Below are 57,671 nucleotides of genomic sequence, written 5' to 3' on the forward strand. Positions count from 1 at the left end.
TAGCTCCGTATACGGCATACCAACTCCCCAGTGTCTTGATGCTGATCTACTCCCTTATTGTGCAATCTCGATTATGAACTGGCACACTACTTGACCATTCATGCAGGAGGTCTACTTATCCCAAGAAATGTTTTCGAGGTTTGCGCGGCTGAGGTTTGTGCGGCTGAGGTTTGCGTCGCTGAGGTTTGCGTCGCTGAGGTTTGCGTCGCACAGGTCTGCGCGGCTGAGGTCTGCGCCGCTGAGGATTACGTCGCTGAGGATTACGTCGCTGAGGTTTGCGTCGCACAGGTCTGCGCCGCACAGGTCTGCGCCCCTAAGGTCTGCGCCGTTGAGGTCTGCGCCGTTGAGGTCTGCGTCGCTGAGATTTGCGTCGCACAGGTAGGCACCGCTGAGGTCTGCGCCGCACAGGTCTGCGCCCCTGAGATTTGCTTCGCATACCTCTGCGTTACAGAGGTATGCGCCCCTAAGGTCTGCGCCGCACAGGTCTGCGCCGCTGAGACTTGCGTCCCAAAGGTCTGCGCCGCACAGGTCTGCGCCGCACAGGTCTGCGCCCCTAAGGTCTGCGCCGCTGAGATTTGCGCCGCTGAGGTTTGCGCTGCTGAGGAATCGCCAAACTGTTTCTATAAAGCCCCTAATACCGATACATTCGCTGTAACCGATGCTGCGACGCAATCGATATTTATCAAAACTATCAGTATCTTTTTCACCGCAGGGAAAGAAAGCAATTTTGTCTTTTAAGTCATCGTTTAACTGGGCATAGCGGTGTAACTCTAAGAGCAAGATAGTGACATTCAGCCCTGTATAAACATCTACCTGTCGCTGCCCGATCAACTTGGAATCTTGCGTTTGCCCCTTTATTTGCCGCATCTTTTTCTGAGGCAGATTCTCTGGCGGTGCATCGATAAACTCACCATCGCACCAACGCAGATAAAAATCCTCTAATCGGTTGAATAATTCTACTGGCTGAAACTCCTTACTGGCAGCTAATAAAGCCATTAAATATTCCACAATTTCTAGTGTCAGCCCACCATAGCCAAACAAATCGTAGATTTCCCAGTCCATTTTGTCGATAGATATCTTAAACTCCTGCGGTTTTTTTCCCGGTTGCGTCCAGTCTTCTATACTTTTTTTGAGTCGTTCCGCACACAAAAATTCCCCAAAACTCTTGTGGGTAAACTCCACCGAACTGCCTTTGTCAGCTGCCGCAGGCTGGAGATAAAAAGCCGCCAAAGCATTTTTCAGCGCATCCTCTCCGTGTCGTTCTCTAGCTTGGCGAATCAACTTCATTGCACTGTCATCGCCAATTAAACACGACTCGATTGTTTTCATCGCGGCATATTCACCGCCGGACTGCACGACGCATAATCCCGCCTCTGCCAAAATGCGTCGCAGTCCTGCGGTTTCCTGTCCGGTTAGCTTTCGATTCAGCCATTTTTTACGTTGTTCGGTCAGTACCCACTCTAAAGATTGCTCGTAAATCAGAATTTTTGCCCCGACACCGCTAGCACCCTCAAACATTTCCACCGTCAATTTGCCATCTCGGTGCATCGCCGCCAATAGATATAGCAATAGCGGTTCTTCCGCTAATTCCCGCACTCTATCTGGACAGCGTTTATCTTGCAAAAACTGCTGAAATGCCGAAGTTTTATCCCCTCCAACTTGAGTTTCCCATTTGGTAAACCACTGCTGCTGGAGTTCGTCATCCATCGGCAGTAGTTCCACTCGTTCCATGTTGGGAGGTATTCTTCCTTCAATACCTTGTAGTGCCAAGAGTCTGCCTGTAATAATAACCCGATGCCCTTTTTCAGAATTTTGCTTGCAGCTACCTTGAAAAGCCTCTACTTGAAATAGAAAATCCCTTAATTCCTGGGTGGTTCCTCTCTCCATAACTAATTCGTCAAATCCATCCAGCAAAAACAAAAATCGGGTATCTCTATCGGTTAACCAGCCATCATTGTTTTTGGAAAAATTACAATCTACTGCTGCTTGCAAAGTTTTTTCAAAACTATTTTCAAATGTCCTGATATCCCGCAGCCGAATCAAGATTGGTGTCCAAACTGGATGCAAATGCTGCCGCGCCCAGTCGGCAAACATCCGACAAAAAACACTTTTTCCTCTTCCCGGCCCTCCTTGGATAAACATCACCTTGTCTTGTTTTCGGGCATCCGCTAGCATCCCTTTTGCCCAGCTTTCGATCTCAAATGGTCCCGCATCCTCATCAAGTTCACCATTCGCATTTACTGGCTGTGCCTTCAACGGCACATAAATATCTTTGAAGGTGAAGCTTTCAGTAAATACTGTTTCTAACGGCTTAGCAGCAATCTGCTCATCTAAATAAGTATTGAGACTGTAGTATTTATCCGATTCTTGTCGCCTGCTAGCTAAATATAATTCAGCCCGTTGTCTGACAGAATCCTCAGCATCTTCTAAAGATTTTTTCAGATGTTGATGAGTCTTCCAAGCTACCCAAGCTGTTAAAATATCAGCGTCGTATTTATTTATTCCTGCTTGTTGCAGTTGGTTCGACAATACTTGATTTAAAACTTGGGCTAATCCCGATTCGTGAAAGCAGGTAAGAACATTTCTAGCAAGATGCTCATCTAGAAAAAATTCTCCCAGTCTTACGCTTTGCTGTTGGGCGATATTTGCGGGAGGCGTTGCGCTTGCTGGCTCTAGATTGGCTGGCTGTAAATTGACTCGCTGTAATAAGTCATTACTTTGCACCAATTCATTAAAGCTTTCTAGATAAGCCAGGGGAGATGCGATCGCTACCCATTCCTCTAGGGATGGCTCTTGATTCGTCTTTTTGCGGTACAGCCTCACGCCTTGGATCGCTAGTTTCGTCCCTGATAGCCCTGCTATAGCAATAGGAATTCCCGCAGAACCAGCAATTGCAGAGAACAAACCTAAAGCCAGTCCGAATTCCAGCGCGAATTTAGTAATCTCTGTCCCCGTCTCAGCGACATTTCCGGGTTGCCCTAGTTCCCGGATATCAGTGTTCAAAAACTGCCAAACCTGCTTGAGCTTTTTCATGCGATCGCTATTCTCCGTGCTGATGAGTCGAAGATAACTTAACGATTAAGCATCTGCCCTCAGTTGGGTATTTCTCATATTTTCTGAAGAAAGCGCGATCGCTCACTTGACACAGTTCCAGGTAATCATAGATGATGAAAGATTGTCTGTCTATTCCTGCTCGGATCAGGTTGAGACATTCCAAAAGCTGATTGGTCATTGGTTAAGAGGTCATTAGTCATAGGGTCAATAGCAGCGAATCTAAAGACTAAAGACAACTGACAATCACCTAATTCAGCTACCTGTACGGCAACCCTTAGGACTATCCCATGAGTTACGCAATTATTGAAACTGGCGGCAAACAGCTGAGAGTCGAACCAGGTCGCTTTTACGACATCGAACTGCTTCCCTCGGAACCCGACACCCAAGTTACCATTGATAAGGTTTTGTTCGTTCAGAACGACGGCGATGTAACCATCGGTCAACCTTTCATCGAAGGTGCAACGGTAGAATGCACGGTGATGAGACACCGGCGCGGTAAGAAGGTCATCGTCTACAAGATGAAGCCCAAAAAGAAAACCCGCCGCAAGAAAGGGCATCGCCAGGAAATCACCCAGCTGATGATTAACTCCATCAGCATCAATGGCTCAGTGGTGGCTTCCGAACAACAGGCTTCCCAAACCGCCGCCGCTGACGAATCAGAAGAAGCTCAAGAAGCTGTGGCAACGGTGGTTGTTGATGAGACAGATACCGAGACGGCTGCGACCGAGTAAATCGCTGAGACTACAGCAGAATAGTAAGTAGTAAGGACAAGTGAGGAAATTATGGCTCATAAGAAAGGTACAGGTAGTACTCGCAACGGTCGTGATTCTAATGCTCAACGCTTAGGCGTCAAGCGTTTCGGCGGTCAGACCGTGAGTGCTGGTAGTATTTTGGTGCGTCAGCGCGGAACTTCGTTTCACGCTGGCAATAATGTCGGTGTCGGCAGAGACTATACCTTGTTTGCCCTCATTGATGGCATCGTCACCTTTGAACGGAAAGACAGAACCCGCAAGAAGGTAAGCGTTTACGCTGTGCCAGCGGCGGCAGAAGCATCCCCTGAGAATGCACCCGTAGCGGCTCAGGTATAAGTATCCAGACTTAGTAGTTGGATAGATTAAGAAAGGAGGGGCAATTTATAAATTGCCCCTCCTTTTATTCGGCATTTTTTTATAAGCGATCGCGCTGGTTGGTCAAAATAAACGTAATATGTGATTCTGAGTGCCAGCGAAAAATTTCATCTCAATATTTTGCTCGGCTCAATGTGACAAATTGTTACTTTTTTAGACCGCTTTAGTTACTAACAACTATTCACTACACTAACGCCATGTTTCCCATTCATCGCCCTCGCCGCCTTCGTACCTCAACCCAGCTGCGCCGGATGGTGCGTGAAACGGTTCTTGCCACGAGTGACTTAATCTACCCTCTGTTTGCTGTACCGGGAGAGGGCATTGCTAAGGAAGTGAAATCGATGCCAGGAGTCTACCAGTTGTCGGTAGACAAAATTGTGGAAGAGGCAAAAGAAGTCTATGACCTCGGCATTCCCGCGATCATTCTTTTTGGCATTCCCGCAGATAAGGATGTAGATGCTACAGGTGCGTGGCACGATTGCGGGATTGTCCAAAAAGCTTCCACCGCAGTGAAAGAAGCGGTGCCGGATTTAGTGGTCATTGCCGATACTTGCTTGTGCGAATATACCAGTCACGGTCACTGTGGTTATTTGGAATTGGGCGACTTGACGGGACGGGTATTGAATGACCCAACGCTGGAATTGCTCAAGAAAACAGCAGTCTCTCAAGCTAAGGCTGGCGCTGATATTATCGCTCCATCTGGGATGATGGACGGTTTTGTGCAGGCGATTCGGGAAGGATTGGATGCAGCGGGATTCCACGATACACCGATTCTTTCTTACGCTGCCAAATATGCTTCGGCTTATTATGGCCCTTTCCGCGATGCGGCTGATTCAACACCGCAGTTTGGCGATCGCAGAACTTACCAGATGGACCCCGGTAATGCCCGCGAAGCCCTCAAAGAAATCGAACTCGATATTGCAGAAGGGGCGGATATGTTGATGGTGAAACCGGCACTTGCCTATATGGACATCATTTGGCGGGTGAAAGAAGCTAGCAACTTGCCGGTAGCCGCTTACAATGTCTCCGGCGAATACGCGATGGTGAAAGCGGCTGCCCTCAATGGCTGGATTGACGAACAGCGAGTCGTAATGGAAACTTTAACCAGCTTCAAGCGAGCTGGAGCCGATTTGATTCTTACCTACCACGCCAAAGATGCCGCCCGTTGGTTGTAGGAAGTCAGGGTGAAGGATGAAAAAAACAACAGATTCGCCTAGAACTAGGCATTTTCATCCTTCGCATTTCATCCAGCATTCTTAGTTAGCTACTTATGTTCAAAAGGAATCCATCTGGCGGTACAGATTTAGGGTTGGATATGAGTAAGCTAAACGGTAGATTTCGCTAAAAAAGCGGCAAATTACAGAAATTCGGTGCAATTGAACACCAATCCCCGGCGTGTTGATGAGTAGAATGAGCCAGTACGAGACTCTAAATTATTGATGACGATGGATTGCAGTCATATTCAATTTTGTGACCGTAAATCACAAATCGACTTTCAACAACTGCAAGAGCTGTTTCACTTAGCTGCCTTCTGGGCACAGAACCGGCAAATTGAAGATTTAAAAGTTGCGATCGCCAATAGCGATCCAGTGATTAGCGTCTGGGATGAAAACAAGCTGATTGGATTTGCCAGAGCGACTTCCGATGGTATCTATCGTGCCACTATCTGGGATGTGGTCATACATCCGGCATACCAAGGCGCAGGACTCGGACGCAAGTTGGTGGAAACAGTCTTGAGCCATCCTCGTGTCTGTCGGGTAGAGCGCGTCTACCTGATGACTACTTATCAACAGGGCTTTTACACGCGCATCGGTTTTGAATGTAGCAACCCCAGTACGACGATGGTGCTGTATAACAACCAGCCCCTAACCGAGCCTCTGCCTGCCCAGGTTATGTCGTCTCAATAGGTACTAGGGGAAGAGAAAACTGAAGCCGGGTGAGATTCTGGGCGGCTGAAGTATTAGAGGCATCTGCTGGTTGCGCTGCCACTACTTCCAGGCGTCCCTGCATCACTTCGATGAGGGTTTGAGCAATCAGTAAGTTCATCCCCTCGGATAGCTGTGGCATTTGTCGGGGCACTCCTTTGCTGGGTTCCCCTACCAGCTCCTGTGTCTTTTGCTCTTTGAGCAAATCAACTGGCTCGCTCCAGACGCTGACGGGGCACTCAGCATCAATCCAGATGTGGATGTACCCAGATGCTGGTGAGGAGGGAACCCAAACCCGAATGTTGCCTTCATTCATGCGAGCGATCGCGGTATCGACCAGATTTAGCAGCACCTGCTGCAATCGTCGCGGATCTGCCAGAACGTAAATCTCTCGATCGGGTGGCGATACCTCAAGGCGGATACTCCGATTCGCTGCTTGCAGGTGAGTCAAGTTGTAGACTTCCTCTAAAACCTTGGCAAGCTCGACGGGTTGAATCTCTATCCGACTGGTGCCGTGTTGAGTTTTGGCAACAGCGATAATTTCGTCTATCAGTTGCATCAGCTTCAGCGCAGAGGCGTGAGCCTGAGCAATAAATTCTCGTTCTTCTTCTGGGTTGTCACACAAATCGGACAAAATCAACTGATGCAAGCCAATCAAACTGTTGAGGGGCGATCGCAATTCATGAGAAGTCCGCGCCAAAAATCCAGCTTTAAACTGGCTCATTTCTGTTGCCATGTGGTACGCCATCTGGGTTTGCTTAAGTTCCTCCAGGATGGTTGTCACGTCCGGATTCGCGTCTTGGGGCATAAATATAATTACCAGTTTTGCTGATTAGCTAAGTCGATTAAACTACCAATTTAACCGCTCCTTGCCGCAAGATTTCCCAGCCGCTGCCCGTCCATTTGGCGACGGTGGAAGGAACACCAGCCGTCAGCGTTGTTTCTGATTCCGAAGGGAATAGCGTCAGGACATCGGGAAACTGCGCTGCGATTTCTGCCATCGTTTCCAAAGGTGGCTCCCCCGAACGGTTAGCGCTGGTGGTTGCTAAAGGGCCAGTTTGCGACAAAATTGAGAGCGCGACGCCAGAATTCGGCACTCGCAACCCAATCGTGGTCGGGTCAGATGGATTCATCGCTTTAGGAACGCACGCTGAGGCTGGCAACACTAAAGTCAAAGCACCAGGCCAATATCGGTCAGCAACTTGTTGCCAAATCTGCCATTCAGATGGACTTCCCTTGACAAAATCCCACAAATCTAAAGCGTTTGCGCCCATTAAAATCAGCGGTTTATCTTGCCGCCGCTGCTTTGCTGCAAAAATTAACTCTGACCGATCCGGCTGCACTGCCAGTGCTGGTACAGTATCGGTGGGAAAGCTAACCAAACTTCCAGAACGAGCGCCTTCTATCAAGGCTGCCATTGAAACTTGTGTCATTTTTTTAGAGTTTTGAGTTTTGAATAAATCCCCTCAAATTCATCACTCATCGGGTTTCCGATAGGCTAAGGCAAAGCGTTCAATCCCAGCTAAATCGGCGTGAATTTGAATTTTGCAGTAACTGCCTCGATCTTGCAACAGTTGAACAACTGTATCGGCTTGTCCCGCCATCATCTCAATCAACCAAATACCCCCCGGTCGCAGATAGTCCGGCGCTATTTCTACCAAATGGCGGATGCAATCTAAGCCATCTGTACCACCGTCGAGGGCGAGGTGTGGTTCGTGTTTCGCTACTTCCGGTTGCAGGGAAGGCAGCAAATGACTGGGAATATAAGGTGGGTTTGATACCATGCCGCTGAGCTGACCTTTTAGGGCGGACAATGGCTGCCACCAAGAACCTTGGTAAAACTGAATGCGAGCCGCTAAACCCAGTCGCTGGGCATTCTGTTGGGCGATCGCTAGAGCAGCCGGACTATAATCAACCGCGTGGAGAGTGGCAGATGGAAAGGCATCTGCGAGTCCGAGAGCGATCGCGCCACTGCCAGTTCCTAAATCTGCCCAATGTCCTTGCTGTAAAGGCGGCGAGGCTCCGCCCGGAGCCGCAGCGGCAACCGCCAAATCAATCAAATATTCTGTTTCCGGTCGCGGAATCAATACTGCTGGTGAAACAAACAGAGAAAAATGACGCCAGGGAGCAATACCAGCCAGGTACTGAACTGGCAACCGCTCATCCAGACGCCGTTGCCACATCTGGGTTAACTCCGGCAACGGCATCGGTAATTTTATCTGGGTTTTGTCTTTGAAAGACTCCAACCGCAGCGCCAACCGATCTAGAGCGGCGACTTCTCGCAGCAACCAGTCTACTTCTGTTGGGTCAACGTCCGCGGATTTGGCAGCATCCCGCGCCCAGTTGCGCCACTTCCAAAGTTCTATACCTGAAACCATACCCAAGGAAAACGCCAGAATCAAGGAAAAAAGATAAAAGATAAAGTATGAAGTTTATCCTTCATACTTTATCTTTTATCTTTGATTCTTTTGTCTATTTACTGCTTTAGCGACGTTGTTGCTGAGAATTCGCGGGGGCAGGACCACGCGATCGCACAAAGTCTACTGACGCTTTGGGTGGAACCAGTACAATGTTGTTCAGCTGCTGATTATTGCTGGTGCGTAAAGTTTCAATTACACCCTCCAGATTCACCACCTGAATTTCCACTGTAGATGCCAGAGCTGGCTGTTGCTGTTTGAATCGATCCAGCATACTCTGTAATTCTTCTTTGCTAAAGAAGAAAGGAATGATGGGTTTATTGTCTCGTTGTAAGGTCAAATACCCCTTATCCTTTCCGCCTCTTGCCACAAACAAAGGAACCCCATCAAAATTTTGCACGGGTTTGCCGCTTTGACTCAGGATGGCTTTTGCTGAATCTACCTGCTGCTGGGTGGGTACGAAAGCAAAATCCAGACCATCTGGCTTGGCTGCATTCGCTTGATCCAGTTTGTAAACGTCTCCCAGCGATACGGGTACCACCTTCACCGTACTTGCTAGTTGAGCATTTTGTTTCTTCAACCGTTCGATAAATGTTTGGGCATCTTGCTGGCTGATAAAAACACCTGCCACTGCGGTCTTCTTTTGCCCCTCATTCACTGAAGCAACTAATGGAGAACCTTGAGGATCGGTGATCGTAAACACGGGCACAGCTTGCAACTTTTCTAGAACCTGTTGTTCTGGCAATGCCAGTGCCCGCAGCGTTTCCAAACCGGGCAGCGCTCCCAGTACAACACTTCCCACTAAACCCAGTGTTGCGCTCAATCGAACTAATGATCTCATTACAATTCCCTCAAAATTTTTCGTTGAATACCCCGCCTTACCAATAATAGAGTCGAGACAAGGCGATAATGTTTCTTCGCTCTAGCAGTACCCGAATGAATGGGTCTAAGTTTATTTCCAACTAAACTTTATCGATTCTACTGTTTTGTTGCGACTGTCATTTTTGAACTGTTTAACTCCCCATGTCCTAATTCCTGGCACCAAAGGTCAATTTGATGCCTGAACTCGCTATTTATTCATTCTCAATGCTGCATACTCGGAAATGGAATTCCCAAATTACTGAGGGAATGAATCGCGAATTGTAACCCTCTATGACTATGTAAGATTAGGATGAGTTCCAGGCAATCGTCAGCCAACTTATCTCCCAATTTACTAGGGAAAAATCTGTATGAATCACCTCCCGAAGTCCCCAAGGGAATTTCAGCAGGGTGTCAGACATCACACCCGAAAATTATTGAGATTCCCTCTAACCTTGGCAGGTTTGGGGCTAACTCTTTTTACTACTAAAAATCGGGATGACAGGATTTGAACCTGCGGCATCCTGCTCCCAAAGCAGGCGCGCTACCAAGCTGCGCTACATCCCGGTGAAATTCAGCGATTGGCTATCAGCCGATCGGGTCTTGGGTGTTTAATTCCCCTGACACGCCTGCCAGTGACCTCTGGTTATTGTAGCTTATTTAGCCGATATTTGGAGTAAAGAATTTACAAACTAATCTGGATACCAAAACATCCCTTTAATTCCTTCCGGGTCGGCAATAAAATTCAGTCCCCGGTAAAAATCCACCACCTGGGGGTCAGCGAACAGAGTAATGTTGCTAATGTCTTCACTGCGTAGCTTCTTGATCGCGTACTTCATCAACGCCTTCCCCAGTCCTTTGCCTTGGAAATCCGGGTGAACTACCACATCCCAAATGGTGGCATTGAAGGCATGATCGGAAGTTGCGCGGGAAAAGCCTACCAGCCGTCGCTGGGTTCCTCGCACTTCCCACATCGAAACTACCAAAAAACTATGTTCGATTGCTTTCTTGACCTTGCGTAGCGGACGCCGGGACCACCCGACCGCATCGCAGAGTTCTTCGAGTTCATAAAGGTCAATGTCGCGTTCGGTGCTGAAAAATATCCGAGAGCCGCTGCCCGTGCGATCGCCTGTACCTTCTACAACATCCCCCTCCCCCAGCGTCGGCTTCGACGCAGTGCTACCATCAGAACCGCTAAACAAGCTTTTCCAAAAACCCATGCAGGTGTGGTTAAGGTATTTACATTCTCCAGTTCCCAGCAGTCTGGGGAATTCCCAACCGTGCTTCGCACCGCGTGCTAACACGCGATCTGAGACTTCCTGATCGAAGAGACCAATTCCAACACTTTCAGGTTTCCCTGCAAGTACCAAATATCTAATCTCTACAGGATTTACTTCCGGTGTTCGGTTGCGAGAAACGAAGCAATCTGAGGAACGAATCAATCTCGTGCAATCAATTGACGCGGGGGAGTCACGTACACTCTTGGAGAGTGGTACAGTCTCAGTATCTCCATCCCTCTTATTTCAACGAATCTAGCCCAAACATCACGAAAAAAATGATAACACAATTGCGCTACCTTTTAAACCATTACACGCACTCCCCGATCTGGAGCGGGTGCGGCATTGTGTGGTTTAGGGCGCATTCGGCAATACTGGCAATACATTAGTTAGACTGAATTCTACGGGTTAATACTCCGCAGCTCCACAGCAATCCCGATTTCCTTGAATTGTCGGTCGGGAGAAGCTACCGTCTCACCAAGCCATCGTGCAGCTAGGCACAAGTTTTTGGCTGATGACTGGAGACAAGAGCAACAGAAGAACTGAGAAACAGAGGCAGCTTTTGACTGGTTACTTCCTGGATGCCACATCGCGTTGGCACAGGTGAGCAAAAACAAAGAAAATCATGTACGGGCAGCTAGTCATGATACGACGAATGTTGAGTTATTTCACTAAGGGGCAAGGGAGAACTTGCACCGGTTATCTTTATTTGCACCAATCTACTCAACTCCACCGGGAGTTGGTATCGAGTGGATAATTTTTTTAGGAAAATTTGTGAGAGATTAACCATAAGAGAAGGTTCTTTGGCGAAGGGCACTTGGCTCTATCTCCCAAAATGCTTTTAACCTGGCAAGCGAGTCTTAGCCCTATATATGGCCACGGGTTTGAAATCATCCACACTAGAACTTCTGAAGCGCTTTAATCGGGCGTTTCCTCAGTTCTACGAGCAGTTTGTCAGCAGTGAGATTCAGCTACAAAACTTGAGGCTTGCCTATCGGCTCTATAAAACCACCAGAGCGGTTATTGAGCTGAAACCCGAAGGCAATAAAAGCGCCCTACATTTTGCTTACCGCAACCAATCTTTTCTGCTAAGTGATATTTTTGGGGTTTTGGCTGCATACGGGCTGACCATTCACAGTCTCAGTCTATATGGTCAAATCGCTCCTCCGATGCTAGTTTTCATCAAACTGGTGGTGTCTCGTGGCAGCAAAGCACTGACAGACAAAACCTCGGAAAATGTCTGTCGCGCCATTCGGGAAGCTTTGGCTGGGCGCTTTGAAGTAGAAGAGATGCTGGCAGTGGAATTTAATCTGGATGCCGGTTTGGAGCAGGTAGAAACGGAATTTTATGTAGACCCTGTTTTCCATCTTCCGGCGCTGTTAATTGAGGCGGATAACCAACCGGGTCTGTTTTATAAGGTGATGTACGCTATCTGGCAAGAGGATTTGCTGGTGGTCAATGCCAATTTGCTAGTCTGGCGAGGACGCACCCGCTTGATTCTTTACTTGTTGGGACCGAACGAAAGTGTGATTCCGGAATATTTAGGTCAAAAAATTGCTGAAAGCGTGCGTCAGCGATTGCTAGGGCGCAGATTTTAATGTTTAGAATGTTTAGCCATTAGTCTTTTGTCCAATAGTCCTAACTTTACGCTTCTCGAAGCGATCGCGCCTACAAGCAGACGTTTCGTAAGGCAGGGGTAAGCCATGACCAATAACAATGACTTCTTCACCAATCTGGTAGAACTTCGGGATAGGATCAAAATATGGCAACTATCGAAATCCTGGGAGTTCGGCACACCTACGATTTGACGCCTCCCATTGCATCATCTACCCCTGTTTTAGTCTTTATCCACGGCTGGCTCCTCAGCCGTCGGTACTGGCAACCCCTGATTGAGCAGATAGCACCAGATTATCAGTGTTTGTCTTACGACTTGCGGGGGTTTGGTGATTCTCAGCCTCTGGATAATTATGGGTTCACCCGTCAAGAAATGCCGGTGCAGAGTCGGCAAGTAGTCGGCGAGAGTCAGCCAGAGGAGAACTTTCTTCGCTCTTCAGAGCCTCTTACGTTGAGCCTCTCGAATTACACTCCCGCTGCTTATGCCAAAGAAGTCGGTATTTTGTTGCAGAAGCTGAATATCTCTAGTGCTTGGCTGATTGGTCATTCGTTGGGTGGCAGCATTGCCCTTTGGGCGGCAGACCAGCAACCTGATTCTGTTAAGGGGGTCGTCTGCATTAATGCTGGAGGTGGCATTTATCTGAAGGAGGCTTTCGAGCGATTTCGGGCTGCGGGTCAGCAGCTTCTGAAACGGCGTCCCCATTGGCTGTGCTATGTACCGGGGATTGATTTGCCTTTTACGCGGGCGCAAGTGGCGCGCCCAATTGCTCGGTGCTGGGGACGACAGCGACTGATTGATTTTATTACGGCTCATCCGGAAGCGGCGCTGGGGTCTTTACTGGATTCGACGACGGAAGCGGAGGTCAATCGCTTACCGCAGGTGGTGTCACGGCTAAAACAGCCGGTTTATTTTATTGCTGGTGCTAAAGATAGGGTAATGGAACCGAAGTATGTGCGCCACTTAGCAAGCTTTCACCCGTTATTTCAGGGTTGTGGTGAGAACGTGATGGAAATTCCGGACTGCGGACATCTATCGATGGTGGAGCAGCCAGAGGCAGTTGCTACCGAAATTCGCAAAATCATAGCTAATTGTCCGGATTCTAGCAACTTCGCTTAAGGTAGATGTTTTGTTGGCACCATAAATCTTTAAATTTTATTAAGATTAAAGGGGTGCTTGCAAAAAAACGATATTGATTTTCGCTTCTTAGATTTTGACTGCGATCGCGATGAGCGATCCCAGAAGAGTAGTAATTAGTCTGAGTGGCAAGGGAACAATCAACTGATGAATCTAAGGCTTTCCTGATACTTGTGCTGAAATTATGATCGATCCAAAACAGACTATTCAAATTTCTTCGGAGTTGACTGACGAACATCTGCTGGCTATCTGCGAGGCAGCCGATGTAATTGCTTGCGAGTGTCCTAGTTATTTGGTTCGGCTTTTAAATGATGTCAGAGAGTTTCGCCGTTACACAAATGAGTGTATTGAGCGCTTTCCCTCGGATGCAGAGACTCATCATTGGCTCAGCAGTCGGGCGAATCAGGTAGAAATGCTGCTGTCTTTAACAATTTATGAGCTTTTGCAGAAAGAAAATCTTTTAGATGAGAATAATCAGCTGAATTTGCAGCAGCTTTCAGACAGAAACCGGGCGATCGCGCTATCCAAAGTATTGCATCCTTACTCATCAAAATGATCGAGAGAATCGACTGATTTAAGGTCTGTTTAGAAATTGCGCGATCGCTTTGCCCGAAAAATATTGCATCCTCGCGCCTCAAAACTGGATGCAAACTTCTACTGTGAAGTTTGGTAAAGCTGCATAACATTAGTAATTGGCAGCCGGGACTGAACGCCCAAAGTCAATCGGGAAGTATGACCCCGATTCAAATGATCGGCGGCAGCACAGGCAATCATGGCGGCGTTGTCAGTGCAGAATTTTAGCGGGGGGAATAGCACCCGCAGGTTTCGCTGTGCAGTAGCGACTTGCAGGTGTTTTCTCAGCCCACTGTTGGCGGCGACACCGCCACCGATGGCAATGGTATCAAGACCGTAGTCGAGGGCGCAGGCGATCGCCCTTCGCGTCAGACTTCGCGCTACGCTTTCTTGGAAACTTGCCGCAATGTCATTCACCGGCAGCGACGGAGACGCTTCCTGCTGCAACTTTTGCACCAGTCGCAGCACAGCTGTTTTTAAGCCACTAAAACTAGAGTCATAGGGATGATAGCCGCCCCCTGGCACCCCGACATTCCCTTCCGGCAAAGGATAGGCTTGCGGATTCCCCGCTTGGGCGAGTTGGTCAATCACCGGCCCACCCGGATAACCCAGATTTAACAACCGCGCCACCTTATCGAAGGCTTCACCAGCGGCATCATCGCGGGTTTCTCCTAGTGTCTCGTACACACCACAATCTTTTACATAAATCAAGCTGGTGTGTCCGCCCGAAACCAGCAGACATAAAAAAGGCGGCTGTAAAGAAGGTTCGCTCAAATAAGTAGCGTATATGTGGCCTTCCAGATGATGGACTCCGACAAACGGTTTCCGATGGACAATCGCAAGAGTTTTGGCAGCCGTCAGCCCCACCAACAATGCCCCCACCAAACCAGGGGCGCAGGTTGCCGCAATACCATCAATTGACGCCCACTCCATCTGCGCTTCTTCGAGTGCTTTGTCTAAACAATTGTTAATTATTTCGACGTGTTGACGGGAAGCAATTTCTGGCACAACCCCGCCATACTGCCGATGAACAGGGATTTGTGAGGCGACGATGCTACTGCAAATTTGACGATTCTTTACGATCGCTACCGCCGTTTCGTCACAACTTGTTTCAATCGCTAATACTGTTGACATTCACTGGTACTTTAATATATCGATACATGATTGCTTCCGTACAAACAATGACCTTGTTTTGTACATAAAAGTTTTCGTTTTGTAACAAAAGGAAACAATCCCATGAAACGATTGTTGGCTTTGATTTTTGCCCTTTGTATTTGGTTTAGCGTTGCCCCAACGGCATCGGCTGATAACGTATCAGGTCTGGTGCCATGCAGCCAGTCCAAGGCTTTTCAGCAACGTGCTGCAACCGCCCGCAATACCAACTTCGACCCCGATTCAGGACGCAAGCGTTTTGAACGTTATTCTCAGGCAATGTGTGGCCCAGAGGGTTTACCCCACTTGGTTGTAGATGGTCGCCTGGATCGTGCCGGTGACTTTATCATTCCCAGCATTCTGTTCCTGTATATTGCGGGTTGGATTGGTTGGGTTGGTCGTGCCTATATTCAATCAGTGAAAAAAGAGGCAAACCCAGAGTACAAAGAAATCCAACTGGATGTTCCCCGGGCTGTTGGTTTTATGCTAAGTGGCTTCACTTGGCCTTTGGCAGCAGTCAAAGAATTGCTCACGGGTGAATTGACTGCAAAAGAAGATGAGATTCCTGTCTCAATTCGCTAGTTACGTTGAATTATTGACTGTTTTGGAGAATGATTCATGCAGTATTTCCTCAAGTATCTTTCCCTAGCTCCGGTTCTGGCTATTGTGTGGCTATCCCTTCAGGCTAGTCTCTTGGCTGTCTTTATCTACATTTTCCCCGACCTGCTTTTCCATCCAATGCCGTAAAGATCGCAGGATTTTCAAGACTGGTTAAAAAATGCTGTATCAAACGATAGAAGCATCTCCAGTTTTAACCCAACGATAATTAGTGGCACTAGCTCATCAAAAGGTGAAGAAATTATGCAAGTGCAAGCAATAAGCGACTCGAAAGATCGTCGTAACGACCCCAGAAATCGGGAAGTTGTCCATGAAGCTGGCGATCCGCAAATTGGCAATTTAGCAACGCCGATTAATTCTTCCGGTTTCACAGAGGCTTACATCAATAACTTGCCAGCCTATCGCAAAGGGCTGTCACCCGGACGCCGAGCATTAGAAATTGGTATGGCTCATGGTTATTGGTTGATTGGTCCCTTCGCCAAACTGGGTCCTCTGCGCGATACAGATGTCGCGAACCTGGCAGGTTTGCTGTCAACGGTTGGCTTGATTATCATTTTGACGATTGGGCTATCCCTCTACGCTTCTAGCAATCCCCCCAACCCCACTAAAACGATTACCACGCCCCGTCCTCCAGACGCCCTCAATAGTCAGGAAGGCTGGAACGAGTTTGCGAGTAATTTTCTGATTGGTGGAGTTGGTGGTGCGGGAATCGCCTACCTGCTGATTTCCAATTTGGAACTGCTTCAAGGTCTGTTCAAAATTGGGTAGTAGCAGTAGCGATCGCTAGCTTGGAAACACCTGTTATACAAGTCTTCTAGCGTTCGTTACGACTGGCTTACCACTGCGCACCCATCTGTTTAACCAGAAATGCGTGGCGTCGTGGCTGAGGCAAACCACTGACCAACCGTTTTCTTGCCACCAGGCAAGCGGTTATCTGAAACTCCTCACTTCGCTTTGAATCAAGAACCCTGCCCATGCCGTGAGGGCAGGGTTCTCTGTTTGTGCATGAGGGCGATCGCATTTATCCTGAGTAAGGTTGGAAAAAGAGGGACTTTAGAAGTTATGGCGCGTCTAGCACTGCTGAGTGTATCTGATAAAACTGGGCTAATCGACTTTGCCCGTCAGTTGGTTGAAAAATTTGAGTTTGATTTAATCAGCAGTGGTGGAACGGCTAAAGCCCTTAAAGATGCTGGGCTACCCGTGACGAAAGTTTCCGATTACACGGGTTCTCCGGAGATTTTGGGGGGGCGAGTCAAAACGCTGCATCCCCGAATTCATGGCGGGATTTTGGCGCGTCGGGATGTGCCCGAAGATTTGGCAGATTTGGAGGCGAACCAAATTCGCCCGATTGATTTGGTAGTAGTAAATCTTTACCCTTTTGAGCAGACGATTGCGAAAGCCGAAGTCACATTGCCGGAAGCAATTGAGCAGATTGACATTGGTGGCCCAGCGATGATAAGGGCTTCTGCAAAAAACTTCCAACATCTAACAGTTTTGTCTAACCCGGCTCAGTATGATGCCTACTTGCAGGAATTGCAGCAACAGGGCGGGGACGTGTCCTTTGAGTTCCGTCTGGCTAGGGCACGAGAGGCGTTTGAGCATACGGCGGGGTATGACAAGGCGATCGCGACCTATCTCACCCATCAATCCCCTGTCGAGGCGCATACATCGCCCCTACCCACCCAATTTGACCTTTCTGGACAACAGTTGCAATCTCTACGATATGGGGAAAACCCCCATCAACCTGCCGCATGGTATCAAACTGGGGCAGTTGCGTCTGGATGGGCGGCGGCGACTAAACTTCAGGGAAAAGAACTGAGTTATAACAACTTAGTGGATTTGGAAGCAGCGCGGCGGATTATTGCCGAGTTTCCCGATACCCCAGCCGCGACGATTATCAAGCACAATAATCCCTGCGGCGTAGGTTTAGGAAATAGCTTGTCGGAGGCTTATGAAAAAGCTTTTAATGCTGATTCGGTTTCGGCTTTCGGGGGGATTGTGGCGCTAAATCAGCCGATTGACGCCTCCACAGCGACAGCACTGACCAAAACATTTTTAGAATGCGTCGTGGCACCGGGATGCGAACCAGAGGCACAGGAAATTCTGGCGGCTAAGTCTAAGGTGCGGGTTTTGACTTTGCCAGACTTGGCGGCTGGGCCAGAAAATACAGTTAAGGTTATTGCCGGTGGTTTCCTCGTCCAAGCTTCTGATGACGTGGTGGAAAACGCCAGCCAGTGGCAAGTCGTCACAGAAAAGCAACCAACCCCAGTACAACTGGAAGAATTACTATTCGCCTGGAAAGTTTGCAAACACGTTAAGTCTAACGCGATTGTTGTAACGCGCGATCGCACTACTTTAGGTGTGGGTGCTGGGCAAATGAATCGCGTCGGTTCGGTCAAAATTGCCTTAGAACAAGCTGGAGAAAAATCCTCAGGTGCCACGCTTGCCAGCGATGGTTTTTTCCCCTTCGATGACTCGGTGCGGACAGCAGCGGCGGCGGGAATTGTAGCGATTGTTCAGCCGGGAGGCAGCCTGCGCGATCAAGATTCGATTAGGGCTGCTAATGAGCTTGGTTTAGTGATGGTGTTAACAGGTATCCGTCACTTCTTGCATTAAGCAGTCAGATGGAGAGCATCTGAGTTGTGTAAATTCACCTATTGCTTGCGGCTTTTCAAGTGATGCCATTCGTTGCTCTTAGCGGTCAGGTTGCTTTAATACCAGTGATTGAGTTCGCGCCAAGCGACTATTGTCATAGCGAACGGAGTCTTCCTCTCGGTAGGGTAGTAGAAAATCCTCATGCTTGGTATCGATACTGGAAGGAGAGCCTTGCCGATTCGGAACTCGAAAGTATAGAACCGATTCGTCCTGGTTCTTGGCTGGTGCCAATTTCTCAATTAGTTGAGCCATTTGTCCTAAGACATCTGGTGGAAACATATTTCGAGAAGCTAGAGATTGCCACTTCGAGTCCGGATCTAGAGTGCATCGGTTCCTTTTCTGGAGGCTATGTCCTGTGTTGCAACGACGATATCGTCATAGAGCCGACCTGCTGTAGTGGTTTAGAGGACATAGCAGCGTGGGAAGGGGCAATGACCTATCGTGGAGAGCAGTGGGATGAGCTGTGGATTGGTCATCCTTGGGTTTCTGTTCGGTTTGCTTCGGGGAATCTGTGCATTAGCGGATACCACGAAACGTCTAGCTCAAAGCTCCCAAACTCCGCTACCCGATACACAGTCAAACCTTCCGTACTTGAGGTTGCTATAAGAGCAGCTAAGGCAGAAGTAGAACTGTTTAGACAGCGTTTACTCTCAGTAGTACAGAAGTTGACGCCAGCAGCACTAGCCTCAGAGATAGTCTGTAATCTAACGGGAGCGAGGAGCGGCTGATAAGCGATCGTGATCGCCGGGGTTCAGATGCTTTATCGCGATCGCTCACCCTTTTAACTACTGCTGTGCATTTCTAAAATCAATCATTGTCTGGCGATAGGGATCTGGCAATCCGGTGTCATAACACTTACCGTTGACAATATATCCGGTCATTCCCTCTTGCTGTTGCAATTGATCGAGACAGGATGTTAACTGAAATTCGCCTTTTTCGTCCCGGAAGTTGTTTTGAATATTATTTTCGAGAAATTCAAATATTTTCGGTGTGAGTACATATAAACCGAATATACATAAGAATTGATCTTCTGCCATTCCCTCTACACGAAGATGCTGGCGTGCATACTCAATTGTGGGCTTTTCTGCAAGTTGAGTTACTGAAAGGATTGAGTTTGATTCCTGCCAAATTCCGGTAACACAGCCAGATTTATGAAGGCTTTCTGCTGGAAGTGTCGTTAAACTAACAACACTTTGATTAACTTGTTTGTAAGCATCTAAAAGTTGACCTGCACATGATGTTCCAGTGTCCGATGAGTAAACATGATCGCCCAGCATCAGCAGAAATGGCTCATCTTTCACCCATTCTTTGGCACAGAATACAGCATAACCATAGCCTTCTGGTTTGTCTTGATTCAAAAATTTAATTTTGCTGCCTAAATCTTGTAGATACTGGCTATATTCCTGATTTTGCGGCGATAATTTTTTGAAAAGTTCGCCTGGAGGTGGAGCTTTAAAGAACTCCTCAAAAAGTGCGCGATCGCCTGGTTGCACTACAATCCCGATTTCTTCTATACCAGCGCTGATGGCTTCTTCCACAATTGCTAGAATTACCGGCTTGGCACGACCCTCTCGATCGATAATCGGGAAAAATTCCTTTTTCACCGCCTTGGTAGCTGGAAATAAACGAGTTCCGAAACCTCCGGCTGGAATTATAGCTTTGCGAACTTTGCGTGCATGAAGTGTTAGCTTTAAACCTTGCATTTGAGGAAAATCCCGCTCAATAATTTCAATAACTTTTTGCTGGCTTTCTTCGTCTTTAACGATAAATTGTGCTGTACCATCCCCTTGGGAACCAACACCTTTCCCTCCCCAAATGTAGGGCTGAATGGGTTCATAATCAAGGATTTTATGCAGGATGGGAGCTGTTAATTGCTCAGGACAGACGGGAATTAGATGCTTATCAAATTCGGTTTGTGCCTTCTTCATCAAGATACCAATTTTTTCAGCATCTCCTTTTTGCAAGGCGTTAACTGCTTCTTGAGTAATTTGAGAACTGATGGAGCCAAGATATTTTTGGACATTCTCTTGGGATTCGTTACAGGCGAAAGGATAACACTGATTCAAGTTATTGAGTATTTCTTGGGTATTTTTCCCAGCACCGAGCTCGACAATTACAAAGAACAGGTTTTTGGGTACTTTTAGTTCAATAATATCCAAGCGTGAAGCGAAGCGATCGCCGCTAGGCGAATCGCCATCAAAAACCATCAGGATCGGGCGATCGCCATAAGCACACGCTTGATCCATCCGTCCGCAGCGAGAAGGCGTTGTAATCTCCCCCAGATAAGCCAACTCCATTTCGTCTCGGAGGGTCATCTTTAAGTCGTACACGCGATTGAAAGCACGAGCTACGAGGACGCACAGCGCAGCACTGGAGGACAGACCTTTCTTAACTGGCAAATCTGTTAGATAATTGTCGATTTCCAGTCCGCGCACTCGGTAACGAGCTACAAATTGGTAGGCAACGCCAGCGGCATAACTAAAGAAATCACCTTTTTCAGCTTCGGCAAGCAAAACCTCGGCGTCCATCGGCAGAGTCAGCGTTTTCCGGGTGCCGTCACTCAGGGAAGCGTGAAAAATCAGATGAGTTGGATGAGGCTTAACCTCGGCATAAAGCCCCTGATTAGTCCCGACGATCAGCGTATAGCCTTTTTCTAAATTCGGATTGATGCGGCGATAGTCTCCCGCCCAATCGCTGTGTTCGCCAAACAGACACAGGCGACCTGGAACAAAAATTTTCATAAATTTCATGCTGCTATCTTCGCACCCTCTAGTAATAAACTACTCTGGGTGGTGAGCAAGCGTTGAAGCGATCGCTCTTTTTATCTACGCGATTTATCTATCGCGATGATTCGGCTTTTTGCACCCCGTTGGGTCTCGGTACCAGTCAATAAATCGCATCGACTGGTTAAAATTGCTCTGAAGCTAGGGAGAAAGCCCAAGGATAGTTTCTTCAATTTTTCAACATCGAAGAGGAAACGTTTATGCAATCGGCTCTACAGCAGCCTAACGTACAGGATGTAAAAGTTCAGCTTCTCCTAACAGGAGGACATGAGTACACCATTTATCTCAAGTCAGATTCACCCGTACTCCACAGTCTGCTGAAGACAATTGTGGCTCAATCCCAAAAACAGGAAGCGGTATTTTCTTGTTTGTTTCAGATTCCCATTAATGAGGGTCATGCGGCTCTGTCTTTTTCGAGCGATCGCTTGGTTGGTATCGTTACGGAACCACCCCTGTACGTGCAACAAAACTTGCCGCCAATAGAAGAGCCACCACCTCAATCCGTAGATTTTTTACCAAATATATTACCTTCTGAATATGTGCAAATTGATAACTTTTTAACGTTAGAAGAAAAAAACCGCTTACTTAATTATGTTTGGGAACAAGAGTCAAACTTCGTTTCTACTAGCACTTCAACAAACGAGGCTGACTATCGTCGCTCAATGGTTCTCTATTACTTCCCAGAATTTTCTGAATTGGTAGTCAATCGAATTAAAGCGATTCTCCCAAATGTCTTCAGAAAGCTAGGGATACCTTCTTTTAAAGTTTCCGATATTGAAAGTCAGTTAACTTCCCATAATGACGGGAATTATTTCAAAATTCATAACGATAATGGCAGCCCTGAAACTATCACTAGAGAATTAACTTATGTTTATTACTTTTATCGCGAGCCAAAACCCTTTTCTGGTGGAGAGTTACTGATTTACGACAGTAAGGTGGAAAACAATTTTTACGTACAATCAGACTCGTTTAAAACAGTTGAACCGAAAAACAACAGCATTGTGTTTTTCCTGAGCCGCTATTTACACGAAGTCTTGCCTGTGGTTTGTCCTTCTAAAGCTTTCGCAGACAGTCGATTCACCATTAATGGCTGGGTGCGTCGTCAAGTAAATAATGCGTAACGACTAAAGTCGCAGCTACACGAACAAAGACCGCCTTCGCGGTCTAATATCAAGTCCGGTTAATTGACCATTTAAAGAATTAGCCTGTCTCCGTCAGGCTACGTTTTTGTAGCTGCATCCTCCAGGGTCTAGGTAAATTCTGGTAAACGTAGAATACTCCCAGTGTATACGCGACGAAAAAACGCATACTATAAGGCTGATGTGCATTTGGAAATGCACATCAGCTTAGTTATCTTCTGGGGATGGATTAAAGCAGGAATGCTTCCAAATGCGAACCTTTTTTACCGTTGGGGTTTGATAATTTGGCAGGGTGTTTTCACGCATAAAGTAAATAGAAAAGGTATCAAGCTGCTGTGACCCTTGGTGTTGAGTATTCCAGTTGCGGCAAAGATATCGCCCATAGTAAAGACGATATTTGGAATTGTCCTTGCTCCAAATATTCATCATGTATTTGCGCCAACGCTCGTTTGGATAAGTCGCAGACACAAGACGTGGTTTTTCCCAGCTTACAGGTGTGCCATTTTTAAAAACATCTATTTCAGTGCCGTCTTTAAGCTGACCTGGAATGACATACCAGCCATCATCTTTAAGTGGATAGGGAGCAAACATACTCCATTTTTGGTCTAATCTCAACACAAGCGTCACCCAATTAACCACGCTTGGCAGCTTAAAGATAGAGGGAGCAATCGTCCTGAGATTCCACAAAGAGACGCAAAGCAATAAGAGGAAGGCGATAATATCTGTTAACAACGAAGAACGCACTTCCAGGGGGCGAAACTTTAAAGGAGCCGTGACTTTAGAGGCGGCGCGGCGATTGTTGGCAATGATTTCGTAGGCTTTTGTACCCACAGACAAGACAGGACGCCATTCCAACAAGGGAGTCAGAGGTCGAAGTAAGGGTGATAGGTGACAGACGTAGGCGATCGCTTTAAATTTGAAATGTTTGTATCCTTCCCAATCGACCACTACCCAGGAATTGTGCGTTTTCATGTCCGCGAAAATTTCCGGGTCATCCTGAGCTAAAAGCAGTGGCGTTCCTGGCAATACTAAGAAGGTGCGGAGCAGGTATACCGTCTTTTTACAGAAACCACACTCTCCGTCATAGTAGATTTTTAGTCCCTGACGTTGCGGAGTTTGCAGGCGCTGGGAGATCCCATTCCAAAACTCGCTAGGGATGAAAACCAGCCAAGCGATCGCGCTGATAAACGGAAAAAGACCGAGGGTTAGTCCTAGTCCAAAACCGAGATGTAACAGGATAAATGTCACCACCGCACACAAGCGGAAAAAGCTAGTACGGATGGGGATGAACAGTAAAAATGGCCCTAATAACTCAATCCCCAGCGTCGTGTAGGTTAAAAAGACGAGCAGTGGCGGCGGAAATCCTAAGAAAAATTGACCGATAGGAGTCGCAAACTGATCGATGCTCAAGGCATAATAAACGGCGCTGCCCTCTTTCCACCAGATCGGATCGGACTTTAGCGCCCATGTAAACCAGTAGACAAAGCAGATTTGTAGTGTCAAGGCGACCGTTGCACCGGACAAAATGCGCTCTGGCAAAGCTTTTGAGGATGAATTGAGGGCGCTATCCACCGAATAACACGCCCCTAACGGCAAAAACATTGCCCAAAATAGCAACAAGCGAAATTCGATGTCTCCCGCACTGAGTACCATCGGGTTTCGACTATGAAGGGAAACCAAGAGTGCCCAGGATACGATAGTGACAAATCTTGTCCGATAACCGATTAACAGTGCAAAGGCAATAAATCCAGCAAATAAGAATAGAAAACTTTGAAATAAGGCTTGTCCGCTGAATAAATGTACTGACCAAAACCAAGAATTTAAAAATTGTTCAATTAGTGGGGCGCGGGGAAGGATGCCAAAATCAGTGTAGTGAGCTTTGAGATCCTTAGAACGATTAATCAGATCGGTAACGACGAGCAACGCTAGACCGATGCGAAACAGAGCGAGCGATCGCAAGTCCAACCCAAACAGTTCCTCTAGCTTCCTCTCAAAGCCACTTTTAAATTTTTTCTCCTTGGAGAACATAGAACGTTAGCCCCTTAATTGACAATTCGGTTATAACTAAAATCTCTATAAAAGTCGCCAAAATCGGCATTCATTATCCAAATTACAGTGCCACCGATACAGAAGCACCTTGTTAGCAAAAATTAGGGTTGGAAGTTCAACTAAACTTCCAACCCCCATCGCTTACCGAAACAATGACTATTTAATCAATGAGTGGTTTAGTTAGATTTCCGACGGCGCACTACTCTCAGTCCTCCAACCATTAAGGCTAGAGCTGCCACAGTGCCTGGTTCTGGTACCTTTGTTGAACCGCCGTTGTCGCCGCCGTTGTCACCGCCATTATTGCCGCCGTTGTCACCACCGCCGTTGTCGCCGCCGTTGTCACCACCGTTGTCGCCGCCGTTATCGCCGCCGTTGTCACCGCCGTTGTCGCCACCGTTGTCACCGCCGTTGTCGCCACCGTTGTCGCCACCGTTGTCGCCACCGTTGTCACCGCCGCCATCGTCGCCGCCGTTGTCGCCACCGTTGTCGCCACCGTTGTCACCGCCGCCATCGTCGCCGCCGACAATAGTACCACCTAGCAATTTGTCACTCCCAGCGCCAGCATTTACCTGCTGGAAGCGAACTGCCGCCTGAAGGGTGTTATTCTGAAATGCAGCCAGGAATTGGCTTTCAAGTGTGCCAGCAACGAGGTTTGTACCACTCAATAAAAAGCTGACAAGAGTACTAGCGCCCTCAGGAAGGGCATTATTAGCATTGCCACCTTCAAAGTTATCGTTATCAGCAACAGCAACGCTAAAGTTACCGACCTGATTACTAAAAGGAGTAAAATTAACGTCTTGTAACAGTACAGGGAAGAAACTGGTGCCCGTGTAGGAGTTACTAACTACGGACAAACCTGGTAGGAGATCGAACGCAAAACCTGTCAGTTTAGACTCAGTGGCTCCAGCACCGAAAGGATTTATCTCACCAGTAGTGTTGGTGATATCCAGCTCAAGCAGAACATTGTCTCCTGCCTGAGTAAAACCGAATTCTACAAAAGCTGATGCGCCAGTGGCAGTGGGATTAGAAGATTGACTGGTGGAATCAAAAGATATGCCGAAGGCTTGTGCAGAGGTTGGTACTAGAAAAGAGGATGTAATAGCAATGCCAGCTGCTGCGAAAATAGAAGGTAAAAATGAAGTTACTTTCATGGATGAAATCTCCCTGGTAAGACGCAAGATTTAATTGGCGTTTGTAGATAAGGCTTTTTCTTTAGCTCTGCATCTTTCACGCTCAGCTAATGTACGCAATATATCAGTGGCTCCTCTAAGCCACAATAGATTCTCAGTAGTTTCTCGATATCTTTAAATAAAATGGCAGCGCTCTTTATCGCTGCTTCATGATTCTACTGATGAGGATTTTACTTGGTTTAGTTACCTAGTTAAAACGAGGCCGTTTGTTAGTTTCTAATTTAAAGCAAAGTATTTATACTGAGGCTTTATAATAAATTTATATAAAAATAGATTATGTTTGTAGTTTCTTAAAATTAAATATCAGGGTTTATACGTAACTTATTAATAGCTTTAAATAAATAGGCATTTGCCTTTATGGTTCCTTTATAATCCATGAGGATTCCACGTAAATGATTGATGCTCTTTAAGAAGGCGATCGCTGTTTTTGGCTGCGAGATAAAAGCGCTTTCCCCGTTTACGCAATCCTCAAACTGATAGAACAGCGCAGACTCGTTTGAGTTCCCACTCGTGTTGTGTATTTAAGCCCAGATGATTCTTGTGTAGCCAGTTCTGGCTACTTACAATCGGTTGCCGAGGCAGTTTCTAATACGGTTCCCGAAGAAGCTAAAAATTCAAAGCAAAGGTAGGTTGAATTAAGGAGCCATCCCTAACAAATGCTTATACGTGTTGGGTTTCGTTCCTCAACCCAACCTACAACTACACGGAGATCGCGCGATCGCTCACACCGATCCGGGTGCTAAAACGATCCCTCAGCCTGCTACAGAGGGTGCCGTCTTGATTCAGCGGCATTGTAGGGAAAACCGTTGTGTAAAAGTAGCATTCCACACTAATTGATTAGCGATTTACCGCTTAATATTGATTCGCAGAGATTTCTACAACAAATGCTGTAAGAGTGCTGGGCACCCGATCGCGTGTCGCCGCCTTGCACTCTACTTCCTTACTCCTTGACACTCTTTACAGGCTTTTAAGCGTTAATCTACAGCTCCAGATGCTTTGAGCGATCGCGCGATTTCCCGGTTTCGATTCATTTGGGCGATCGCCAAAGCCGTGTAGCCACCCCGGTTCTTCAAATTCACATCCGCACCAGCTTTCAGCAATACCTGCACGGCATTCGCATGACCCCGCTGGACCGCCCACATTAAAGCAGTCGCACCAGCATCATCCTGAAGATTGATATCCGCTCCCAACGAGAGTAGCCCTTGCATCACCCCCGCGTGCCCCTGCTCAGCTGCCTTGATTAGCGCACATTTCCCGTCGTTGGTTCGTGTATTGGGCTTAGACCCACCCTCCAGCAGCACTTTCACCGTGTCAGCGTGCCCCTGCAATGCTGCCACAGTTAACGCTGTCTCACCCAGATTCCCCGCGTTAGAATTCGCGCCCTTTCTTAACAGAGCTTCCACAATCGCCGTCTGACCATGCAATGCTGCCACCATCAAAGCGGTATCGCCCAGCTTATTTCGCGACTGGACATCCACCCCTCGGTTGAGGAGAATTTCTACAACATCAGCATGACCTTCGACAACGGCAAAGTTTAAAGCCGTCTCATCATCTTTATCTTTGGCATTGATATCCGCGCCGCGATCGAGTAGCGCCGTCACAATATCCGTGTTAGCGATCGCTGCCGCAGCCATCAGCGCCGTTGAGCCATCCGAGTTTTGAGCATTCACATCAGCACCGCCTTCTAGCAATGCTCTCACCACATCCGTATGAACTCGATCGATTGCGAGAGTTAAAGGGGTTTCACCTTCTTTGTCTTTCGCATTCACATCAGCGCCATTCGCTAACAACCGCTGAATCACTTCTAAACGACCAAACTCAGCAGCTTGTATCAGGGGGCTTCTGCCGTCCTTGGTTTCGGCATTCGCATCTGCCCCTCGCTCTAACAAAACCTGCACTGTGTCAGCGTGCCCAAGTCCAGCAGCGAGAAATAAGGGAGAGACGCCATCATTCTCTCTCCTTCCATTCACCTCAGCACCGGCATCTAACAAAGCTTGCACCACGCTAGCTTTGCCCTCCTGCGCCGCCAACATCAAAGCCGTATCCTCAACGTTGTCTTTGACATTGACTTGGGCACCCGCATCCAGCAAGATTTGTACCACGTCAACATAACCTTTCAGCGCCGCCACCATCAGCGCTGTGCTGCCATCCTCGTTAGCGGCATTCACATCAGCTCCTTTGGCAGTTAACATTCTAACTACGTCAATCTGATTCGCTGCCGCCGCTATCATCAAAGCCGTCAGACGATATCGTTGTCTAAGTTGATTGACGTTTGCACCAGCGTCCAGTAAAAGTCTGACAATCTCGGTGTAGCCGTTCTGGGCGGCAAACATCAAAGCAGTGGTGCCCTCCCGGTCTGTCGCACTGACATCAGCGCCAGCGGTGATTAGCGCTTTTACCCGCTGAAGTTCTCCCCGCTTCGCCGCCCTAATTAAGTCTTGATTTGCACTCACCGCTGTTGCCCGATCCCCTCCGCAGCATTGCCAACTTCACCTCAAATTATACTTTTGAGAGGAGGGTGTCGCTTAACCCCCAAGCTTGGAGAGGACAAAGGCAACGAGGAAGCCAACAACGGTGATTAGTCCAGCAAAATCATGGGCTTGCTCGAAAGCTTCTGGAATCATGGTGTCTGATATCATTGCCAGAATTGCGCCTGCTGCTACGGCGGTAGTTGCGGCGATAATTTCTTCAGAGAAGTGACTGAAGATGACATCGCCCAAAAGCGCGGCGATACCAGAAAGAATCGCGCTCGCTGCCCACACACCGAAGATATAGCGAGCTGAACGACCTGCTTTCTTCATGCCAGCGGCGCTAGAGAGTCCTTCGGGAAGATTCGAGAGGAAAACGGCTGCTACGGTTACCCAGCTAACAACTCCTCCTTGAATCATGCTGACCCCGATCGCAATTGATTCCGGAATGCCATCCAGCAAGGCACCGATAGCGATCGCTAAACCGCTCCCACTCGCCTCCTATAAGAGATTTTTGTTGGTTGCCAGAGCGCTTGCGATGCTTGGCACCCTGATAATTCAGATACCAGTTTGCTCCTGTGTAGACAGCAGCACCACTTAAGAAACCAATTGCTGTTGAATCGAAGCCACCCCGCTGATAAGCCTCATCCATTAGCTCAAAAGATAGCGTCGAAATTAGCACCCCGGCACCAAAAGCCATCACGGCTGCGATCGCTTGCGGGGAAATTCGCACAAAATATCCCAACCCGGCTCCGAATAGCAACGCCGATCCACCCACCAATCCCCAGAAACCTGCCTGTAACCAGACTGGCAACATCAGCTGCCCTCCTTCAGAAATTCCTGCCCTGCAATGTTTAGCAGATTTTTGACTACTCGATCATCTGAGGTTATGGCGCGGTAATGACGACTACCCAAAGGTAGACAGCCATTATGATAAGTTTTATAAAGTTCCTTAATGAGCCGAATCTTATGAGCTTGGAAATCCCCGTATCGATTAAACCCTGGCTTAATTTTATTCACCCCGCCTTGATGTGGGTGTTACTGGGCACATCCCTCTATGCCCTATATCTGGGGATTCTCGTCCGACGCACTCGCAATGCTGAAGGGGAAGCCAAAAAAGAGCTAATCAAAGGCAGGTTTAACGTCCGGCACTACCAAGTTGGTTCATTGCTGTTGGCGTTGATGGTGATAGGCACGCTGATCGGCATGGGCGTTACCTATATCAATAATGGAAAACTCTTTGTCGGACCTCACCTGCTAGCAGGCTTAGGCATGACGGGGATGATAGCAGTTTCTGCTGCACTCTCTCCCTATATGCAAAAAGGTCACAATTGGGCGCGTTACAGTCACATTTTTTTAAATGTTGTGCTTTTGGGACTGTTTGGCTGGCAAGCTGTCAGCGGTGTGGAAATTTTGCAAAGGATCATCAGCAAGATGTAGCCTTTGGGAGGATGCTAATGGCTAATAACAATTAGCCATTAGCCATTAGGGATTTAGCCATTAGCCCTTTTCTTGGCTTTTTTAGGCACGGGCAAGCCCAGACTGGTATGAAAGTCTTCCTGGACTTTGGGGGTGAGAGACTTAGAAACTTGTCGCACAATTTGCGCTAATAGGCGATCGCCCGTATTTTGAATCACAGACTTAGGCAACTTGTGAATAAACTTGGGAAACTGAATATAAACGGACAAGTCCAAATGCCACTCAACATAGGTGATCGCAGATACCTGATGTGGGGCGAATCTATCTGCCGGTACTTCCACTAATGTCATCGCCGACTCATAGTCAACGTCATAGCCTGGAGTCACGTAATTCGGAACGGGTACTGTCCGAACTCGATAAACACCTTGATCCCGTGGCAAAAGTTCTAAGCCAATTTTTGGCTCCACCTCATAACCAAACGCACCAAAACGCCCGATTACCAAAGCGTAACCATTCTCTCCTAGGGGTTCTACTTGCATGGGGTGAGCGCAGCGGCAGAACCAACCGTGGTGAGTATCTAGATACTTAGCAACCGTTTCGGCATCGGCATACATCTCCATGCAGCTCTCAAAGTGAGTATGAAATCGAGTCGTTTCATTTGTACTCGCGGCTTCTATGGCTGCGTTGTCGGCATCCATGAGACTGGATACTGGATTCAACATTCCTGAGTTAACCTCAAACGGTACCTCAAACGGTTGACGATCGTAGAATTGCGACTGCATCACCTGCTCTCCTGCGCTGGTTGCCGTTTTTCTATATACAGGATTCCCACAATGGGCTGAATTGTTTCCATAAATTCTAATTCTTCAACAAAAGACGACAACGCCTTTGAGTTTCTACAATTAAAAAGTTAGAGTTTACTGCCAACCAAAAAAAATTCTCTGTCCACTCAGCATAGCTTGCGATTCTAAAGACTGGACACGGGTAATTTACGGAGAAATTAATGAAAGCATTTGTAGCAGGGGCAACGGGGGAGACAGGTCGTCGGATTGTACAAGAGCTGGTGCAGCGGAATATACCTGTTCGAGCGTTGGTTCGAGACATCGAAAAAGCTAGACAGATTCTACCAGATGCCGCTGAATTGGTAGTTGGCGATGTTTTACAGCCAGAAAGCCTCTCTTCTGCCCTAGGTGATAGTACGGTTTTACTGTGCGCCACAGGTGCTAGCCCCGGCTTTGATCCGACTGGACCCTACAAGGTGGACTACGAAGGCACGAAAAATCTAGTGGATGCCGCCAAGGCAAAGGGAATCGAGCATTTTGTGCTGGTTTCTTCAATTGGTGCTTCTCAAGTTTTGCACCCACTGAATCTATTCTGGCTAGTTCTGGTGTGGAAGAAGCAAGCAGAGGAATATATTCAGAAAAGCGGGTTGACCTACACAATTGTGCGACCGGGAGGCCTCAAAAACGAAGAGAACTCAGAGCCAATCGCTATGTACAAGGCTGACACTCTGTCTTTAAGTGGCAGCATTCCCCGTACTAAGGTCGCGAAGGTGTGTGTTGAAGCGCTATTTCAACCATCGGCTCGCAATAAAATTGTTGAAATCATTACCAAGGCAGAGGCTCCTGAAAAAAGCTGGGAGCAGATGTTTGCCAGTGTGGCCTAATTATGTTCTCAGCCATCGGGCGTTTTCTCGCCGGGATGTTTTCAGCGATCGGGAGTTTTCTCATCGGGATGCTGAGCATGACGGCGGTGCTGTGCTTGTTGCTTTATCTTAAAGACTGGGAGCAGCTGCGCGATCGCGGCTTCTCCTACGGAAACTCGTCGGTGGCTCCACTGAACGGAAACGGTACCGCTCCCTTGGCAATGCAAGGGGGCGATCCTTATATCCGTGCCTTGATGCGGACAATTTCTGCTAGTGAAGCAAATGTTGCCCAGCCTTATCGGGTCATCTATGGCGGTCAGTATGTCCAAGACCTCAGCCAGCATCCCCAGATGTGCATCCCGATTGGTGTTGGCCCTAATACGGGAAAATGTTCTACTGCTGCTGGTCGCTATCAGATGCTCAACACGACGTGGCTTGAGAAGGCTCAGCGCTATCACCCGCAGCCTTCAGAATTTATGTTTTGGCACTCTTATAGCTTTGAGCCACAATTTCAGGACGCTGTAGTTTATGCGTGGCTGAGTGACCGGAAAGCCTGGAAAGTAGACATTTCCAAGTTGCTGCGTCAAGGGAAACTAAAAAAGGTGTTGCGGCTGCTATCTGGCACTTGGACAAGTCTGGGCTATGGGATAGAGACCAACTCTATGAGTGGGAAGTTGCCAGAAATTTATGAGCAAATGCTAAAAGAAGAGCTACAAACTTTTGGATAAAAAACCGACGCGAGTGCGGGTTTCCAAATTTAATCTAGTTCAGTGAACTTTAGTATCCATCACACTCTTCAGCTTGCCCTAAGATATCTTTCCCCTCATTGTTGGTAAAGTAGACTTCCTAGAAATTCATCCTGATCAGCAACGTTTTGCGGTTAGAAGAGGCAACACCTCCTTCTGGAGCTGACGTGTTGAAAAAAATCGGCATAGCCATTACCACCAGCCCAATTAGAAAAATATGAGCGATTAAGTCAAAGGTTGTGAAACCTTTGCTTGTACTTTTTTTGAACCCGGGTAGTAAGCACAAAGCTGGGCGGTGGAGATTCATGGCGGACTCCAAAAGAGGTGAGGTCGAACAATCTATTACTATAGATAGTTGAATTAATAGACTGTTCCCACCGTTTTTTTAAGGGACTTTTGATGAAAGCGATCGCCTTTCTCCGTAGAAACCCTTGCTTTTGCTCCTTTTTTTCCGGACGTTGTTAAGTTTTTAAGAAAAAAACTTAACAACGTTTGCCAAAGCAGTGATAATTTTCTTAAGCTAAAAAGCTCCTTGAGAGCTTGATGTCAGAGAAAAACCAAGTATTGATTAGCCAACATAAGTTTAAGCGCCTGTAAAGCTATTTTTCATAGATTTCTAAAGGTAATCCGTCTGGATCGCTAAAGAATGTAAACCGCTTGCCAGTCATCTCATCAAGTCTAATATCTTCTACCTGCACTCCTTGGTTTTTTAAATAGTAAACAGCTTCATCTATATTTTTGACAGCAAACGCTAAATGCCTCAATCCGCAAGCTTCAGGGTGACTTAATCTTTGAGGAGGATTAGGAAATGAAAAAAGCTCAATTTGATCGCCGCGACCAACTCTCAAATCTAATTTGTAAGAATTTCTTTCTTCTCTAAAGGTTTCTTGGATAATTGAGAATCCTAAAACCTCTACATAAAACTTTTTAGATTTTTCATAGTTAGAGCAAATAATCGCGGCATGATGAATTCCTATTGTTTCCATAAAATGAAATTCCGCACAACGGCAACCAATAAACTACATTTCTGATAATACTTTACTTCGGAAAAGGCAAATTAATAATTTAAACTAATTAAAGCTGCAAATTACCGTATTTTTTATAATATAAAATTGGTTTAAATAGCTATCATTTAGAATCTCGCCCCAGCCTCCTACCTAAAAGCGGAGGCTGGGTATTTATCATTTTGTTTGTAACATATAAATTTCTTAGCTTTCCTTTTTAAGCCCGATTGAGGGAGCGTTAAGGCAGCGCCTCAAAACCCAAATGGTATTTAGGGTAAGCCTTACCTTAACAAATATTATTAAATTGATACAGGTTTAGCTAAAAACTGGCTAATTTTGTCAAAAAATACTCTTGGATTTTCTACATGAATATTATGCCCACAATTACTAATTAAATTAACCTTAGCTGCTTTACACAGTTTCGCCATTTCTGAGTTAATGATTCTAAACTTGTTATCATATTCACCCACTAGCAAAAGCATAGGGTTTTGGTTTTGTTTGAGCGCTTCCCATAAAGAAGGTTGGCATCCAGTACTCAAATTACTTAGGGACTTAGCCAATTCAAAGGGATTATTTTGTAGCCGAGACTCTATTATTTGCTCAAATTTCGGATGTTTTTTGAGAGAAACAAAAAGCGGCTGATGATACCAATTTGTTAAAAATTCTGAAAAATCAATCGTTACTAATTCCTGCGATAATTCTAGATCCCGCTGGAGTCGCTTCCATCGTTCCTCTTCGGTCTTCAACCCAGGAGATGCCGATTCCAAGACAACTTTAGGAAAACGTTCGGGGAAATGAAGGGTCAAATATAAAGCCAATCGTCCACCCATCGAATAGCCAACCAAAAAACATTTTTCAATGCTTAACTGTTCTAGCAGGTTGAGCAAAGCCTGGGCAGTATTTGCCATTTCATAGCACTCGTCTCCACCCATAACCTTAGTTTGTCCATGACCTGGAAGGTCAACAGCAAGACAACAAAATTGGTCAGACAAAAATGAGATAACTTGATTAAATTCGTTGCAGTCACCCATAAAGCCATGTAAAAACAGGATTATCGGTTTATCTGCGCTACCGCTCAAAGAATAGTGAAATTGATAATCAAACGTCATCCTCTACAACTGTTTGCTCAAATCTGATTTGCTTAATCGTAATGCACGTCAGGATAGCGATCGCATCCTCTGTCACCAACACTATCAGTTGCGATCGCTATCCTGACTGGAGCTACAAGCAATGCAGTAGAATTTATGCTGCTCTATTCGTTGGCAATTCCGACTCCGGAATTAGGAAGGTTTTGCTATCCCTGTGTACAGAGGCAATCGAACCAGGTTAACCGTGCGATCGCTTCCTCCAACTTCCCCAACATAGTGCCATCACTAAAAACATTAATATATTTTATTACTTCTTCCTTAAACATTAAACTTTCTTATTGTTTTTATTGGTAATTATGCTACGTTTCTAAAGTAAATATTAGGCTAATAAAAGTCAATACTATGACAAAAAATACTAACTATTCCTATCTCAGTGAATTCACATAATCAAGATATTTTGGTACATATTTAAATGTTATTGTTTTATTCACTGATTATTGTTATTTTTAAGGTTGATTTTTTGCTAGATTTTTTAAGCAAAAAACAAAGTAATTATTCTATTTTTTAATTTTATCAAAATATATTCATATAAAAATATATTTTATTTTTAGTCGTTACTAATACCAATCGTTGGTTCTATTAATTTAAACAAATTAAAAAAGCAGTCTATGTTAACTAATGTCGATAGTTTATAATCATGCTTAATTCATTTTAAATCGATCCCCGTAGACTCGACAACCTGTAAAAGCTGATTTAAGCACAGTTTTATACAATATTGTGATAAATAAAGGTTTACGTTTAAAGCCAATTGCCAATCTATCGCATAGCTAAACATTTTCCATGTGTAAGCAACTTAGGAGGTGAATCAAAACGCAGACAATGTTTAGAATTGTATGGCTTTTATTATCAAAAAAATTCAAACTCGCTTTTTTACATTTAGTAAAATAAACAATAAAAATATATTATCTAAAGGCTCTTCATTAAAATAGCTTTAACAAAATTAAAAGTCGTAAAAATGTGAAGATTGTACTTCTATATGTGCTAAAAAATACCTCCAAAAACATTGAATTCTGAAAATTTGAGACATCAGCATTTACAAGCACTTGAGAGAAGAAAAATTGAAGGATCGCTAGTCCTTTTCCAAAGGGATGAGACAGCAGCTAGCTTCTTACTTGTGGTACTCTCACAAATAGTTGAGCTGAAAGAATTTGCGAACTTTTCATAGGAGTTGCCTTTGTGTCTTCACGTCTCTTGAGCAAAAATCTCAAATCAGCTCTTCCCGACGTGTCGTAGATGTTCGCTTCTTCATTTCAGCCACAACTGCCACCCCGTCATGATTGTCGCTGTGGTTTCAGATATCAATTTCATAAACTACCGAGGGAATAATCATGCCAAAGATAGAATTGACAATTAGGCAGGTAATTGACTTAGTTAAACAACTGCCACAGGAGGATAAATCCATACTCTTGGACACCCTCGCCTCGGAAAGAAAGATGAATGGCACAGATAGGTTAACAGAGAAAGAGCAGCAGATGCGCGTCTTGAGTGCTGAAAGGGGGCTGGATTGGGACAGCTTGAGTGAAGACGACCAAGAGGTGCTTGTTGATAAGTTGCTGCATAAGCATAAGTAAATCCCTAGCTATATCGTTGTCTTCGATACCAATGTTTTTTTCTGGCTTCCACGCAAAGGGAAGCCAGTTTTGTAATCTAACTAAACTAAGGCAAAAATCGATCCAAAGCTTCTTTTAGCTTTTCAATTTCAACTTCAATATTGCCTTCTTCAGCTGCGCGGGCAATACACTCAGTTAAATGTTCATCCAAAATTATCCGCGCCACCCGATCTAGGGCACCCCGCACAGCAGCAATCTGCACGAGAACTTTGGGGCAGGATTCGCTTTCCTGCACCATATTTTTGATGCCTCGGACGTGTCCTTCAATCCGAGACAAGCGATTAACAACCCGCCGCAGTGATTCTTCGCTGTGGACATGATGATGGGGAGACTCTTCATCCCCATGCTCGTGGGTATGTGAACGACCGTGGACGGGCAAGGTTTCGTCAGTTAGCGGATTCGATCCAATCATGGAGAGTCAATAAGGCAGCATTTGTATTCCACATCGTAGCCTATTTAAGTATCTGCTCTTCTAGAGATGAAAAATTGTACTACACTCCACTTCGTGCCCCTACGCTAATGTGTCGCCTCAAAGAATGCGTCTTTATGTTTATAGAAATTTGAGATGTAGGGAAAACCGCATCAGTGCTTGAGCCTAAGTTCAGTCGTTTCACCTGTAAAAATAACTATAGGGATATTTTTGTTACCAGATAGATCATCACAAAGCTAGAAAATTGATGCTATGCAATTTCCAAAGTTTTTTCGGTTTCTGCGTCAAGTCAGTACCTATGTAATTGCCACCTTTCTAGGAGGCATTTTGGCGTTTGGCGCTTATCGTGTCTTGCCGTCTCAGGCTGGCCCTGCTCCCAAAGAAGTTGCACTTACTCCAGGGGCATCAGAGCTGGTAGCGCAAAGCAGTATTTCTAGAATTCCCAATACTGCTGCAACTGGCAGTTTTGTCACCGCAGCGGTGAATCGGGTAGGAGCGGCAGTCGTCAGAATTGATACCGAGCGCACAGTCAACCGTAACATCGATCCGTTGTTTGACGACCCCTTCTTCCGGCGTTTTTTTGGTGAAGAGTTGCCCAGAGGGCCGATGCAAGAGCGCCTACGCGGTCAAGGCTCTGGTTTCATTATTGACAAGAGTGGGATTATTTTGACAAATTCCCATGTGGTCAATCAGGCGGATAAGGTGACTGTCACCCTTAAGGATGGACGCACAATAGAGGGGAAGGTACAAGGTGCCGATCCGGTAACGGATTTGGCGGTGGTCAAAATCGATGGAGGTAGCGACTTACCCGTGGCACCTCTTGGAGATTCTAACGAAGTGCAAGTGGGTGACTGGGCGATCGCAGTCGGCAATCCATTAGGATTGGATAACACCGTCACCTTGGGAATTATCAGTACCCTTAAACGCTCCAGTGCCGCTGTGGGGATTCCTGACAAGCGATTGGATTTCATTCAAACCGATGCAGCGATTAATCCAGGTAACTCCGGTGGACCACTCTTAAATCAACAGGGTGAAGTAATTGGCATCAACACGGCGATTCGTGCTGACGCAATGGGGATAGGCTTTGCAATTCCGATTAATCAAGCCAAAACAATTTCTGTTCAGCTGGCGCGTGGAGAAAGAGTCGCTCATCCCTATCTCGGCGTTCAAATGGCAACCCTAACGCCCCAAGTAGCGGCTGAAAACAACAGCGACCCCAATGCTCCCCTACAGGTGCCAGAAATCAACGGCGTCCTAGTCGTGCGAGTGTTGCCAAATACCCCAGCTGCCAAAAGTGGAATGCGCCGGGGGGATGTGATTTTGGAGATTGATGGGCAACCCGTGAAGACTGCCGCCGAGTTGCAGAGAATTGTCGAGAATAGCCGTGTCGGTCAGGTTATACAGATGAAGGTGCAGCGCGCCAACCAAGCGACATCCATTAGCGTCCGCGCTGGTGAATTGCAAGAACAGTCTTAATTAGTGCTGAGGGCTGAGAGGTGAGGACTGAGTGCTTGAGACCTGAGGATTGAGTGAATTAAAAGTAAAAAGGAATAGAGAAGAGAATATTCTCTTCTCTATTCCTTTTCTAACGTCTGCAACTTTTTCTTAACTTTCTTAACCGCCCTTTTTAAGGGGAGAAATACAGAAAGTTGCACACCGCGTTTACTACTTTTTATCTCCTCTTTCTACTCTCTCTTCAGTTCTCGGTACTCATTACTCTCTAGTCGTCGTCCTCAAAGTCGTCGTCATCCTCAACATCGTCAATGAGGTCGTCGTCATCATCAAGAACTGGAGAGATAGCGCCGCCCATTCCATAAGTAGGCCGTTCTTCAAATCCAAGACCTGGGCTGTAAGCACGAGCTGTTCGGTCATCCAGCACCACGTCCAGCGCGTCCTCCTCAACATCCAGTCCGGAACCGAAGCCAGAAGCTGACATATCAACATCTGAGCTGATGCTGTCCTCATAGGCATTGAACCCGGTTCCTGCCGGAATCAGTCGCCCAATGATCACATTCTCCTTCAGACCGCGCAGCCAGTCAGATTTGCCTTCAATTGCTGCTTCGGTGAGAACCCGCGTCGTTTCCTGGAAAGATGCCGCAGAAATAAAGCTATCTGTATTCAGCGATGCCTTGGTAATCCCCAGCAACATCGGCGTATATTGCGCCGGTGCCCCGCCAGTAATTGCCATCGCTTCATTCACTTGCTCAATCTGCCGCAGTTCCACCAACTCTCCCGGCAGCATCGTGGTATCGCCGCCATCATCCACCCGGACTTTCGAGGTCATCTGGCGCACAATCACCTCAATATGCTTATCAGAAATATCAATCCCCTGAGATTGATAAACCGACTGCACTTCATTCACCAGGAAAGTCTGAACCTTCTGCAACGCCATCAGCGCCGCTTCGTAGACTCCCATCGTTTCCCGGTAATGCTCAAAGAAAATCTCTAGAATTTCATGAGGGTTGGCAGGACCATCGGTTAGCGCCTCCGCAGTCTCTACAACCATGTCATCTCCCACAATGACGTTCTGTCCGGGGCCGAGGGGATAGTCAGCCACGACGCCGTCCGATTCAATGACTTTAATCTCCTCTGCGTCCTGCTGAGGTCCGTAAACGACCTGAGCCGTTCCCGAACGCCGTGCCAAAATACACGCTTCTTTTGGCTTCCGGGCCTCCAGCAGTTCTTCAATACGTGGCAAACCTTGGATGATATCCCCAGTTTTCGCCCGCTCAAAGACTAGCAGCACTAGGTTGTCACCCCGCTGCACCAAGTCTCCATCATCGATATGCAAGACGGCTCCGGAAGACACGCGATAAGGACGAGCCAGACGCATCTGGATCGAATCCTCCAAGATGGCGGAAATTTGACCCGACTCTGGGGCAAGTACGCCAGAGGCGATCTCAGTCCCTGCTACTAACAGCGCTCCCACTTTTACGGTGGGTTTAGCGCCTTTCGTATCAACACTTATCCGGTCGGTATCCCGAACCAGCAGCACCCGGCGAATCGAGGCTTCTCCAGCGCGAATCCCCCGGACTTCTCCGGCATCCTTGCACTGAATTTCCGTGCGAGCCACAACGGCTCCTGGCTCGATCTGCTGACCGTCAGTCACCATAATCCGTGTATGGGTACTGCCAGAAAGTGGATCTGCCGCTGTATCCCGACGAATCACCAGAGATTCCGAAACCAAGAGCTGTAAACGCATTTCTGAAGTCCGAGGCGAAAGTTCAGAACTTACGGTTGAAAGCGCGGAGCTTTCTTCGTCGTCCTTGCCTTTTGCTTCAACTCCCTTTCCTTCAATTGGCAGCAACTCAATATCCGCCGCCAGTAGTTCTAAAGCACCAAGGCTCTCGGAACTGCTCTCACTTTCAGCTCCATAGCCAATTTCCAGAACCAATTGCGTCCGCAGCAGTTCCAGCCCTCCGATGGACTTCACCCGTTCCCCATCTTTGTAAGGAAGCCGCTGAACTGCCCGCAGCTCAATCTTGTAACGCCCCCTGCCAGAAATAGAAGCTTGAGACGGTACGCTCGGCTCATCCGGAACGTGAAACTCAGTCACTGGACGCAGCAACAATGCAGGGCCTTCAGGGGTTTCCACAAATTCGGTATAGCGCAACTCGCTAACCGTTAGCCCTGGCATAACTTCCTGCCCCGGATAGAACAGCGATCCATCTGTTCCCATCACTGCTTCTGGGTCATCGACCAAATGTAGTTCACCGGGCTTAATCACGATTTCCCGTAGGATATCGTTTTTCTGAGTTACTTCCACTATCCCAGCTGTTTGACAGAAGATATCTTTGACGACCTCTGTCATGGCTTCTACGTATTGACCGTCTTCCACTTGCAGGAGGGAGATATCCTTGTTCACTTCATGGGATTCTTCTGGAATCCACAGCAAGGTGCCGCCTTTGATGACTTCGTATCCTTGTTTTGCCTTGGCTTTTTTGGCAACTTCCACACCGGCGTATTTGATAATTCCCCCGGTCTGGGTGTTATAGCGATCGTCAATTAAGTCGGCTACTACCTGGTGGTTTTGAACTTTTGTCCCTGGGGTGGCCTTCAGGGAAAAGCGCTGATTGTCGGCGGTATAAATTACATAATGGTCGCGGCCTTGAGTCGCTTCCATTCGCACCCGTGCTTGGTCTAGCAGCACGCTAGCGGTGATAATTTCAATTTCTCGTCCCCGCGAACCAGCGTCATCAGCTTTTAGCCGGACGACACCACCATGCTCGCTCACCAACTTGGTTTCTGCGAGTACGTCGTTGCGATCCACCACTTTACCGTTCTGCACGACGGCTTCGGCACCTGGAGGTAGGTTGTAAACTTCTCCAGACAAAATCCACAACAAACCACCCCGCGCCGCAATCCGGGTGGTGTTCCCCTGGCGGTCGGTTTTTTCTTCTGGAAGCAGACCTTCAAACTTCACTTCGCCTGCCAGGTCAGTGGTAACGTCTTTGGCGGCTTTTTCTGTATGGGCGCGAGTGGAAGAAGCGATCGCAACTTCACCCAATAGCTGTTCTGCCGTTACCGTGCTGCCATTGACACAGTACAGGGTGGAATTTTGAGTGAGCGGAATCGAGATTTGCTCCTGAGTGCTGTCTACCGGATCGAGAATCAATTCCGCATTGGTCGATTCCACCAGCAAGGCATCTTCCCCGTGCCGCGTCCGCAGTCCCCGCGTCCGCATCCCTCGGCTGAAGCGCACTTTGGCGGTCATCGGCGCACGGACTTGTCGCGCCACTTCGCCAGTGAAGACGCCGCCAGTGTGGAACGTCCGCATGGTGAGCTGGGTGCCCGGTTCGCCAATCGACTGAGCGGCAATAATTCCCACCGCTTCCCCCAGATCCACGAGATGCCCGTGGGCGAGGCTCCAGCCGTAACAATGTTGACACACGGAACGGGCGGCTTCGCAGGTCAGGGGCGATCGCACGAAAACTTCTTCTATCCCAGCCTTAACAATGTTCAGCCCCATTTCTTCTGACATCGGCTGATTGCGGGGCATGACCACTTCCCCCGTGGTGGGATGAACCGCATCTTCTACTAGAACGCGACCCAGCAGGCGATCGGACAAAGGAATCAGCACCCGATCGTCCGAAGTCATGCTGCGTAAGCGAATCCCTCGCTGGGTGCCGCAGTCCACTTCCCGAACAATTACATCCTGAGACACATCCACCAGGCGGCGGGTAAGATAGCCGGAATCCGCTGTACGTAGAGCGGTATCTACCAATCCCTTCCGTGCCCCATAAGACGAGATAATATATTCCGTGACGGTCAAACCTTCCCGGAAATTCGTCTTAATCGGCAGACCAATAATCTCTCCCTGGGGGTTTGCCATCAATCCACGCATTCCCACCAGCTGACGCACCTGAGAAATATTTCCCCGCGCCCCAGAAAACGCCATCATATAGACCGAATTCAGGGGATTTTTTTGTCTAAAGTTGCGAACCACCTCATCCTTTAGGGCTTCGCTGGTACTATTCCAGGTATCGATAACCTTTTGGAAGCGCTCCACCTCGGTGATTTCGCCCCGCGTGTAGCGTGCTTCTGTAGAGCGAATTTCAGTTTCGGCAGCGTCCAGCAACTGCCGCTTAGAATCCGGCACCTGCAAGTCATCCACACTAATCGAGACACCCGCTTTAGTCGCGTAGTGGAAGCCCAAATCTTTCAGGCGATCTGCCATTTGGGAGGTGCGGGCACTACCGAAATGCGTAAATGCCCAGGCAACCAGTTTCTTCAGTTGCCCTTTGTCCACCATCCGATTATGAAAAATATTTTTGATTTCTGGTTGCTCTGCCATAAGTTAGGACTGAGGTATAAGGACTGTTAGCGTAGCGGCGCTCTACTCGCAAAACGAGTATTTAAAGAAGACTGAGCGATGAGGCGTATTCGCGTAGGGCCATTCAACTCGCGGACTGAGCGAACACAGAACAAGCGAACACAAAACACCGGAGCGAGGACGTGAGTGAGGAGGAAAGTCAAAACTCTTTGCCCGATCCTCAATCACTCCGTCCTCAACACTGATTTATATTGCCAATGCCTCTTGAATCGTCTTATTGTAGATAATTCGACCGGGCGTCGTCCGAATGTATTGGGTCAAGACATTTCCTTCCTTGTCTTGCCGCACTCGACGGAAGTTGTAGGTTGTCCAGACGGTGCCATCAGCTAAGGTTTCCACCTTTTCCGGCTCCGCATCCGGTTTATCATTCTCTACTATCCCGTCAAAGCGCACCCAGATGTAGGCGTGTAAATCTACCGCAGACTGCTCATAGGCTAAGAGCGCATCATCCAAGCTGGCGAAATAACCTCCAGCACCCTTGGTCGCTGCTGGGTTTTCTGCCGTTAGGTAATAGCAGCCTAATACCATGTCTTGGCTAGGCGTTACAATGGGTCGGCCCGTCGCTGGAGAGAGAATGTTATTAGAAGCCAGCATCAGTAACCGCGCTTCTGCCTGAGCCTCCAAAGAAAGCGGTACGTGAACCGCCATCTGGTCGCCATCGAAGTCCGCGTTGAACGCCGGACATACCAGTGGGTGCAGCTGAATTGCTCGACCTTCTACCAGAATTGGCTCAAACGCTTGAATCCCTAGACGGTGCAGCGTTGGTGCCCGGTTTAGCATCACCGGGTGTCCGGCAATTACTTCCTCTAGCACGTCCCACACAGAGGCATCCCCGCGCTGAATCAGCTTCTTGGCTGCCTTGATATTATTGACCAGTCCGCCGCGAATCAGCCGGTGAATTACAAACGGTTGGAATAACTCAATTGCCATTTCTCGTGGCAAGCCGCATTGGTGGATTTTTAGCTTTGGTCCCACCACAATTACAGAACGTCCGGAGTAGTCTACTCGCTTACCCAACAGGTTTTGCCGGAAGCGTCCCTGCTTACCTTCAATAATGTCTGACAGAGATTTCAGGGGTCGATTATTGGCTCCTACTACCGTCCGTCCCCGACGACCATTATCGATAAGCGCATCCACAGCTTCTTGCAACATCCGCTTCTCGTTGCGAACAATGATTTCCGGTGCCAAGATTTCTTGGAGCCGTGCTAAGCGGTTGTTGCGGTTAATTACCCGACGATACAAGTCATTCAAGTCAGAAGTGGCAAATCTGCCGCCATCCAGCTGCACCATTGGACGCAAATCTGGCGGAATTACCGGAATCACCGACAGCACCATCCACTCTGGCTTAGAACCAGTCGCGATGAAGTTGTCAATCACTCTCAAGCGCTTAATCAGTTTCGCCCGCTTCTGACCCTTAGCATTGGCAATTTCCTCTCGTTGGGACTCAGCCTCTGCTTCCAAGTTAATGTCCTGCAAGAGACGTTGCAGCGCCTCAGCACCAATTCCCACCTCGACACCTTGCAGGGTAGAATCTTCGCTATAGAGCTGCTCCTCAATTTCCAGCCACTGATCTTCCGTCAGCAACTGCTTGTAACTGAGATTCTCCGCATTGCCAGGACTGAGTACCACATAGGCATTGAAATAGACAATCTGCTCCACATCCCGCAGGGGCATATCCAGCAGAATCGACATATAGCTGGGAATGCCCTTGAGATACCAAACGTGAGCCACAGGTGCCGCTAGCTTAATGTAGCCCATACGGTGACGACGCACCCGCGATTCTGTCACTTCTACGCCGCAGCGTTCGCAGACAATACCTCTGTGGCGCACCCGCTTGTACTTGCCGCAGTGGCATTCCCAATCTTTTGCGGGACCAAAAATGCGCTCGCAGAAAAGGCCATCCATTTCTGGTTTGAGCGTCCGGTAATTAATCGTTTCGGGTTTCGTAACCTCACCCACCACTTGACCATTGGGCAGGTTTCTTTGCCCCCAATCCTGAATTCGCTTTGGCGATGCCAGAGCAATTTTGACGTAGTCAAACCGCTGTTCTAGCTGATGTCTCATCTGTCGCTGCGCTCCAATTAAAAATTAAAAATGAAAAATTAAAAATTAAAGAATTCCTAATTTTTAATTTTTAATTTTCCATTTTTCATTGATTAAACTTCGTCTTCTTCCAGTTCCTCGCGGCTGAGAGATTCATAGGTGGGTCGCGTCGGCGTCCGGCGATTTGACACATCCGCCATCAAGTCAACCTCTACGTGTCCCGTGGTTCCGTCCTCGGTCGTCTCCACCTTATGGACGGCAATATCTAAACATAGAGATTGCAGTTCTCGCATCAACACCTTGAACGATTCTGGTGTTCCCGGTCGCGGAATCGCCTTGCCTTTCACGATCGCATTCAGCGCTTCGTTCCGCCCCTGCATATCGTCGGATTTCACCGTCAGCAACTCCTGCAAAATGTAGGCAGCGCCAAAAGCTTCCAGCGCCCACACTTCCATTTCGCCAAATCGCTGTCCGCCCTGCTGCGCTTTGCCTCCCAAGGGTTGCTGCGTCACCAAAGAGTAGGGTCCCGTAGAACGGGCGTGGATCTTGTCGTCTACCAGGTGTACCAGCTTCAGCATATACGCCTTGCCCACGGTAATCGGACGGTCAAAGGCTTCCCCAGTACGCCCATCAAAGACTCGGAGCTTTCCGGCTTCATCAGGGTTAAACAGCCAGTTCTTCCCGGTCTTCTTCCTCGCCTCCTCCAACTTGCCATGCACCGACTCGCGGCTTTTTTCCGCTCCGTGCATTTCGTCGAAGGGAATCACTTTGAAGCGGACATTTAAGTTCTCACCAGCCCATCCCAGCAAGCACTCAAACACCTGCCCCACATTCATTCGTGAGGGTACTCCGAGTGGATTGAGCACGATGTCCACGGGGGTTCCATCTGGCAGGTAGGGCATATCTTCGGCGGGTAATATCCGAGAAATAATCCCCTTATTACCGTGCCGTCCCGCCATCTTGTCGCCCACTTGGATTTTGCGCTTCTGCGCGACGTAGACACGCACCACCATGTTCGCTCCGGGGGGCAGTTCGTCGCCCTGTTCGCGGGTGAAGACGCGCACGTCTACCACGCGCCCTTTCTCTCCGTTGGGCACTCGCAGGGAGTTGTCCCGTACATCCCGCGCCTTTTCACCGAAAATTGCCCGCAGCAGTTTCTCTTCCGGTGGCTGGTCGGATTCCCCTTTGGGCGTCACCTTTCCTACCAGAATGTCCCCAGCTTCTACCCAGGCTCCAATTCGGATAATCCCGGTTTCATCCAGGCTTCGCAAGCTATCTTCCCCGACGTTAGGAATTTCCCGCGTAATTTCTTCGGGTCCTAGCTTGGTTTGCCGTGCCTCGATTTCGTACTTCTCAATGTGGATGCTGGTGTAGACATCGTCGTAAACCAGCCGTTCGCTGATTAAGATCGCGTCCTCGTAGTTGTAGCCTTCCCAAGGCATATACGCTACCAGGATATTCTGCCCCAAAGCCAGTTCGCCCCCTTCGGTAGCAGAACCGTCGGCAAGTACCTGTCCGGCAACGATGCGATCGCCTTCATACACTAAGGGTCGCTGATTCAAGCAGGTATCTTGGTTTGAGCGTTGATACTTCTGCAACTCATACTCGATCTGCGGTCCGTTGGGTTCCCCGGTTTCGTCGAAACTCCGCACTGCGATCCGCGTCGCATCCACAAAGGTGACTTCCCCGTCGTATTTGGCAACCACAACCATGCCAGAGTCCCGCGCCGCCTGGGCTTCCAAGCCAGTCCCCACTAGGGGTCGCTCTGGCTTCAATAACGGCACTGCCTGCCGCTGCATGTTCGATCCCATCAACGCCCGGTTGGCATCGTCGTGTTCCAAAAAGGGAATCAACGATGTGGCAACCGAAATAATCTGCACCGGCGACACCGCTACATAGTCCACCATGTCGGGTGTCGTGGTGGTGAAATCTTGGCGATATCTCACCGCCACCGATTCTCCCAAGATCCATCCATCCACATCCATCGGGATGTCCCCTGGCGCGACTTGCAGATCGTCTTCCTCATCTGCCGTCATATATACCGGCGCTTGTTCCTTGAGTACCCGTCCGTTTTCCACTTTCCAGAACGGCGTCTCTACAAATCCGTAGGCATTCACCCGCGCATGAGTTGCCAAAGAGCCGATCAATCCAGCGTTCGGTCCTTCTGGCGTCTCAATCGGGCAAATCCGCCCGTAGTGGCTCGGATGAATATCCCTCACGGCGAACCCTGCGCGTTCCCGCGTTAGTCCTCCCGGACCTAACGCTGAGAGTCGCCGCTTGTGGGTCAATTCCGCTAAGGGATTTGTCTGATCCATAAACTGGGACAACTGGGAGGAGCCGAAAAATTCCTTAATCGCCGCTACCAAAGGCTTCGGGTTTACCAAAGAAGCGGGTGTTAGGGTTTCGGCATCCGAAACGGTCATCCGCTCCCGGATAATCCGCTCTAAGCGGTTCAAGCCGACGCGCACTTGGTTTTGCAACAGTTCGCCCACCGAGCGCACTCTTCGGTTGCCCAAGTGGTCGATATCATCGGTAATCCCGATGTCATATTCCAAGTTGATCAGGTAGTCTACTGCTGCCAGAATATCGGTCGGGGTCAGCACGCGCACTGTATCCGGCACGGAGAGCCGCAGCTTCTTGTTCAGCTTATAGCGACCGACTCGGCCCAGGTCGTAACGCTTCGGATCGAAGAAGCGCGATTCCAACAACTGCTGTCCGCCAGAAACCGTTGGTGGTTCACCGGGTCGTAGTTTCCGATATAGCTCCATGAGGGCTTCTTCTTCGGAAAACTGCCCTTCTTTCTCAATGGTCTTCTGGAAATATTCTGGGTGACGCAACGCATCAAAAATCTCAGAGTCGGAAAGCCCCAAGCTCTTGAGTAATACCTGTGCCGACAGTTTGCGCGTCTTATCGATTCGTACCCACACTAAGTCGTTTTTATCGGTTTCAAACTTCAGCCACGCGCCCCGATTGGGAATAAGAGAAGCTGAGTAGGTACGGCGTCCGTTTTTGTCGGTTTCCGATTTGTAATAAACTCCGGGGCTTCGCACGATTTGGTTAACGATTACCCGCTCGGCACCATTAATAATAAATGTGCCTCGGTCGGTCATTAGGGGCAAATCGCCGATGAAGACTTCTTGCTCTTTAATCGTGCCGTCTTCTTTATTAATGAGCCGCGTCGGAACGTACATTTGTACGGCATAGCTTGCATCCCGACGCTTGGCTTCATCTACATCGTACTTGGGTCGCTTGAGTTTGTAGTCTTTGCCCAAGAAGTGCAACTCCAGCTTGCCGGTGTAATCTGTAATCGGCGAAAAGCTGTTAAGTTCCTCAATCAGACCTTCTTCCAGGAACCAGCGGAAGCTGGCTCGCTGAATTTCTACCAGGTCTGGCAACATGTAAGCAACTGGAGTGGAGGTCTGATTAGTCATGCTTTTCCTCTTGCAAAAGAATTCAGGAATTACCTGTCGTAAGGGTGGGTTTAAGAAGAATGCCAGTGGGGAGACCCGACTTCCCAATCAACCCGAGCGTCTAGAACTCAAAAGTCAGCCGTTAGGAGGATGAATCCTAAATTGATTCATCCTCCATCATTGATGGTTTTGAATTCGTCCTTCATCTTTACATCCTTCCCATCTAGCGGGATGGAATTCGTGCCAAAGTAAGCAGTATCGGCGAAGTATGCCTCACTCGTCCCCAAGGACAAGCGATTGGCAAGAATAAACTGAGCCGTTTAGTCCCCACTAGGAGGGAAGGAAACGTCTCAGGGTTGTTTTTCGTTGGTTTTATAAGCGAACCAGCAGTTCGCTTTGGCTTGTTTGCTCAAAGATAATATTTAGTGCTTCTTTACCAGGTATAAGGACAGCGATCGCAGGGGTATGAAGTCTGTTTAGGTGGAGCAGGCAGCCATCCCAGTTTGCTCGCAAGAATTCTGTTCATAGAGGGTCTTTTAAATATTATGTCGCAAATTGACTTTCTTTGTTGACACCTACCTCTAAATTGGGGTAATGAAACCCAGAAGGGAGAAAAGAGATTTTCCACCAAAAGTTATTGCCTTCGGGGGATGGATGTCTCTGTCGTGGTTCTCCCTGCCTTTCCAGTGTCTACAGCACTCAGAACGGGTACGGTACGCGGCACGCGGCATGGATAAGAGCCCTTACAATTGGGCACTAAATCGCAGCACAAGGCTGAGGTACGGAAAGTCGAAACAGATTACAGGCATTCTGGGTGGTTTGCGTGGCTAGAGTCTCTAAAGAGACACCCCTCAAATGGGCAACACACTCGGCGACATATCGGACGTAGGAAGGTTCGTTACGTTTGCCACGCTTGGGAACGGGTGCGAGGAAGGGGCAGTCGGTTTCAATTAGGAGGCGATCGCTGGGGATTCTCCTCGCCGATTCCTGAACTTGAGTGGCGTTTTTAAACGTTACGATGCCGCTGATACTAATATAGAAACCCAAATCCAAGAACCATTGCATTTCTTCCGGAGTACCCCCCCAGCAGTGCATGACGCCCCGCACAGGACCCGTGCGCTTCCAGAAATCTTGCAACAGTTCGTGCATGGTCGCAGCAGCATCTCGGCAATGAATAATTACAGGCAAATCAAGTTGCTGCGCGATCGCTAGCTGTGCTTCAAATACTTCTATTTGCCGCTCCCTATCTTCCGCTTTATAAAAATCCAGACCCATTTCGCCAATTGCTACCACTCGCTGGTCAGAACTCGCCAGCGAACGAATTTGTTCGGCAGTTTCTGATGCCCACTTCTCGGTATCGAGGGGATGTAACCCCACGGCGAAGTAAAGTTCTGGAAATCGGTTTGCCAGTGATTGAATGCTTGAAAACTCCGTAGGTTCCACGCACGAATGCACTAGCCGAACGATCCCCGCTTCGCGCCACCGAGCTTTAATTTCTTCCAGATCGGACTGGAAGAGATCGAAGTTTATATGGACGTGGGTATCGAACAACTGTATCTGTTCAGTCATTGGTCATCAAGCATTGGGTAGTGGGTAACGGGTAGTGGGAATTCTACCTACCACCGCTTTCGATAAACAACTGACTGCTGACTACTGACGAGCGGCTAGCAGCTAGGAAGCAGAAGCATCGGACGAAGCCGGGGTTGAAGTTTCTGGCTGGGGCTGCGCGCGTTTGAGCGCCTTAGCGAGATTGGATTTTTTCCGGGCACCGTTGTTGGTATGCAACACCCCCCGCTTTACCGCTTTGTCAATCTTGCTGTAGACCTCTGACATCCGCCGCTGTACTTCTTGCAGCGATTCCGCAGTGGGGTTGGCTGCGTGGGTTTGGACGGCTGCAAGATAACTCTTCATCAGCGTTTTTACGGCTGATTTATAGGTCTTGTTACGCAGCCGGTTGCGTTCGGCTACTTGGACTCGCTTTAGGGCTGACTTAGTATTGGCCACAGTCTTGAAGAAAACTCTGTACAGTTAACAAACAGAACTAGATAGATTAATATACCATCTCTCCATAAATTATAGCGATCCCTTGAAAAATCCAGGTTAAGCTATAGAAACGAGTACAGGGAATAGGCTGTCTCATCCCTTGAGATGAGGATAGTGATATACCTGAACTCAGGCGGGTAATTCCTAGATGGTGATTCCGACTCCATGCTGCGAATCATTACTCAGGTATCTGAGGCAAGAACTGAACTGCGGCGTATCTGCGATCGCACCCATGACGACCAGATTGTTCATAAAGAGGCAACTGTTCGGGAAGTCTTACAGGCTGTGAAGCGCCAGGGTGACAAAGCTCTGCTGCACTACACGGCTGAATTCGATCGACAAACTTTGAATTCCGAACATCTGCGCGTTAGTGGCTCAGAACTGGATGCTGCCTATCAACAGGTGTCCCAGGAGTTACTCAACGCGATTCAACTGGCACGTCAACAAATAGAAGCATTCCACCGGCAGCGCGTCCCGAAATCTTGGGTTCAATTTGGGGACGATGAGATTGTTTTGGGGAAGCGTTACACGCCGGTAGATCGAGCAGGGCTTTACGTTCCTGGCGGTCGAGCGTCCTATCCAAGTACGGTATTAATGAACGCCATCCCTGCGAAGGTAGCGGGTGTGCCGAGAATTGTCATGGTGACGCCACCAGGGCAAGAAAAAACGATTAATGCCGCGGTGCTAGTGGCAGCCCAGGAAGCTGGGGTGCAGGAAATTTATCGGATTGGGGGCGCTCAAGCGATCGCGGCTTTGGCTTATGGCACCGAAACCATTCCTAAGGTAGATGTCATCACTGGTCCCGGTAATATTTACGTGACCCTGGCGAAAAAGCTCGTTTACGGCACCGTGGGGATTGACTCGCTGGCTGGACCTTCTGAGGTACTGATTATTGCCGATGAAAACGCCAATCCCGTCTATGTGGCGGCAGATATGTTGGCGCAAGCGGAACACGATCCGATGGCAGCAGCAATTCTCCTGACAACAGAAGCTGGGTTGGCGAAGAAAGTACAGCTAGAAGTAGAACGTCAATTGGAAGATCATCCGCGACGGCTACTGACAGAGAAAGCGATCGCTCATTACGGTTTGATTGTGGTGGTTGACTCTCTGTTGGTTGCTGCCGAACTCTCCAACGAGTTTGCCCCCGAACACTTGGAACTGGAAGTCCAAGAACCCTGGGATCTGCTGGAAAAAATTCGCCACGCGGGTGCTATATTCTTGGGTTCCTCAACGCCCGAAGCTGTGGGAGACTACTTAGCAGGGCCGAATCACACGCTACCTACCTCTGGCGCTGCCCGTTACGCTTCAGCACTGGGAGTTGAAACGTTTCTGAAACACTCCAGTTTGATTCAGTACTCGCCGACAGCGCTCCAGAAGCTTGGCAACGCTATCCAGATTCTTGCCCAAGCCGAGGGTTTGACTTCCCACGCTGACTCCGTGCGGCTGCGAATCGAGAAGAGGTCTGACGAATAACGAAAAAGGAGATTTTGGGGTGCTAAAAATTATTCTGGTGGCTCTCGACAGTTCAGAGCTTTCGGAGGGAGTGATTCAGTCCCTGGAAGAACTCCAACTACAGCCAACGACCAAAATCATCCTTTCCCATGTGATTCCTTCGTCGGGGTCTGAGGTGGAAATTGCTGTTGATAAGCCCCATGCCTCTTCGGAGGATCTGCCCTATCGGCAGATTGAAAAGCAGATGGAATCTTATCAGGCAGCTTTACCTTGCCACAGCGAATTAGAAATCGTTTCTGGCGACCCCGCTGAAGAAATAATCCGACTTGCGAATATTTATCAAGCTGACTTGATTGTGATTGGCAGTCGGGGTTTAACGGGTTTGAAGCGAATTATAGAGGGTTCTGTCAGCAGCCAAGTTGTTGCTGATGCCCCTTGTTCCGTGCTGGTGGTGAAGCAGGCATAAAAATTAAAAAAGAAGCCCTGGCGAATAGAATTCGCGGCTATACAGACAAAACCTGCCTACCCAGGTTTTAGAATGATTGATTATTCTTAGTCCGCCTGCGCGGACTTTTTTTATTTAGCCGCAAATTCCATTCCTTGGATCTAGGAAATGCTAATTAAGAGAATTATTCAGGCTCAGATTCTCGATTTTGAGAGCCTGAATTATCCTTGAGGTCAGCCTTACCCTTTGCTTTTTCTTTAGATGAAGTTGAAAGTAACTGGTTTCGGTTCTGATTGAAAGAAGTGTTCTAAGCCAGGAATTACATACTGAAAGCCGTCTATAAACGTGTCTCTTCAACCTAGTTTGGAGTGCTGGATTCAGCATTAATTTCATGCTTAGAGGAACTTTTTCTAATTCCTAGTCCCTAATAACTTCTAGTAAAGTAGAATAACTATTCTAGTTGAGATTGGCTGAATAGTAGGCTAATTGCGTAATCAAGAAGCTGAGAACCTTGCAAAACTGAGTGCAAACTGAGCGATGAGTTGAGACTGTAGCATTCTGTACTGGCTTTTTAATGAATGAATAAACTCACCCAGCCTATTCGGGGCAAATTTCCGACAAATAGGCTCGGTAGCGTCATGCTCAAAGAGTGCGAACAGTAGACCGAAGTTTATCAAGTTTTGATAGAGTAATAAAAATTACAACAAATACCCGGATTGCAGTACGGGATCTGGAAACTGCGATCGCCAAATGGTCGTCTAAAAATTTATTGGCATTACATCATTTGTAGATTTATGGTGATTTCCCGTAAATTAGGGACGAAGGTAGCAGGAAGTGCATCACTGCTTTTGATACAGTTTCTCGGTTTAATAGAATTTCCCCTCAATTCTCTATTGAGCCGCCTATCAATTGATTTAGGGTTTAGCTCAACCGCTTATGCAGATGTTGTGCCGAAAACGCCAACAGGTTCTGGTTACGAGCCGGGTGATGTGGGTGCTCCCGGAGGCACCATTGGAACGGGAACGCGAGTTCGTTATCAGCCACCCGATGATGGAATGATTCCCAGAGGCGGTACCAGAGGCGTTGACGAATCGCCAATAGAATGCTCTGAGTCTCAGCCTACATCTGTGACTTTGTTGGCTCCTACGACTCATACCGGATTGACTGCATCAGGTCATCCCATCTTTTACTGGTACTTGTCGGGCAACCAATCGGTACCGCTTGCTTTTACACTGGTTGAGCCAGGAGTATCTAAGCCAATTATTGAGCAAACAATTCAAACACCCAAGGCGGGGATTAATCAACTCCAGATGTCTAAAGAGTTGCCAGAACTGGTTCCAGGACGGGAATATCTATGGACAGTCACTCTGAAGTGCAATCCGAAACGACGTTCTGAAGATCAGATTGCTCAAGGCTGGATTAAGCACGTACCCGCAACACCTGCTCTAGAGAAACAACTGGCAGCTGCGCGATCGCAGATTGGCAAGGCAGCAATCTATGCTCGATCGGCATACTGGTATGACACTCTAGGCGTAATTTTAGCCGCCCATGCTACTTCCCCCAAGGATCGGTTAATCCGCCAGGAGTTTCTATCGCTCTTAGAGCAAATTGGACTGACAGAGGTGAAAGAGCAAGAACAACAACGGTTGGTAAGGCAGTAGCTAGGTCATCCAACATAAATTTAAAATTGTCTCTGTCTGAATAAAAACCCGTTTTCTACCAGAAAACGGGTTTCTTTTGTTCCACAGAGTGAAAGCAAAAGTATTTGCAAATAAGCCACTGAAGAATCTACCTTCTCTGTCTCTCTTACTCAGTTTGTGTTCGCGTTAGTCTTTAATAGCGATCGCGCGATTCCCAAACATGAAAATCGTTCTTCTAGCCACCCTTCAGCCCTCAGTCCTCAGTCCTCATCCCTCAGCCCTCAGTTCTAAGATCGGGATGCTAGAAATTCTCGCAAGCGCAGCAAACTGAGTGTTTGCCCCAAACTCAGCGACAGTAGAGATACTCCTTCTAGACGTGACTGTACCCAATGTTCTCCCCAGTACCACTCGTGATAACCGTCAATTCCTTGACTCAAGAGCAGGCGCAGACAGTTGGGTTGAGCCACTTCCACTTGGTGTTGTATCGCCACTGGCCCCACCCAACTGGTGTAAATTAACCCCTCAGACAGTTGTTCCGGTAGCCCTGCGGAAAGGCGCAGGGGCCACAACCACTGGCTTTGCTGGCTGGGGCGAAGCAGACTGTCGCCGATGGCTGCTGCGGGGGAATTTACTTCTATTCTAAGATGGCTTTGTTGAAAGTTTCCTAGCATAAACAGTTGCGGTTTCTTTGTTATTAGTTGTTACTGGTACAGAAGTTTCTATTTACTGTTCCTAATCTTAATGTAATCGTTTTTCTTGAGAGTAGCGGCTAAATAGTCCTGGCAGCTAAGAATTATCATGCATACTCTAAATTTAGATTTGCATCAACAACAAAAGAATAATTTTAATATAATATCTGTTTTTAAATTAGCTAAAACAACATAAAAAATGATTTTTAAAAATGTTAATTATATTTCAATCCTTATTTTTAGCCTGTTTATCCATCTGTGCCTGATAGAAGATTCAGGTTCTTATCTCTTATTTGAAAAACTAGCTGTTTTTGGCGGTTCTGATAATTAGCACCGCAAATACCACCTCACTATTAACTGCCATGCCTACAATAAAAGTATAGTGTGTTAAGAAATGTAAGGTCTTTTCATGGCTGATCAGTTAATCCGTGCCACGGCGGCAGAGGGTGGAATTCGCGCCGTTGGGGTCATTACCACACGCCTCACACAAGAAGCCAGACAGCGTCATAATCTTTCATACGTGGCAACCGCTGCACTGGGACGCACCCTGTCATCTGGGCTATTACTTGCCTCTAGCATGAAGCGAGAGGGGTCAAGGGTCAACATTCGCATAAAAGGAAATGGGCCACTCGGCGGGCTTCTCGTTGACGCCGGATTGGACGGAACCGCACGAGGGTATGTAGATAACCCAAGCGTGGAACTGCCCCCAAATGCCAAAGGAAAACTAGATGTCGGGGGAGCAATCGGTCGGGAGGGATACCTCTATGTCGTGCGCGATGTGGGATACGGCTACCCGTATTCGAGTACCGTTGAGCTGGTGTCGGGTGAAATTGGGGATGACGTTGCCCACTATCTGGTGACTTCCGAACAAACGCCCTCAGCGCTAGCGGTGGGTGTATTTATAGAAGCGGGTACAGTCCGGGCTTCTGGTGGGTTACTGGTGCAAGTCCTGCCCAAGGCGGCGAGCGACGAGAGCTTAGTGCAACTTTTGGAATCTCGAATGGAAGCACTGGCGGGCTTTACACCCTTGTTACAGGCAGGCAAGACGTTGCCGGAGATTTTGGAACAACTACTAGGAGATATGGGTCTGGTCATCCTACCAGAAGTCCAGATGCTGCAATTTCACTGTGGTTGCTCGATGAGCCGTGTCTTGGGTGCTTTGAAGATGCTAGGCGAAGCCGAACTGCAAGACATGATTGAAAAAGATGATGGTGCCGAAGCGACTTGCCATTTTTGTGGAGAGGTTTACAACGCCAGCAGTGACGAATTGGCGGCGCTAATTGAGGATTTACGTGCCGAGTCTGTTTAGGAATCAGAAGTTAGAAGTCACAAGGTAAGAAAAAATTCTAGATTCTGTAGCTGAATTGAAAATTTCCTTGTGAATGATGAATTATAGATTTTGACTTCTGGATGAGAATATAGCTTTTTGCGGCTGAGGGGAGTAGGATTGCAACTACTGCCTGTGCTAAAAAGCATTCGTCCCAGGCGAAGCGCGTTGTGGTGTGAATAAGCTATGACTAGAAATCCCGAAATTCCAGATGGCGGGCGGAGCGGCAAGTCTTCAAATTCGGCTGGGTGGACATCCCAAAAACGAGTGCCTGCGTCTGGGCGTCCGAGCGATCGCAAACCACACACGAGCGAGAACTCTTCTCAGCCCGTCCCCAGAAAAGCACCGCGTCCGGGGAAACAGCCACTTCCTCCACCAACGGATCGTCCTCAGCGTCCGGCGGGTAGTACTGCACCAGCAGAGGGGGGTCAGCAAATTCCGGCTACACTGCCGAACTCTCCGTCAGAAGCACCCAAGCCACCTCGACCTAAACGTTTTTTACGCTTGCCGACTAGCTGGGCATTCTGGGGCATCTTGGTGGTGCTGCTCTCTGGGGGGCTGGGTTTTACAGCGGTAGCGCTGTTGTTTAACCTGCCAGCGCTTCCCAACTGCCCAGCCATTTTTTGGCCTACGGCTTCGGCATCGCTGCGCCTCAGCTGCGCTCAGATAGCAGCTTCTAAGCAGACGGCAAAAGATTTGCTAGAAGCGATCGCGCTGGTGAACGGTTTGCCAGAAGATCACCCGCTACGCCCAGAAATTGACAAGCATCTGGAAGAGTGGTCGCGGGAGATTTTGAAATTGGGAGAGGAATCCTTCCAAGCGGGTCAATTGTCCGAAGCGATCGCAATGGCTCGCAAAATCCCTACGGGCGTACCAGCGTACAAGTTGGTGGATGAGCGCGTAAATCGCTGGCAATCCATCTGGTCGAAGGCAGAAGGCCTTTACAAAAAAGCCGAGGACGAGGTGCGCGAGTCTAACTGGACTCAGGCTTTTCGCGATGCGGTGCAACTGGTCTATATCGGCAATAACTACTGGGCAACAACCAAGTACGACCAACTGGTGAATCTAATTCAGTCGGCGCGGGAAGAAAGCGCCAAGTTGGATAAAGCGTTCCAACTTTCTAAGAGCGGAGGATTAGATAATCTGTTGGAGGCGATCAAACTGGCACAAGCAATTCCGCCCAGCAGTTTGGCATACAAGGAAGCTCAAGGCGCGGTGACAGAATTTGGGCGCAAATTAATCGATATGGCTCAAGAGGCACTCGATCGAAAAGACTGGCAAACGGTCATCCTCATTACCAGTAAAATTCCTGAAAGCCTGAATTTACAAAGCGAAGCGCAAGATTTGAACGACTTGGCAAGTGCCCAGTCTCGCGCTCAGAAGGGAACGGTTTCAGATTTGGAAGATGCGATCGCCCTTGCCCAAAAACTAAATCCAGGACGCCCTCTATACGATAAAGCCCAGGATTTGATTGTTCGCTGGCAGCGAGAAATTGAAGATGTCGCCCATTTAGATCGGGCGCGGGAACTGGCAAAAGGCGGAACGGTCGGTGACTTAAGCGCAGCGATCGCGGAAGCACAACTGGTTCCCAGCACCAATCCCCGCTCCGCAGAAGCAAAATCTCTCGTCAATAACTGGACGAGTCAAATAGAGACGGTAGAAGATCGTCCCTATCTCGCTCGCGCCGATCAACTGGCAAGTTTGGGGGATATGAGTTCCCTGCAAGAAGCCATTAACGAAGCGAGTCAAGTGGGTCAAGGACGCGCTCTTTATACAGAAGCGAGGCGCAAAATCCGACAGTGGACTGACAAAATCGAGCGAATGCAAGACCAGCCTTATTTGGATCAAGCGACTGGTTTAGCGAATGCAGGGGATCTTTCCGGCGCGATCGCCGCAGCGGGACAGATTCAAGCGGGACGAGCGCTCTACGGTGAAGCTCAAGGCAAAATCCGACGGTGGCAAGACAGAATTGAGCGGGTACAAGACCAGCCTTATTTGGATCAAGCGCAAGCTTTGGCGAGTTCGGGTAATCTTCCGGGGGCAATTACCGCAGCGGGACAAATTCGATCGGGACGAGCGCTCTACGGTGAAGCTCAGGAAAAAATTAAAAGTTGGCGGACAGAACTGCGATCGCAAGAGATTTTGCAGTCCGCTTATCAGTTAGCGAATCCAGGAACACCGGAAGCGATCGCGCAAGCAGTTCAAACGGCTCGTCAGGTGCGTAACTCGACGCGAGTCGGTGCTGAAGCTAGAGAGGTGATTAATCGCTGGAGCTATCAACTGTTGGCGATGGCACAGGATCAGGCTCGGAATGATGTACAAAGAGCGATCGCGATCGCCCAAAACATCCCCGATGGTTCATCTGCCTACACCGACGCTCAACGGGCAATCCAAGGTTGGAAACAAAGTCTAGAACCTCAGTCCCTGGAGAACTCACCCTCTTTTTAGTCATTCGTTGATTATTCGGTGTTTTGCCAAAATCTAAAAAACCGATCGCTCATTACCGCTTTTTCTGTTTCGCCTTTGTTGCCGTACCGCTCTTTCTTTTTCCTTTTTCTAGTATTGGCGCAACGTACTTTAACCACAATTGAGTATGAGGTCTGCCAGCCTGATTCCACTCTTTAACAATCTGCTCAGATTCCCCGGCTTTTTCTAAATACTCCAAACCATTTGGCACACCAAGAACAGAAGCTTTTGCCAGATAATATTTACGCTGTTGAGTAGAATCGCACCGTTCCCAACATTGCGCGGCA

48 protein-coding genes, 1 tRNA gene and 2 pseudogenes (1 of these 51 running past the window's edge) are annotated in these 57,671 nt (G+C 48.0%); 24 read left to right on the forward strand and 27 right to left on the reverse strand.

What is annotated here, in order from left to right:
• Nucleotides 1–111 precede the first annotated feature (111 nt).
• On the reverse strand, nt 112–3,033 hold the full coding sequence (locus NDI33_RS04420) for a pentapeptide repeat-containing protein (RefSeq protein ID WP_199302506.1): 2,922 nt from the start codon (nt 3,031–3,033) through the stop codon (nt 112–114).
• Nucleotides 3,034–3,040: 7 nt separating this feature from the next.
• Nucleotides 3,041–3,232, reverse strand: a complete 192-nt coding sequence (locus NDI33_RS04425) for a hypothetical protein (protein WP_190676854.1) — start codon at nt 3,230–3,232, stop codon at nt 3,041–3,043.
• Nucleotides 3,233–3,341: 109 nt separating this feature from the next.
• On the opposite strand from NDI33_RS04425, the gene rplU reads away from it, so the two are divergent.
• The 4 genes from rplU (at nt 3,342) to NDI33_RS04445 (ending at nt 6,088) form a co-directional block, all read left to right on the forward strand.
• A complete protein-coding gene (rplU, locus tag NDI33_RS04430) occupies nt 3,342–3,785 on the forward strand; it encodes a 50S ribosomal protein L21 (RefSeq protein WP_190676856.1) in 444 nt (147 codons plus the stop codon).
• Nucleotides 3,786–3,836: 51 nt separating this feature from the next.
• Entirely contained in the window at nt 3,837–4,142 is a 306-nt protein-coding gene (gene rpmA, locus NDI33_RS04435; RefSeq protein ID WP_190676858.1) for a 50S ribosomal protein L27, read from the forward strand.
• A 236-nt stretch (nt 4,143–4,378) separates the two neighbouring features.
• Entirely contained in the window at nt 4,379–5,356 is a 978-nt protein-coding gene (gene hemB / locus NDI33_RS04440) for a porphobilinogen synthase (RefSeq protein ID WP_190676860.1), read from the forward strand.
• A gap of 270 nt (nt 5,357–5,626) precedes the next feature.
• Nucleotides 5,627–6,088 carry a GNAT family N-acetyltransferase gene (locus tag NDI33_RS04445; RefSeq protein ID WP_190677098.1) on the forward strand — a complete coding sequence of 154 codons (462 nt, stop codon included), beginning with the start codon at nt 5,627–5,629 and terminating at the stop codon, nt 6,086–6,088.
• On the opposite strand, the gene NDI33_RS04450 is transcribed toward NDI33_RS04445, so the two are convergent.
• From NDI33_RS04450 to NDI33_RS04475, 6 genes are all read right to left on the reverse strand, one after another.
• A complete protein-coding gene (locus NDI33_RS04450) occupies nt 6,072–6,914 on the reverse strand; it encodes a HAMP domain-containing sensor histidine kinase (protein WP_190676862.1) in 843 nt (280 codons plus the stop codon). The two genes, NDI33_RS04445 and NDI33_RS04450, sit on opposite strands and share 17 nt — an antisense overlap.
• Before the next feature lie 37 nt (nt 6,915–6,951).
• On the reverse strand, nt 6,952–7,539 hold the full coding sequence (locus NDI33_RS04455) for an L-threonylcarbamoyladenylate synthase (protein WP_190676864.1): 588 nt from the start codon (nt 7,537–7,539) through the stop codon (nt 6,952–6,954).
• A gap of 42 nt (nt 7,540–7,581) precedes the next feature.
• Nucleotides 7,582–8,484: a peptide chain release factor N(5)-glutamine methyltransferase gene (gene prmC / locus NDI33_RS04460; protein WP_190676866.1), complete on the reverse strand. Its 903-nt coding sequence runs from the start codon at nt 8,482–8,484 to the stop codon at nt 7,582–7,584.
• A gap of 106 nt (nt 8,485–8,590) precedes the next feature.
• The gene (locus NDI33_RS04465; protein ID WP_190414006.1) at nt 8,591–9,364 is read right to left on the reverse strand and encodes a Tic22 family protein; all 774 of its coding nucleotides are present in this window, start codon (nt 9,362–9,364) and stop codon (nt 8,591–8,593) included.
• A gap of 510 nt (nt 9,365–9,874) precedes the next feature.
• A tRNA-Pro gene (locus NDI33_RS04470) sits at nt 9,875–9,948 on the reverse strand.
• A 125-nt stretch (nt 9,949–10,073) separates the two neighbouring features.
• Nucleotides 10,074–10,601 carry a GNAT family N-acetyltransferase gene (locus NDI33_RS04475; protein WP_190414148.1) on the reverse strand — a complete coding sequence of 176 codons (528 nt, stop codon included), beginning with the start codon at nt 10,599–10,601 and terminating at the stop codon, nt 10,074–10,076.
• Between the two features lie 929 nt (nt 10,602–11,530).
• On the opposite strand from NDI33_RS04475, the gene NDI33_RS04480 reads away from it, so the two are divergent.
• Complete coding sequence (locus tag NDI33_RS04480) at nt 11,531–12,256, forward strand: hypothetical protein (RefSeq protein ID WP_190414000.1); 726 nt, start codon at nt 11,531–11,533, stop codon at nt 12,254–12,256.
• 12 nt (nt 12,257–12,268) lie between these two features.
• Here the strand turns inward: NDI33_RS04480 and NDI33_RS04485 are convergent, their stop codons facing one another.
• The gene (locus tag NDI33_RS04485) at nt 12,269–12,427 is read right to left on the reverse strand and encodes a hypothetical protein (RefSeq protein WP_190676868.1); all 159 of its coding nucleotides are present in this window, start codon (nt 12,425–12,427) and stop codon (nt 12,269–12,271) included.
• Here NDI33_RS04485 and NDI33_RS04490 point away from each other — a divergent pair.
• Together NDI33_RS04490 and NDI33_RS04495 are read left to right on the forward strand one after the other, a co-directional pair.
• Entirely contained in the window at nt 12,421–13,389 is a 969-nt protein-coding gene (locus NDI33_RS04490) for an alpha/beta hydrolase (RefSeq protein WP_190676870.1), read from the forward strand. The genes NDI33_RS04485 and NDI33_RS04490 overlap by 7 nt on opposite strands.
• Nucleotides 13,390–13,591: 202 nt before the next feature.
• On the forward strand, nt 13,592–13,963 hold the full coding sequence (locus tag NDI33_RS04495; protein ID WP_190413995.1) for a hypothetical protein: 372 nt from the start codon (nt 13,592–13,594) through the stop codon (nt 13,961–13,963).
• Nucleotides 13,964–14,061: 98 nt separating this feature from the next.
• Here the strand turns inward: NDI33_RS04495 and tsaD are convergent, their stop codons facing one another.
• The gene (gene tsaD / locus NDI33_RS04500) at nt 14,062–15,114 is read right to left on the reverse strand and encodes a tRNA (adenosine(37)-N6)-threonylcarbamoyltransferase complex transferase subunit TsaD (protein ID WP_190676873.1); all 1,053 of its coding nucleotides are present in this window, start codon (nt 15,112–15,114) and stop codon (nt 14,062–14,064) included.
• A gap of 102 nt (nt 15,115–15,216) precedes the next feature.
• Between tsaD and NDI33_RS04505 the strand changes: the two genes are divergently transcribed.
• The 5 genes from NDI33_RS04505 (at nt 15,217) to NDI33_RS04525 (ending at nt 19,133) form a co-directional block, all read left to right on the forward strand.
• Complete coding sequence (locus tag NDI33_RS04505) at nt 15,217–15,714, forward strand: Photosystem I reaction center subunit III (protein ID WP_190413990.1); 498 nt, start codon at nt 15,217–15,219, stop codon at nt 15,712–15,714.
• Between the two features lie 36 nt (nt 15,715–15,750).
• A complete protein-coding gene (locus NDI33_RS04510) occupies nt 15,751–15,879 on the forward strand; it encodes a photosystem I reaction center subunit IX (protein WP_190413988.1) in 129 nt (42 codons plus the stop codon).
• Between the two features lie 114 nt (nt 15,880–15,993).
• Nucleotides 15,994–16,518 carry a photosystem I reaction center subunit XI gene (locus NDI33_RS04515; protein WP_190413986.1) on the forward strand — a complete coding sequence of 175 codons (525 nt, stop codon included), beginning with the start codon at nt 15,994–15,996 and terminating at the stop codon, nt 16,516–16,518.
• A 294-nt stretch (nt 16,519–16,812) separates the two neighbouring features.
• Nucleotides 16,813–18,366, forward strand: coding sequence for a bifunctional phosphoribosylaminoimidazolecarboxamide formyltransferase/IMP cyclohydrolase (gene purH, locus NDI33_RS04520; protein WP_190676875.1), 1,554 nt, complete (start codon nt 16,813–16,815; stop codon nt 18,364–18,366).
• 59 nt (nt 18,367–18,425) lie between these two features.
• Nucleotides 18,426–19,133, forward strand: coding sequence for a hypothetical protein (locus NDI33_RS04525; protein ID WP_190427945.1), 708 nt, complete (start codon nt 18,426–18,428; stop codon nt 19,131–19,133).
• A 57-nt stretch (nt 19,134–19,190) separates the two neighbouring features.
• Here the strand turns inward: NDI33_RS04525 and NDI33_RS04530 are convergent, their stop codons facing one another.
• On the reverse strand, nt 19,191–20,108 hold the full coding sequence (locus NDI33_RS04530; RefSeq protein WP_242033199.1) for a UTP--glucose-1-phosphate uridylyltransferase: 918 nt from the start codon (nt 20,106–20,108) through the stop codon (nt 19,191–19,193).
• Between the two features lie 534 nt (nt 20,109–20,642).
• Nucleotides 20,643–21,155 (reverse strand): annotated as a pseudogene (locus NDI33_RS04535) (GHMP kinase); the annotation flags it as partial.
• A 233-nt stretch (nt 21,156–21,388) separates the two neighbouring features.
• On the opposite strand from NDI33_RS04535, the gene NDI33_RS04540 reads away from it, so the two are divergent.
• Entirely contained in the window at nt 21,389–22,309 is a 921-nt protein-coding gene (locus NDI33_RS04540; RefSeq protein ID WP_190676881.1) for a 2OG-Fe(II) oxygenase, read from the forward strand.
• Between the two features lie 225 nt (nt 22,310–22,534).
• Here NDI33_RS04540 and NDI33_RS04545 read toward each other — a convergent pair whose 3' ends face one another.
• Nucleotides 22,535–24,355, reverse strand: a complete 1,821-nt coding sequence (locus NDI33_RS04545) for an HTTM domain-containing protein (protein ID WP_190676883.1) — start codon at nt 24,353–24,355, stop codon at nt 22,535–22,537.
• 197 nt (nt 24,356–24,552) lie between these two features.
• Entirely contained in the window at nt 24,553–25,527 is a 975-nt protein-coding gene (locus NDI33_RS04550; RefSeq protein WP_190676884.1) for a PEP-CTERM sorting domain-containing protein, read from the reverse strand.
• Between the two features lie 705 nt (nt 25,528–26,232).
• Between NDI33_RS04550 and NDI33_RS04555 the strand changes: the two genes are divergently transcribed.
• Complete coding sequence (locus NDI33_RS04555; protein WP_206753685.1) at nt 26,233–26,403, forward strand: hypothetical protein; 171 nt, start codon at nt 26,233–26,235, stop codon at nt 26,401–26,403.
• Between the two features lie 137 nt (nt 26,404–26,540).
• On the opposite strand, the gene NDI33_RS04560 is transcribed toward NDI33_RS04555, so the two are convergent.
• Nucleotides 26,541–28,019 carry an ankyrin repeat domain-containing protein gene (locus NDI33_RS04560; RefSeq protein WP_190676888.1) on the reverse strand — a complete coding sequence of 493 codons (1,479 nt, stop codon included), beginning with the start codon at nt 28,017–28,019 and terminating at the stop codon, nt 26,541–26,543.
• 72 nt (nt 28,020–28,091) lie between these two features.
• A pseudogene (locus NDI33_RS04565) lies at nt 28,092–28,851 on the reverse strand (ZIP family zinc transporter).
• Nucleotides 28,852–29,003: 152 nt separating this feature from the next.
• Here NDI33_RS04565 and NDI33_RS04570 point away from each other — a divergent pair.
• Nucleotides 29,004–29,474: a DUF4079 domain-containing protein gene (locus NDI33_RS04570; RefSeq protein WP_190676890.1), complete on the forward strand. Its 471-nt coding sequence runs from the start codon at nt 29,004–29,006 to the stop codon at nt 29,472–29,474.
• Between the two features lie 53 nt (nt 29,475–29,527).
• On the opposite strand, the gene NDI33_RS04575 is transcribed toward NDI33_RS04570, so the two are convergent.
• Nucleotides 29,528–30,151, reverse strand: coding sequence for a DUF1997 domain-containing protein (locus tag NDI33_RS04575; protein WP_347275925.1), 624 nt, complete (start codon nt 30,149–30,151; stop codon nt 29,528–29,530).
• Between the two features lie 305 nt (nt 30,152–30,456).
• On the opposite strand from NDI33_RS04575, the gene NDI33_RS04580 reads away from it, so the two are divergent.
• Both NDI33_RS04580 and NDI33_RS04585 read left to right on the forward strand, forming a co-directional pair.
• Entirely contained in the window at nt 30,457–31,119 is a 663-nt protein-coding gene (locus NDI33_RS04580) for an NAD(P)H-binding protein (RefSeq protein WP_190413968.1), read from the forward strand.
• A gap of 2 nt (nt 31,120–31,121) precedes the next feature.
• Complete coding sequence (locus NDI33_RS04585; protein WP_242033190.1) at nt 31,122–31,826, forward strand: glycoside hydrolase family protein; 705 nt, start codon at nt 31,122–31,124, stop codon at nt 31,824–31,826.
• Nucleotides 31,827–32,443: 617 nt separating this feature from the next.
• On the opposite strand, the gene NDI33_RS04590 is transcribed toward NDI33_RS04585, so the two are convergent.
• On the reverse strand, nt 32,444–32,830 hold the full coding sequence (locus tag NDI33_RS04590; RefSeq protein WP_190413965.1) for a VOC family protein: 387 nt from the start codon (nt 32,828–32,830) through the stop codon (nt 32,444–32,446).
• A gap of 317 nt (nt 32,831–33,147) precedes the next feature.
• Nucleotides 33,148–33,957 carry a 2-succinyl-6-hydroxy-2,4-cyclohexadiene-1-carboxylate synthase gene (gene menH / locus NDI33_RS04595; RefSeq protein WP_190413963.1) on the reverse strand — a complete coding sequence of 270 codons (810 nt, stop codon included), beginning with the start codon at nt 33,955–33,957 and terminating at the stop codon, nt 33,148–33,150.
• A 1,367-nt stretch (nt 33,958–35,324) separates the two neighbouring features.
• Between menH and NDI33_RS04600 the strand changes: the two genes are divergently transcribed.
• Nucleotides 35,325–35,567, forward strand: coding sequence for a hypothetical protein (locus NDI33_RS04600; protein ID WP_190413959.1), 243 nt, complete (start codon nt 35,325–35,327; stop codon nt 35,565–35,567).
• A gap of 85 nt (nt 35,568–35,652) precedes the next feature.
• Here NDI33_RS04600 and NDI33_RS04605 read toward each other — a convergent pair whose 3' ends face one another.
• The gene (locus tag NDI33_RS04605) at nt 35,653–36,018 is read right to left on the reverse strand and encodes a metal-sensitive transcriptional regulator (RefSeq protein WP_190413957.1); all 366 of its coding nucleotides are present in this window, start codon (nt 36,016–36,018) and stop codon (nt 35,653–35,655) included.
• A 270-nt stretch (nt 36,019–36,288) separates the two neighbouring features.
• Here NDI33_RS04605 and NDI33_RS04610 point away from each other — a divergent pair, with 270 nt between their 5' ends.
• Entirely contained in the window at nt 36,289–37,512 is a 1,224-nt protein-coding gene (locus NDI33_RS04610) for an HhoA/HhoB/HtrA family serine endopeptidase (RefSeq protein ID WP_190413955.1), read from the forward strand.
• A gap of 244 nt (nt 37,513–37,756) precedes the next feature.
• Here the strand turns inward: NDI33_RS04610 and NDI33_RS04615 are convergent, their stop codons facing one another.
• From NDI33_RS04615 to rpsT, 5 genes are all read right to left on the reverse strand, one after another.
• A complete protein-coding gene (locus NDI33_RS04615) occupies nt 37,757–41,830 on the reverse strand; it encodes a DNA-directed RNA polymerase subunit beta' (RefSeq protein WP_190525589.1) in 4,074 nt (1,357 codons plus the stop codon).
• Between the two features lie 225 nt (nt 41,831–42,055).
• Nucleotides 42,056–43,933, reverse strand: a complete 1,878-nt coding sequence (locus tag NDI33_RS04620) for a DNA-directed RNA polymerase subunit gamma (protein ID WP_190425180.1) — start codon at nt 43,931–43,933, stop codon at nt 42,056–42,058.
• 92 nt (nt 43,934–44,025) lie between these two features.
• On the reverse strand, nt 44,026–47,343 hold the full coding sequence (rpoB, locus tag NDI33_RS04625; RefSeq protein ID WP_190413949.1) for a DNA-directed RNA polymerase subunit beta: 3,318 nt from the start codon (nt 47,341–47,343) through the stop codon (nt 44,026–44,028).
• Nucleotides 47,344–48,078: 735 nt separating this feature from the next.
• Nucleotides 48,079–48,879, reverse strand: coding sequence for a YchF/TatD family DNA exonuclease (locus NDI33_RS04630; protein WP_190438189.1), 801 nt, complete (start codon nt 48,877–48,879; stop codon nt 48,079–48,081).
• 114 nt (nt 48,880–48,993) lie between these two features.
• Nucleotides 48,994–49,326, reverse strand: coding sequence for a 30S ribosomal protein S20 (gene rpsT, locus NDI33_RS04635; protein ID WP_190425173.1), 333 nt, complete (start codon nt 49,324–49,326; stop codon nt 48,994–48,996).
• Between the two features lie 204 nt (nt 49,327–49,530).
• On the opposite strand from rpsT, the gene hisD reads away from it, so the two are divergent.
• The 3 genes from hisD (at nt 49,531) to NDI33_RS04650 (ending at nt 52,923) form a co-directional block, all read left to right on the forward strand.
• Nucleotides 49,531–50,838, forward strand: coding sequence for a histidinol dehydrogenase (hisD, locus tag NDI33_RS04640; protein ID WP_190676894.1), 1,308 nt, complete (start codon nt 49,531–49,533; stop codon nt 50,836–50,838).
• Nucleotides 50,839–50,857: 19 nt separating this feature from the next.
• Nucleotides 50,858–51,283: a universal stress protein gene (locus NDI33_RS04645; protein WP_190425168.1), complete on the forward strand. Its 426-nt coding sequence runs from the start codon at nt 50,858–50,860 to the stop codon at nt 51,281–51,283.
• 695 nt (nt 51,284–51,978) lie between these two features.
• Nucleotides 51,979–52,923 carry a DUF928 domain-containing protein gene (locus tag NDI33_RS04650; protein WP_190676896.1) on the forward strand — a complete coding sequence of 315 codons (945 nt, stop codon included), beginning with the start codon at nt 51,979–51,981 and terminating at the stop codon, nt 52,921–52,923.
• Nucleotides 52,924–53,189: 266 nt separating this feature from the next.
• On the opposite strand, the gene NDI33_RS04655 is transcribed toward NDI33_RS04650, so the two are convergent.
• Nucleotides 53,190–53,573: a hypothetical protein gene (locus NDI33_RS04655; RefSeq protein WP_190414613.1), complete on the reverse strand. Its 384-nt coding sequence runs from the start codon at nt 53,571–53,573 to the stop codon at nt 53,190–53,192.
• Nucleotides 53,574–54,000: 427 nt separating this feature from the next.
• Here NDI33_RS04655 and hslO point away from each other — a divergent pair, with 427 nt between their 5' ends.
• Complete coding sequence (gene hslO / locus NDI33_RS04660; RefSeq protein WP_190414614.1) at nt 54,001–54,900, forward strand: Hsp33 family molecular chaperone HslO; 900 nt, start codon at nt 54,001–54,003, stop codon at nt 54,898–54,900.
• 204 nt (nt 54,901–55,104) lie between these two features.
• Nucleotides 55,105–57,366, forward strand: a complete 2,262-nt coding sequence (locus NDI33_RS04665) for a chromosome segregation ATPase (protein ID WP_190676898.1) — start codon at nt 55,105–55,107, stop codon at nt 57,364–57,366.
• 52 nt (nt 57,367–57,418) lie between these two features.
• On the opposite strand, the gene NDI33_RS04670 is transcribed toward NDI33_RS04665, so the two are convergent.
• Nucleotides 57,419–57,671 carry the 3' portion of a hypothetical protein gene (locus tag NDI33_RS04670; protein ID WP_190676900.1) on the reverse strand. 3,179 nt of this gene lie beyond the right edge of the window, so the window shows 253 of its 3,432 coding nt (coding positions 3,180–3,432); the start codon falls outside the window, past its right edge; the stop codon is at nt 57,419–57,421.

Source organism: Trichocoleus sp. DQ-A1, assembly GCF_039961955.1.
Taxonomy (GTDB): Bacteria; Cyanobacteriota; Cyanobacteriia; order Cyanobacteriales; family FACHB-T130; genus FACHB-T130.

What these genes read in the sequence shown, in the direction of transcription:
- hslO (WP_190414614.1), top strand. Translation starts at nt 54,001, where the DNA reads ATGGCTGATCAGTTAATCCGTGCCACGGCGGCAGAGGGTGGAATTCGC.
- NDI33_RS04425 (WP_190676854.1), bottom strand. Translation starts at nt 3,232, where the DNA reads ATGACCAATCAGCTTTTGGAATGTCTCAACCTGATCCGAGCAGGAATA.
- NDI33_RS04475 (WP_190414148.1), bottom strand. Translation starts at nt 10,601, where the DNA reads ATGGGTTTTTGGAAAAGCTTGTTTAGCGGTTCTGATGGTAGCACTGCG.
- NDI33_RS04605 (WP_190413957.1), bottom strand. Translation starts at nt 36,018, where the DNA reads ATGATTGGATCGAATCCGCTAACTGACGAAACCTTGCCCGTCCACGGT.
- NDI33_RS04665 (WP_190676898.1), top strand. Translation starts at nt 55,105, where the DNA reads ATGACTAGAAATCCCGAAATTCCAGATGGCGGGCGGAGCGGCAAGTCT.
- hisD (WP_190676894.1), top strand. Translation starts at nt 49,531, where the DNA reads ATGCTGCGAATCATTACTCAGGTATCTGAGGCAAGAACTGAACTGCGG.
- NDI33_RS04550 (WP_190676884.1), bottom strand. Translation starts at nt 25,527, where the DNA reads ATGAAAGTAACTTCATTTTTACCTTCTATTTTCGCAGCAGCTGGCATT.
- NDI33_RS04545 (WP_190676883.1), bottom strand. Translation starts at nt 24,355, where the DNA reads ATGTTCTCCAAGGAGAAAAAATTTAAAAGTGGCTTTGAGAGGAAGCTA.
- NDI33_RS04600 (WP_190413959.1), top strand. Translation starts at nt 35,325, where the DNA reads ATGCCAAAGATAGAATTGACAATTAGGCAGGTAATTGACTTAGTTAAA.
- NDI33_RS04575 (WP_347275925.1), bottom strand. Translation starts at nt 30,151, where the DNA reads ATGGATGCCGACAACGCAGCCATAGAAGCCGCGAGTACAAATGAAACG.
- NDI33_RS04515 (WP_190413986.1), top strand. Translation starts at nt 15,994, where the DNA reads ATGCAAGTGCAAGCAATAAGCGACTCGAAAGATCGTCGTAACGACCCC.
- prmC (WP_190676866.1), bottom strand. Translation starts at nt 8,484, where the DNA reads ATGGTTTCAGGTATAGAACTTTGGAAGTGGCGCAACTGGGCGCGGGAT.
- rpoB (WP_190413949.1), bottom strand. Translation starts at nt 47,343, where the DNA reads ATGACTAATCAGACCTCCACTCCAGTTGCTTACATGTTGCCAGACCTG.
- NDI33_RS04530 (WP_242033199.1), bottom strand. Translation starts at nt 20,108, where the DNA reads ATGCAAGGTTTAAAGCTAACACTTCATGCACGCAAAGTTCGCAAAGCT.
- NDI33_RS04610 (WP_190413955.1), top strand. Translation starts at nt 36,289, where the DNA reads ATGCAATTTCCAAAGTTTTTTCGGTTTCTGCGTCAAGTCAGTACCTAT.
- hemB (WP_190676860.1), top strand. Translation starts at nt 4,379, where the DNA reads ATGTTTCCCATTCATCGCCCTCGCCGCCTTCGTACCTCAACCCAGCTG.
- NDI33_RS04465 (WP_190414006.1), bottom strand. Translation starts at nt 9,364, where the DNA reads ATGAGATCATTAGTTCGATTGAGCGCAACACTGGGTTTAGTGGGAAGT.
- NDI33_RS04655 (WP_190414613.1), bottom strand. Translation starts at nt 53,573, where the DNA reads ATGCTAGGAAACTTTCAACAAAGCCATCTTAGAATAGAAGTAAATTCC.
- NDI33_RS04510 (WP_190413988.1), top strand. Translation starts at nt 15,751, where the DNA reads ATGCAGTATTTCCTCAAGTATCTTTCCCTAGCTCCGGTTCTGGCTATT.
- tsaD (WP_190676873.1), bottom strand. Translation starts at nt 15,114, where the DNA reads ATGTCAACAGTATTAGCGATTGAAACAAGTTGTGACGAAACGGCGGTA.
- NDI33_RS04570 (WP_190676890.1), top strand. Translation starts at nt 29,004, where the DNA reads ATGAGCTTGGAAATCCCCGTATCGATTAAACCCTGGCTTAATTTTATT.
- NDI33_RS04505 (WP_190413990.1), top strand. Translation starts at nt 15,217, where the DNA reads ATGAAACGATTGTTGGCTTTGATTTTTGCCCTTTGTATTTGGTTTAGC.
- NDI33_RS04420 (WP_199302506.1), bottom strand. Translation starts at nt 3,033, where the DNA reads ATGAAAAAGCTCAAGCAGGTTTGGCAGTTTTTGAACACTGATATCCGG.
- NDI33_RS04490 (WP_190676870.1), top strand. Translation starts at nt 12,421, where the DNA reads ATGGCAACTATCGAAATCCTGGGAGTTCGGCACACCTACGATTTGACG.
- NDI33_RS04590 (WP_190413965.1), bottom strand. Translation starts at nt 32,830, where the DNA reads ATGGAAACAATAGGAATTCATCATGCCGCGATTATTTGCTCTAACTAT.
- NDI33_RS04580 (WP_190413968.1), top strand. Translation starts at nt 30,457, where the DNA reads ATGAAAGCATTTGTAGCAGGGGCAACGGGGGAGACAGGTCGTCGGATT.
- NDI33_RS04450 (WP_190676862.1), bottom strand. Translation starts at nt 6,914, where the DNA reads ATGCCCCAAGACGCGAATCCGGACGTGACAACCATCCTGGAGGAACTT.
- NDI33_RS04455 (WP_190676864.1), bottom strand. Translation starts at nt 7,539, where the DNA reads ATGACACAAGTTTCAATGGCAGCCTTGATAGAAGGCGCTCGTTCTGGA.
- NDI33_RS04540 (WP_190676881.1), top strand. Translation starts at nt 21,389, where the DNA reads ATGCAATCGGCTCTACAGCAGCCTAACGTACAGGATGTAAAAGTTCAG.
- rplU (WP_190676856.1), top strand. Translation starts at nt 3,342, where the DNA reads ATGAGTTACGCAATTATTGAAACTGGCGGCAAACAGCTGAGAGTCGAA.
- rpmA (WP_190676858.1), top strand. Translation starts at nt 3,837, where the DNA reads ATGGCTCATAAGAAAGGTACAGGTAGTACTCGCAACGGTCGTGATTCT.
- NDI33_RS04445 (WP_190677098.1), top strand. Translation starts at nt 5,627, where the DNA reads ATGGATTGCAGTCATATTCAATTTTGTGACCGTAAATCACAAATCGAC.
- NDI33_RS04480 (WP_190414000.1), top strand. Translation starts at nt 11,531, where the DNA reads ATGGCCACGGGTTTGAAATCATCCACACTAGAACTTCTGAAGCGCTTT.
- purH (WP_190676875.1), top strand. Translation starts at nt 16,813, where the DNA reads ATGGCGCGTCTAGCACTGCTGAGTGTATCTGATAAAACTGGGCTAATC.
- NDI33_RS04495 (WP_190413995.1), top strand. Translation starts at nt 13,592, where the DNA reads ATGATCGATCCAAAACAGACTATTCAAATTTCTTCGGAGTTGACTGAC.
- menH (WP_190413963.1), bottom strand. Translation starts at nt 33,957, where the DNA reads ATGACGTTTGATTATCAATTTCACTATTCTTTGAGCGGTAGCGCAGAT.
- NDI33_RS04585 (WP_242033190.1), top strand. Translation starts at nt 31,122, where the DNA reads ATGTTCTCAGCCATCGGGCGTTTTCTCGCCGGGATGTTTTCAGCGATC.
- NDI33_RS04615 (WP_190525589.1), bottom strand. Translation starts at nt 41,830, where the DNA reads ATGGCAGAGCAACCAGAAATCAAAAATATTTTTCATAATCGGATGGTG.
- NDI33_RS04620 (WP_190425180.1), bottom strand. Translation starts at nt 43,933, where the DNA reads ATGAGACATCAGCTAGAACAGCGGTTTGACTACGTCAAAATTGCTCTG.